The organism is Aldersonia kunmingensis, from assembly GCF_001646865.1.
Taxonomy (GTDB): Bacteria; Actinomycetota; Actinomycetes; order Mycobacteriales; family Mycobacteriaceae; genus Aldersonia; species Aldersonia kunmingensis.
In genome coordinates this window covers 1-48,064 of the sequence record NZ_LRRB01000203.1, presented here as the reverse complement: position 1 = coordinate 48,064, position 48,064 = coordinate 1, and the positions used below count along the sequence as shown (strand labels likewise).

General features: G+C 67.8%; 43 protein-coding genes and 1 riboswitch. Of the genes, 18 read left to right on the top strand and 25 right to left on the bottom strand.

All coding sequences use genetic code 11. The annotated features are described in order from the left end of the window. Positions 1-92: 92 nt before the first annotated feature. The 7 genes from A8G08_RS15955 to A8G08_RS15925 form a co-directional block, all read right to left on the bottom strand. Complete coding sequence (locus A8G08_RS15955; RefSeq protein ID WP_068275986.1) at positions 93-1,355, bottom strand: ArsA family ATPase; 1,263 nt, start codon at positions 1,353-1,355, stop codon at positions 93-95. 38 nt (positions 1,356-1,393) lie between these two features. Continuing rightward, positions 1,394-1,831: an SRPBCC family protein gene (locus A8G08_RS15950; protein WP_068275982.1), complete on the bottom strand. Its 438-nt coding sequence runs from the start codon at positions 1,829-1,831 to the stop codon at positions 1,394-1,396. Positions 1,832-2,009: 178 nt separating this feature from the next. Further along, positions 2,010-2,384: a polyketide cyclase / dehydrase and lipid transport gene (locus A8G08_RS15945; RefSeq protein WP_068275979.1), complete on the bottom strand. Its 375-nt coding sequence runs from the start codon at positions 2,382-2,384 to the stop codon at positions 2,010-2,012. Positions 2,385-2,516: 132 nt separating this feature from the next. After that, positions 2,517-3,644 carry a glycosyltransferase family 4 protein gene (locus A8G08_RS15940; RefSeq protein WP_068275976.1) on the bottom strand — a complete coding sequence of 376 codons (1,128 nt, stop codon included), beginning with the start codon at positions 3,642-3,644 and terminating at the stop codon, positions 2,517-2,519. Between the two features lie 32 nt (positions 3,645-3,676). Then, on the bottom strand, positions 3,677-5,056 hold the full coding sequence (locus A8G08_RS15935; RefSeq protein WP_157108606.1) for a basic secretory protein-like protein: 1,380 nt from the start codon (positions 5,054-5,056) through the stop codon (positions 3,677-3,679). Then, positions 5,040-6,092: a C40 family peptidase gene (locus A8G08_RS15930; protein ID WP_068275973.1), complete on the bottom strand. Its 1,053-nt coding sequence runs from the start codon at positions 6,090-6,092 to the stop codon at positions 5,040-5,042. The genes A8G08_RS15935 and A8G08_RS15930 overlap by 17 nt, the downstream gene beginning before the upstream one ends. 147 nt (positions 6,093-6,239) lie before the next feature. Continuing rightward, the gene (locus A8G08_RS15925) at positions 6,240-6,794 is read right to left on the bottom strand and encodes a C40 family peptidase (protein ID WP_245672850.1); all 555 of its coding nucleotides are present in this window, start codon (positions 6,792-6,794) and stop codon (positions 6,240-6,242) included. Positions 6,795-6,811: 17 nt separating this feature from the next. Further along, a riboswitch (cyclic di-AMP (ydaO/yuaA leader) is annotated at positions 6,812-6,967 on the bottom strand. Between the two features lie 588 nt (positions 6,968-7,555). Between A8G08_RS15925 and A8G08_RS15920 the strand changes: the two genes are divergently transcribed. Together A8G08_RS15920 and A8G08_RS15915 are read left to right on the top strand one after the other, a co-directional pair. Beyond that, positions 7,556-9,370, top strand: coding sequence for a DEDD exonuclease domain-containing protein (locus A8G08_RS15920; RefSeq protein WP_084436350.1), 1,815 nt, complete (start codon positions 7,556-7,558; stop codon positions 9,368-9,370). A 70-nt stretch (positions 9,371-9,440) separates the two neighbouring features. After that, the gene (locus A8G08_RS15915) at positions 9,441-9,716 is read left to right on the top strand and encodes an Lrp/AsnC family transcriptional regulator (protein WP_068275970.1); all 276 of its coding nucleotides are present in this window, start codon (positions 9,441-9,443) and stop codon (positions 9,714-9,716) included. Positions 9,717-9,725: 9 nt separating this feature from the next. On the opposite strand, the gene trpD is transcribed toward A8G08_RS15915, so the two are convergent. Both trpD and A8G08_RS15905 read right to left on the bottom strand, forming a co-directional pair. Next, entirely contained in the window at positions 9,726-10,787 is a 1,062-nt protein-coding gene (gene trpD, locus A8G08_RS15910) for an anthranilate phosphoribosyltransferase (protein WP_068275968.1), read from the bottom strand. Between the two features lie 121 nt (positions 10,788-10,908). Beyond that, positions 10,909-11,334, bottom strand: a complete 426-nt coding sequence (locus tag A8G08_RS15905) for a hypothetical protein (protein WP_068275965.1) — start codon at positions 11,332-11,334, stop codon at positions 10,909-10,911. A 152-nt stretch (positions 11,335-11,486) separates the two neighbouring features. Here A8G08_RS15905 and ctaE point away from each other — a divergent pair, with 152 nt between their 5' ends. From ctaE to qcrB, 4 genes are read left to right on the top strand one after another with little or no spacing between them, the layout of a single operon-like run. Further along, on the top strand, positions 11,487-12,098 hold the full coding sequence (gene ctaE / locus A8G08_RS15900; protein WP_068275962.1) for an aa3-type cytochrome oxidase subunit III: 612 nt from the start codon (positions 11,487-11,489) through the stop codon (positions 12,096-12,098). Between the two features lie 49 nt (positions 12,099-12,147). After that, complete coding sequence (gene qcrC / locus A8G08_RS15895; protein WP_068275959.1) at positions 12,148-13,011, top strand: cytochrome bc1 complex diheme cytochrome c subunit; 864 nt, start codon at positions 12,148-12,150, stop codon at positions 13,009-13,011. Next, on the top strand, positions 13,008-14,174 hold the full coding sequence (gene qcrA / locus A8G08_RS15890) for a cytochrome bc1 complex Rieske iron-sulfur subunit (protein ID WP_068275997.1): 1,167 nt from the start codon (positions 13,008-13,010) through the stop codon (positions 14,172-14,174). Before qcrC ends, qcrA begins: the two co-directional genes overlap by 4 nt. Continuing rightward, the gene (gene qcrB, locus A8G08_RS15885; protein WP_068275956.1) at positions 14,175-15,833 is read left to right on the top strand and encodes a cytochrome bc1 complex cytochrome b subunit; all 1,659 of its coding nucleotides are present in this window, start codon (positions 14,175-14,177) and stop codon (positions 15,831-15,833) included. It begins immediately after the preceding gene. Positions 15,834-15,893: 60 nt separating this feature from the next. Here the strand turns inward: qcrB and A8G08_RS15880 are convergent, their stop codons facing one another. Further along, positions 15,894-16,556, bottom strand: coding sequence for a C40 family peptidase (locus A8G08_RS15880; RefSeq protein ID WP_068275953.1), 663 nt, complete (start codon positions 16,554-16,556; stop codon positions 15,894-15,896). Between the two features lie 62 nt (positions 16,557-16,618). Between A8G08_RS15880 and A8G08_RS27510 the strand changes: the two genes are divergently transcribed. Then, on the top strand, positions 16,619-16,789 hold the full coding sequence (locus A8G08_RS27510) for a hypothetical protein (RefSeq protein WP_169823318.1): 171 nt from the start codon (positions 16,619-16,621) through the stop codon (positions 16,787-16,789). An 18-nt stretch (positions 16,790-16,807) separates the two neighbouring features. Here A8G08_RS27510 and A8G08_RS15875 read toward each other — a convergent pair whose 3' ends face one another. Next, positions 16,808-18,031, bottom strand: a complete 1,224-nt coding sequence (locus A8G08_RS15875) for an aminotransferase family protein (protein ID WP_157108608.1) — start codon at positions 18,029-18,031, stop codon at positions 16,808-16,810. Positions 18,032-18,107: 76 nt separating this feature from the next. Here A8G08_RS15875 and hrpA point away from each other — a divergent pair, with 76 nt between their 5' ends. Continuing rightward, positions 18,108-22,067, top strand: a complete 3,960-nt coding sequence (gene hrpA, locus A8G08_RS15870) for an ATP-dependent RNA helicase HrpA (RefSeq protein ID WP_068275947.1) — start codon at positions 18,108-18,110, stop codon at positions 22,065-22,067. Positions 22,068-22,275: 208 nt separating this feature from the next. Here the strand turns inward: hrpA and nrdR are convergent, their stop codons facing one another. Further along, the gene (gene nrdR / locus A8G08_RS15865) at positions 22,276-22,740 is read right to left on the bottom strand and encodes a transcriptional regulator NrdR (protein WP_068275994.1); all 465 of its coding nucleotides are present in this window, start codon (positions 22,738-22,740) and stop codon (positions 22,276-22,278) included. A gap of 221 nt (positions 22,741-22,961) precedes the next feature. Then, entirely contained in the window at positions 22,962-23,477 is a 516-nt protein-coding gene (locus A8G08_RS15860) for a LysM peptidoglycan-binding domain-containing protein (RefSeq protein ID WP_068275944.1), read from the bottom strand. A gap of 203 nt (positions 23,478-23,680) precedes the next feature. On the opposite strand from A8G08_RS15860, the gene lexA reads away from it, so the two are divergent. Next, on the top strand, positions 23,681-24,361 hold the full coding sequence (gene lexA, locus A8G08_RS15855; RefSeq protein ID WP_068275941.1) for a transcriptional repressor LexA: 681 nt from the start codon (positions 23,681-23,683) through the stop codon (positions 24,359-24,361). A gap of 127 nt (positions 24,362-24,488) precedes the next feature. Here the strand turns inward: lexA and A8G08_RS15850 are convergent, their stop codons facing one another. The 3 genes from A8G08_RS15850 to A8G08_RS15840 form a co-directional block, all read right to left on the bottom strand. Then, entirely contained in the window at positions 24,489-25,634 is a 1,146-nt protein-coding gene (locus A8G08_RS15850; protein ID WP_068275938.1) for an acyl-CoA dehydrogenase family protein, read from the bottom strand. 116 nt (positions 25,635-25,750) lie between these two features. Then, entirely contained in the window at positions 25,751-27,043 is a 1,293-nt protein-coding gene (locus A8G08_RS15845) for a uracil-xanthine permease family protein (protein ID WP_068275935.1), read from the bottom strand. Between the two features lie 83 nt (positions 27,044-27,126). Further along, positions 27,127-28,818, bottom strand: a complete 1,692-nt coding sequence (locus tag A8G08_RS15840; protein WP_068275932.1) for a putative PEP-binding protein — start codon at positions 28,816-28,818, stop codon at positions 27,127-27,129. Between the two features lie 142 nt (positions 28,819-28,960). Here A8G08_RS15840 and A8G08_RS15835 point away from each other — a divergent pair, with 142 nt between their 5' ends. The 4 genes from A8G08_RS15835 to A8G08_RS15820 all read left to right on the top strand — a co-directional run bounded on the left by A8G08_RS15835 (position 28,961) and on the right by A8G08_RS15820 (position 33,190). Next, a complete protein-coding gene (locus A8G08_RS15835) occupies positions 28,961-29,725 on the top strand; it encodes a DeoR/GlpR family DNA-binding transcription regulator (protein WP_068275928.1) in 765 nt (254 codons plus the stop codon). Next, positions 29,722-30,696 carry a 1-phosphofructokinase family hexose kinase gene (locus A8G08_RS15830; protein ID WP_068275925.1) on the top strand — a complete coding sequence of 325 codons (975 nt, stop codon included), beginning with the start codon at positions 29,722-29,724 and terminating at the stop codon, positions 30,694-30,696. The genes A8G08_RS15835 and A8G08_RS15830 overlap by 4 nt, the downstream gene beginning before the upstream one ends. 80 nt (positions 30,697-30,776) lie before the next feature. After that, on the top strand, positions 30,777-32,864 hold the full coding sequence (locus A8G08_RS15825; protein WP_068275922.1) for a PTS fructose transporter subunit IIABC: 2,088 nt from the start codon (positions 30,777-30,779) through the stop codon (positions 32,862-32,864). A gap of 68 nt (positions 32,865-32,932) precedes the next feature. Then, positions 32,933-33,190, top strand: coding sequence for an HPr family phosphocarrier protein (locus A8G08_RS15820; protein WP_068275919.1), 258 nt, complete (start codon positions 32,933-32,935; stop codon positions 33,188-33,190). Between the two features lie 8 nt (positions 33,191-33,198). On the opposite strand, the gene A8G08_RS15815 is transcribed toward A8G08_RS15820, so the two are convergent. From A8G08_RS15815 to A8G08_RS15795, 5 genes are all read right to left on the bottom strand, one after another. Continuing rightward, a complete protein-coding gene (locus A8G08_RS15815; RefSeq protein ID WP_245672849.1) occupies positions 33,199-34,071 on the bottom strand; it encodes a hypothetical protein in 873 nt (290 codons plus the stop codon). A gap of 158 nt (positions 34,072-34,229) precedes the next feature. Then, positions 34,230-35,750: a GTPase HflX gene (gene hflX / locus A8G08_RS15810; RefSeq protein WP_084436348.1), complete on the bottom strand. Its 1,521-nt coding sequence runs from the start codon at positions 35,748-35,750 to the stop codon at positions 34,230-34,232. A 63-nt stretch (positions 35,751-35,813) separates the two neighbouring features. Next, on the bottom strand, positions 35,814-36,689 hold the full coding sequence (dapF, locus tag A8G08_RS15805; protein WP_068275914.1) for a diaminopimelate epimerase: 876 nt from the start codon (positions 36,687-36,689) through the stop codon (positions 35,814-35,816). A 125-nt stretch (positions 36,690-36,814) separates the two neighbouring features. After that, a complete protein-coding gene (gene miaA / locus A8G08_RS15800) occupies positions 36,815-37,723 on the bottom strand; it encodes a tRNA (adenosine(37)-N6)-dimethylallyltransferase MiaA (protein ID WP_068275911.1) in 909 nt (302 codons plus the stop codon). Then, the gene (locus tag A8G08_RS15795; RefSeq protein ID WP_068275908.1) at positions 37,711-38,427 is read right to left on the bottom strand and encodes a class III extradiol ring-cleavage dioxygenase family protein; all 717 of its coding nucleotides are present in this window, start codon (positions 38,425-38,427) and stop codon (positions 37,711-37,713) included. The genes miaA and A8G08_RS15795 overlap by 13 nt, the downstream gene beginning before the upstream one ends. Before the next feature lie 254 nt (positions 38,428-38,681). Between A8G08_RS15795 and A8G08_RS15790 the strand changes: the two genes are divergently transcribed. Next, a complete protein-coding gene (locus A8G08_RS15790; RefSeq protein ID WP_068275905.1) occupies positions 38,682-40,133 on the top strand; it encodes a DUF349 domain-containing protein in 1,452 nt (483 codons plus the stop codon). A 43-nt stretch (positions 40,134-40,176) separates the two neighbouring features. Here the strand turns inward: A8G08_RS15790 and A8G08_RS15785 are convergent, their stop codons facing one another. The 3 genes from A8G08_RS15785 to A8G08_RS15775 form a co-directional block, all read right to left on the bottom strand. Then, a complete protein-coding gene (locus A8G08_RS15785) occupies positions 40,177-40,755 on the bottom strand; it encodes an Rv2732c family membrane protein (RefSeq protein WP_068275901.1) in 579 nt (192 codons plus the stop codon). After that, positions 40,752-42,278, bottom strand: a complete 1,527-nt coding sequence (gene miaB / locus A8G08_RS15780; protein WP_068275900.1) for a tRNA (N6-isopentenyl adenosine(37)-C2)-methylthiotransferase MiaB — start codon at positions 42,276-42,278, stop codon at positions 40,752-40,754. Before miaB ends, A8G08_RS15785 begins: the two co-directional genes overlap by 4 nt. Before the next feature lie 75 nt (positions 42,279-42,353). Further along, positions 42,354-44,120 (bottom strand): CocE/NonD family hydrolase, encoded by a 1,767-nt coding sequence (locus A8G08_RS15775; RefSeq protein WP_068275988.1) that lies wholly within the window; start codon positions 44,118-44,120, stop codon positions 42,354-42,356. 175 nt (positions 44,121-44,295) lie between these two features. Here A8G08_RS15775 and A8G08_RS15770 point away from each other — a divergent pair, with 175 nt between their 5' ends. The 4 genes from A8G08_RS15770 (at position 44,296) to A8G08_RS15755 (ending at position 47,578) form a co-directional block, all read left to right on the top strand. Beyond that, entirely contained in the window at positions 44,296-45,024 is a 729-nt protein-coding gene (locus A8G08_RS15770; protein WP_157108607.1) for an amino acid ABC transporter ATP-binding protein, read from the top strand. Positions 45,025-45,091: 67 nt separating this feature from the next. Next, on the top strand, positions 45,092-45,925 hold the full coding sequence (locus tag A8G08_RS15765; RefSeq protein WP_068275894.1) for a glutamate ABC transporter substrate-binding protein: 834 nt from the start codon (positions 45,092-45,094) through the stop codon (positions 45,923-45,925). A gap of 70 nt (positions 45,926-45,995) precedes the next feature. Further along, positions 45,996-46,676 carry an amino acid ABC transporter permease gene (locus A8G08_RS15760; RefSeq protein WP_068275891.1) on the top strand — a complete coding sequence of 227 codons (681 nt, stop codon included), beginning with the start codon at positions 45,996-45,998 and terminating at the stop codon, positions 46,674-46,676. Continuing rightward, complete coding sequence (locus tag A8G08_RS15755; protein WP_068275889.1) at positions 46,673-47,578, top strand: amino acid ABC transporter permease; 906 nt, start codon at positions 46,673-46,675, stop codon at positions 47,576-47,578. The genes A8G08_RS15760 and A8G08_RS15755 overlap by 4 nt, the downstream gene beginning before the upstream one ends. Before the next feature lie 72 nt (positions 47,579-47,650). Here the strand turns inward: A8G08_RS15755 and A8G08_RS15750 are convergent. Beyond that, positions 47,651-48,064 (bottom strand): putative immunity protein (locus tag A8G08_RS15750; protein ID WP_068275881.1); only part of this gene is annotated, 414 nt, incomplete at its 5' end.

The window sequence follows — 48,064 nt, the reverse complement described above, 5'->3', positions numbered from 1 at the left end:
CGCGGCGCGGCGCAGGGCGGGTTCCATGCGCGCGAGCACGGATTCCACGAGCAGCCGCAGCTCCTCCGCGAGCTCGCCGTGCGGGTCGTCGCTCACCGCGGACCCCCGTCTCCGTTCGCCGGCCAGATGTCGGGGTTGGGCCGGAACCGCACGACGAGGCTGTGTCCGTCGAGTTCCGCACTGTCCACGTCGCACCTGCGCAATACCGATGCCAGCCGCACACGCTGCCGGACACCGTCCGCCCCCACGATCAAGTCGTCCTCCGCTCGACCCAAGCTCAGACTCGAAGGATCCACGAGTGGCAGGTGCAGGCGCATGGCGTAGATCGAGTCCACCCCAGCGCCGGATTCCAGCCGAACCGTCGACGGCGACGTATCGCCCGCTGCACCGTCGCCACCCGCGAAGTCCTCACAGACGGTTCCGGCGAGCTCCCCCAGAGACGCCAACCCTACCGGCTCCGCGCCTGTGTGTACGGCGACGATGATCGGCACGTCGGCCATCGCGCGCTCGAGCTCGCCGATCACCTCGAGCTGTTCCCGGCGGCGCTCGGTGTACCAGCGGACGATCGGGTCCGTTGTCGGGTTCGACGCCGAATCCAATTGGTCGAGAACCTTGTTCACGATCACGGCGTCGAGACGCAGGCCGAGCAACGCCAGCGCCGAGCGCGTGCGTGCGGCTTCGGCGAGCGCCACCCGTTCGGGCACGGTGACAAGCTGCGCGCCCGTCCGATCGCGGTCGGCAAGCAGGTCCCGGATGGCGCTCACGGCCGACACTGCGCGTTCGAGCGTCGCCACCACGACCGCGAGCCGAAGGTCCTGGCCGATGGCGGCGCCGACCCGTTCGTGCTGTGGCCAGATCCGCTCGAGATACCCGAGCACCGAGGCCGGGGCGGCGATGGTGCGCTGCAGGTCCGCGGTGGCGCCGCAGTCGACGATCACGACGTCCCACTCGTCACTGCCGGCGAGGTCGACGATCTCGCCGAGCGCAAGTAGTTCCTGTACGCCGGGCAATCCGGTGATCTCGGCGGGGTCGAGCGCCCCGAGGTCGATGCCGTGCTCATGACCGCCGCCGGCACTCAGCAACCGGGCGATGTCGCGGAAGCGCTGTTCGAGCAGTGCCAGCGAGTCGATCTCGAGGGCGTCGAAACCTTCGGCGATCCGGTGGATGCCCGGCGTGGTGCCCGGCATGTGGGCCATCCGCGTGCCGAGCGCATCGGCGACCGAATGCGCCTGGTCAATCGATACGAGCAGGACCCGGCGGCCGCGCTCAGCATGGCCGATCGCGGCGGCACAGGCGAGGGTTGTCTTGCCCGCCCCGCCTTTACCGACGAAGAACTCGACTTTGCTGGAGACCATTGCGGTCCTTCGGCCCGGTGCGCCGCCCGTTGTCTTGCTCAGCCCTCGACCCGTTTCTTGAGTTCCTTCAGGGCGGCGTCGGTGATCATCTTCTCGGCCTTGCGCTTGAACATGCCGATCATCGGGATGTTCACGTCAACGGTGAGCTCATAGGTGACCGAAGTCTGCCCGCCCGGCGCATCCACCAGGGTGTACTCCCCGTCCTGGGCCTTCTGCAGGCCGCCCGCGATGAGATGCCACCGCACGGATTTGCCGTCCGGTGCCCATTCGTACCGCAGATCGTAGGTGTCCTTGAGCATTCCCGCATCGAGTACGAACCGTGCGGTCGCGGGGCGGCCATCGGGGTAGGACTCGAGCACCTCGACCGACTGCGCCGCGGACACCCACTCGGGGTACGAGGCAAGGTCGGCGATGACGTCCATGACCTTGTCCGAGGGCGCGTCGATGTCGATCGATCTCTTGGTCTTGTCGGCCATTGCGGCAACGCTTCCTTTCCGACAGGTCGGTCAGACTGCCTATCTCACACGATCGCGCATGCGCCCGTCGAGGGCGGAGCCACTCGCGCCGATTCCCGTCGAGGGGCGAAGCCACGGTAATACGGGCGAGCGATGAAGCCACAGTTCGGCGCGGAGCGAGTCGCGTCACCTTCGCTTGTCAGGCGGCGGGCTCACCAGCCGGGCGACCGGCCTCGATCTTGGCCTTGACCTCGAACGACATCCGCTTTCCGGCGACCCGGCGCTGCTTGTTGGCGGCAGCGAGATTCCGCAGCGGATGCTCGGGTGCGGGCTCGGCATGCAGGAAGTAATGCAGGATCACGCCATCGAGCGACGGCTCGAGCCAGATCTCCATGGTCCCGTCCAACGGGCCCCCGATCGACCAGCGAATTCCCTTCTCCGCACGGTCTTCTCGCACGTCGAGGACGAGGTCGGGCCACCACTGCCGCCATTTCGACGGGGATGCGATCACCTCGGCAACCCGCTCGGGCGGGCCGGCGACGAAGGTCTGATCGGCGACCTGAATGCTGCTCACCCCACGGAGCCTATCGCCACGCCGTGCCCGGACCGGTTGCGCCCTGATCTCGCCGCGCACCTTTCCAGGTCATCGCGCACGCCCAGGCACGCCCAGGCATGCGCGGCAGCGCGAGAAGGTGCGCGCCGGGCGTCAGTGCAGCAGGTCGTCCAATCGGCCGGCCATGGTGTCCCAGCGCCAGTCCCGTTCGACCCAGGCCCGCCCAGCCTTGCCCATGGCTGCTGCCCGATCGGGGTCGGCGAGCAGATCGGCGACCGCATCCGCGATCGCGTCGAGCGAACGACCGTCCACGACCTGGCCGGTCTTGCCCTCGATAACCGTTTCGGGTGCGCCACCCGAGGTGCCCGCAACGACGGGCACCCCGCTCGCGGAGGCCTCCAGGAAGACGATCCCGAGCCCCTCCACGTCCAGACCCGCTCCCCTGGTCCGGCAGGGCATGGCGAACACGTCCGCGATCGTGTGGTGTGCGGCAAGTTCCGCGCTGGGCACGCCGCCGGTGAACACGACGTGCTCGGCGACCCCGCACTTCTGCGCGAGGCGGTGCAACGCGTCCTCATAGGGCCCGCCACCGACGATCACCAGAACTGCGCCATCCACCCGGGAGCGAACCTTGGGCAGAGCCCGAATCAGGGCGTCCTGCCCCTTTCGCGGCACCAGCCGAGACAAGCACAGCACGGTCGGCCGGTCACCGAGTCCGTACCGTGCGCGCAGTTCGGCACGAGCACCGGAATCCGGCCGGAATTTGTCGCTGTCCACGCCGGGCGGCACATGTTCCAGTGCGCCGTGCGGCCCGAAGGCCGAGGCGAACCGTCCGCGGGTGTAGCGGCTCACGTAGGTGACGACATCGGTGTGGTCGCCGATCACGCGCAACGCCTGGCGCGCTCCGGGCAGCATCGACCAGCCGACCTCGTGACCGTGGGTACTGGCCACGATGCGGCGCGCACCGGCGGAGCGCAGCACCGGCGAGAGCAGCGCGAGCGGTGCCGCAGCGCCGAACCACACCGAGTCGCATTCGCGCGAGGCGATCAGCTTCGCCGCGCGACGGGCCACCAGCGGAGTCGGCAGCATCAGGGTCGTCGGATGCCGGACCACTTCGTACGGCTGCTTCTCGTCGAAGCGCTTGTGGCTGTCGCCGCGCCACCGCGGCGCATAGACGACGAGGTCGTCCGCGGGCAACCGGGTGGCCAGCGCGTGCAGATACGACTGGATACCGCCGGGCCTCGGCGGGAAGTCATTGGTCACCAGCAGCGTCCGCGGCATGTGGGACACCGTACCGACCGGGCCAGGACAGCTCAGCGGGCCTGTCGGGTCACCCAGTCGTGCCAGCGGTCCAAGAATTCTCCGGTGCCGACACCGAGCACGTTGTGCAGGGCGGCGTCGATCTCCGGTGGTCCGGCGGGCCCGCCGGACAACTCGCGATACAACTCGGTGAGCGTGGCTTCCCCATACTGGTCGGCGACGAACGCGTTCATCGACCACGCCCACTCGTAGGCGAGCACAGCGCGCTCACCCGTGAAGTCCGCATCCTGCGGTAAGGCCAACGGCAGTGTTCCGGCGTGGATTTCCCCGCTCAATGTGGGCGCGATCTCGGCAAAACCCCGGCCACTTTCGCGGTATCCGACGTAGTCGGCGAAGCCCTCGAGGACCCACATCGGCGAGCCGTCCTTGGTACTCGCTCGAGCGGCGACGTGCGTGAGTTCGTGGCGCAGCACCGACCGGCGCGTCGTATCGGTCAATCCGGCGACCGCCGCGGGGCTGAAGACGATTCGCTGGCCTGTCGCGGTCCCGTGTTCGAGATCCACGGCGTCCGCGACGGTGACCGCCGCGACCTGGTCGGAGTCGCGCGAGTCGCCCGCGAGTGCGGCGAATTCCGCCTGGTCCCCGGCCGCTTCGACGAGTACCGACCGCGACCACGCGGGGCCCCAGACATCGGTCACGGCACTCTCTGCGGAGGCAACCTCGCCGGCCAGGGCATTCACCTCGATGGCCTGCTCCGGATGCCCGATGACCACGGACGACCGCCCGTCGGGGCCGGGCACGCGCCGACTGATGACCGGGCCGAAATCCCATGGCCCGCGCCAGGTGGTGCGGCCTGCGACGGGCGCGTCCGACACCAGGTACCAGTCGTCGCCGTGCCGGGCGACGGTGAGCGCCACCGGTTTTCGCGTCGGTTGCGCGTCGGGACCGTCAACCGCGTAACGCAGCATCACCGGCGCGTACCACGCGTCGGCGGCATCGAGCGCGGCGAAAGCAGCGGGCGGCACCGGGATCTCTGGTTCGTCGAGGATCTCGAAGCCCCAATCCGAAAGTGGGACCTCGCTGACGCTCGCCGCGCGGTTCAGCTCCGCGGTACGGAATGCGGCGTCGGCATTCGGGTCCAACAGTTCGCTCAGCGCCTCGGCATCACCCGAGCGCAGCGCGGTCGCCCAGCGGTCGAGCAGGTCTTGCACGGCGGCCCGGCGCTGCTGCTGATACGGATCCGAGGGCTCTGCCGGCGCGGTCGAGTTGGCCGCACCGCTGTCGCCGCTCTCCGACTCGGGGACGGCAAGGGCGATAACGAGCAGGACAGCGGCAAATGCGACAACCAGACCGACCAACGCTGTGCGTTCGCGCCCCTCGAGGCCACGGCGCTTGGTTGGTTGGTCGGGGTCTCGCTCAGTACCGGCGGGCATTGTGGAACGGCATGCGCGACATCGGCGAGACGCCGACGGGCACACCGAAGGTCGAGGCGTGCAGCACCAACCCGTTTCCGGCATACAGGCCCACGTGCGATGCGTCCGAATAGAACGTCACCACATCGCCTGGCTGCAGATCCTCGCGGTTTACCGGGGTGCCCGCCTCGGCCTGCGCCTGACTCGTCCGCGGCAGGGACTTACCCACCTGGCGATAGGCCCACTGGACGAGACCGGAGCAGTCGAACGCGGATGGCCCCGTCGCGCCCCACACGTACGGCGCACCGGTACGGGTGAGAGCGGCCTGCAGCGCACCGGTTGTGCTGCCCGGGACGAGGCCGCGCAGCAGCGTCTCCACGCTGAACCCGGACATCACGCCCTGCGCCGCGTACATGGCCTGCTCGTTGCCCGACATCGAAGCCCAGGCCTGGGTGACGTGGCCGATCTCGACGTCGAGGGTCGAACGCTTGGCGGCGAGGTCATCGCGATCCTTGCGCGACCGCTCGGCTGCCTCCCCGGCAGCGGCTGCGGACTGGCGTGAGGACTCTTCGGCTGCGGCGGCATCGGCAATCGCACGCTTGAATTCTGCGGTCTTCGCGCCCGTCTCGGACGAGATCACGTCGATCGCGGACATCTGATCGAGCACCTGCTGCGGCGAATCGCTCATCACCATCGCCAGCAGCGGGTTGCTGCGTGCGCCGCGGTAGGTGGCTGCGGCGGCGCGGTCGATCATCGGCTGAAGCTCGGTGATCCTGGCCTTCGCGCTTTCGAGCGCGGCCCGGTCACGGACCTGCTGCTCCTCGGCAGATCGCTGCTCGGCAAGTTTGCCGTCGAATTGGGCCTGTGCGGCGTGCACGGCCTCATTGGTCTGCTCGGACTGCCGGGCGAGGTCGGATAGGCGCGTCATGGCCTCGCTGGGGCTGCCAATCGCCACCGGGTCCGCGCCTGCGGCGCTGGGGCCGGCCGCGAGGCCTAGCCCAAGTAGCGCTGCTGCGAAAATTCCCGCCGCCGGTCGGCGGATGCGATGAGGCGCCACGCGACTCGCACTCCGTTTCCTCGTCGGTTTTTGGACTCTGATTGGTCTCGGAAAGATTACGGAATGGCAACCATGGGTGTCCACCTGGGGTCCCACCGAGACAGCGAAAGCGCCCGTGACTCTCACGGGCGCTTTACGCGGTGACTATCAGTAGCGGCGAGCGCCTGTGAACGGCATCGACGACAGGGCCGCGACCTTCACCGGCTGGCCGGAGGTCGACGCATGCACGACGTTGCCGTTGCCGGCGTAGATCCCGGAGTGGCCGCCGCCGTAGAAGGAGACGACATCGCCGGGGCGAAGGTCGCCCTGCGAGACCGGAGCGCCGGCGCCGAGCTGCGCCTGGCTGGTGCGCGGCAGGTTCAGGCCGGCCTGCTTGTAGGCCCACTGGACCAGACCGGAGCAGTCGAACGAGCTCGGGCCCGCAGCGCCGTAGACGTACGGGGAGCCGATCTTGGACTCGGCAGCGTGCAGGGCCTTCTCACCGGCGGTCTCCACCGGAGCGGGCGCAGGGGCCGGGGCGGGGGCCGGAATGCCGGGGATCGCGGGGATGGCCGGGATCTCGGGGATGTCGAAGGTGCCCACACCGGGGATGTTCACGGGGGCGGCCATCGCGGGGGCGGCGGGCACGACGATCGCGCCCAGCACAACGGCACTGGCAACGCCTGCTCGACAAATAGAACGCTTGGACAGCTGGGTAGCCACGAAGGGGGTACTCCACTTCTTCCGCTCACCCGCCTACCGAGTTAGCTGTCGGGTTCGGGCCGGGAAGTTGGCCCTACCCACCACGTTTCCAGCGGCGGGATTCACCCCAGGGAAATTGGGTCCCCGGCTCGTTTTGGCGAATATCGCCCGAAACGATTAGGCGGTCACTTCGCGACGCCGCGCCGGTTTGGCGCGTCAACCTCCGCGAAGGTCTCAACGAGATTACGAACGGATATCGAAGACTCCCAATCGAAACTGCTGAATTTATGCGTGATCGATTGGCGCAGGTCAGACGATGTGCTTCTGATCACTCTTGGTCACGATGCCGTTATCTTTCGAAATTGCCGTGGGAATTCTTGAAGTGACAAGACGCAATCGCGGGACTAATCCCTGGGCCGAAAGTACGTCGATTGCCGCGCATTCTTCCTGCTCCAAGTGGATTGGCACCGAAGTTGCACGGACGCCCGATTTAGGCGCCGCGGAGACCGTCGGCATACCGAGCAGAACGGTGACAACACAGTCCGCGCATGCCGGCCCGCGCACCGCGCATTCATTGCAATCGACAATCATTGTGATCCCCGTCTCTTCCGGTGCATATGGCTGCCATACGCGGAAATTTCGGCCTTCGCGGCGCACGGTAATTCGCACCCCCGACAAAAATCCGCGCGTAGGCGCCAGACGCTCACTTGGCAATCCGGCGGCGCGTGTCGACCCCCGGGTCTGTCGGTGCGCGCTCATACGCTGACGCCGTGACCTTGCCGATGCCGCTGCCACTCGATCCACGGGTGACCCGGTCGACACCCCTTCCGGCCAGGCAACGTCCCAGTTCAGCGCCTACGACGCGGCGCCCGCGGAGCCGATCGGCCAGCCCGATCGCCACCGGACAACTGACCTTCGACCAGCTCGATACCCCGCTCTTCGACACGACGTTCGTGATCGTCGACCTCGAAACCACTGGTGGCAGCGCCGGCGATGACGCCATTACCGAGATCGGCGCGGTGAAGGTGCGCGGCGGCGAAGTGATCGGCGAGCTCGGCACTCTGGTGGACCCCGGCCGCGATATCCCTACCTACGTCGTGGAACTGACCGGGATCACGACGGCGATGGTGGTCGGCGCCCCGCGCATCGAGCAGGTCCTGCCGAGCTTCCTCGAGTTCGCGAAGGACTGTGTGCTGGTCGCGCACAACGCCGGGTTCGACATGAGCTTTCTCCGAGCTGCTGCCGAACGCATGGGCGTGCCATGGCCGAAGTTCAAAGTGCTGTGCACGGTCAAACTCGCCCGCCGCGTCCTCACCCGCGACGAGGCACCCTCGGTGCGGCTCTCCGCGCTCGCCGACCTGTTCCAGGTCTCCAACCAGCCCACTCACCGCGCACTCGACGATGCCCGGGCCACGGTCGAGGTACTGCACGAGCTGATCGGCCGGGTCGGCAACCAGGGCGTCCACAGCTACGCCGAACTGGTTGATTACCTGCCGCAGGTCTCCGCTGGGCAGCGTGCGAAGCGCTTCCTCGCCGGCGACCTTCCCCGGACTCCCGGTGTGTATCTGTTCCGCGGTCCCGCCGACGAGGTTCTCTACATCGGTACGGCGGTCAACCTGCAGCGCCGGGTGCGCAACTACTTCACCGGTTCGGAGACCCGGGGACGGATGAAGGAGATGGTCGCCCTCGCAACCAGGGTCGACCACGTCGAGTGCGCCCATTCGCTCGAGGCAGGGGTTCGAGAGCTGAGGCTGCTCGTCGCGCACGCGCCGCCCTACAACCGCCGCTCGAAGTTCCCGAAACGAGCCTGGTGGGTCAACCTCACCGACGAGGCCTTCCCCCGGCTGTCGATCACCAGGACCGCCGCGCCCGACGCCCTCGGACCATTCGGCGCGCGCGGCGACGCCGCCGCGGTCGCGGACACGATCGCCGAGTACTGCGGGCTGCGCACGTGCACCGGCCGGATCGGACGCGACGGACGGCATACCTGCCCAGTGGTCCCGGTCGGCGGGTGCCCGGCGAGCCGACCCGACGGACCGATCGACGAGATCACCTACCGCGCGGCGCCCGAGGCGGTGCGTGCGCTCGTCACCGGGCAGGCCGATCACGTTCTCACCGAGCTGAGCCAGCGCATCGACCACCTCGCCGAGATCGAACTGTTCGAGAGCGCAGCGCGGCTACGGGACCGAGCCGCCGCGCTGATCCGGGCGCTACGCCGCGTACAGCGCCTCGCCGCGCTGTGCGCAATCCAGGAGCTGGTCGCCGCCCGACCCGCCTTCGAGGGCGGCTGGGAGCTCGCGGTCGTGCGCCACGGCCGGCTCGCCTCCGCGGGAGTCGCCGCACGAGGCGTGGCACCGATGCCGGTGGTCGACATGCTGGTCGCCTGCGCGGAGACGGTGACCCCGGACGACGCCCCCCTGCGCGGCGCGTCCGCGGAGGAGGTCGGGCTCATCGCCCGCTGGCTCGAGGCGCCCGGCGCCCGGATCGTCTCGACCAGCGACGGCTATCTCGAACCGGCCCACGGCGCCGGACGCTGGCTCGATTGGTCCGGGCTCGCCGAGGAAGCGGTGCAATCGGAGCGTCGCTACACGGTGTAACCGGGGCGGCTCGCCGCCGTGGACCAATAGGCTGTTCCCGACCCCGCGAACGCGACTGCCGAGGAGCACCATGATCACCGCCATCGTCCTGATCAACGCCGAGGCCAACCTCATTGCGGAGACCGCGCAGGCGGTCGCGGACACCCCCGGCGTGGGCGAAGTCTATTCCTGCGCAGGCGATATCGACCTGATCGCGATCGTGCGGTGCCGCGACCACGAGGAAATCGCCGGCGTCGTCACCGGCGGGATCAACAAGGTCACCGGCGTACTCGCGACCACCACCCACATCGCGTTCAAGGCGTATTCGCGCGCTGATGTAGAGGGCGCGTTCTCCATCGGCGAGTAGCCGCGGCTGTTAATCCGGCCCGAGTTCGGCGGTCAGCGCCGCCCACTTGGTCAGGAGCGCAGCGGCATCGCCGCTGTCCACCGCGGCTGCGGCGCGCTCGATTCCACGCGCGAGCTGTCCGTTGAGGTCCTCGCCGGGCCCCTCGAAGGCAACCAACGCGGCGGCCGAGTTCAGCAGCACCGCATCACGCACCGCGCCGGGTTCCCCGGCGAGGAACCGGTGGGCGACCTCTGCGTTGAATTTGGCGTCACCGCCACGCAACGCATCGAGCGGCACGCGCTGAATACCGAGATCGACCGGATCGAGCGTCACGTTGCGTACCCGGCCACCGGCGACCACGTGCACATCGGTGGTCGCCGACGTGGTGATTTCGTCGAGCCCGTCGTTGCCGCGAACCACCAGCGCATTGCTGCCACGCTCGGCCAGCACGCCGGCGATGACCGGGGCCAGGTCGGCGAAGGCGCACCCGACCAGGCCGGCGCCGGGCTGGGCCGGGTTGGTGAGCGGGCCGAGCACGTTGAACGCGGTCGGGATGCCGATTTCCTTGCGCGGCGCGGCCGTGAACCGGAACGCGGGGTGGAAGACGGGCGCGAAACAGAAGCCGATCCCCACCTCCCGCACGCAGCGGGCCACCGAGGCCGGGCCGACATTGAGGTGCACGCCGAGCGCCTCGAGCACGTCCGCGCCGCCGCTCTTGGAAGAGGCAGCGCGATTGCCGTGCTTGATCACCGGCACACCGGCCGCCGCGACGACGATCGAGGACATCGTGGAGATATTGACCGTGCCGGACCGGTCACCGCCGGTACCGACGATGTCGACCGCAGGGATGTCGAGGTCGACCTTGCGCCCGTGCGCGAGCATCGAAGCGGCCAGACCAGTCAGTTCGGCCGAGGTCGGGCCCTTCATCTTCAGCGCGACGCCGAACGCGGCGATCTGTGCGGCCGTGGCGTTGTCGGACATGATCTCGTCCATCGCCCACGCCGTGTCGTCGGCGGTGAGGTCCTGGCGATCGGCGAGGGCGCCGAGCACCAGCGGCCAGCTGCGCTCGATTCCGTTCTGTCCTGCGCTCATTCCGCGAAGCTTAGCCACCGGGATTGATTGCGGCTGTACTGCATAGCCCGGTCGTCAGCGCCCACTTTTGGACCGTCGGCACGGGATTCCGCGCGAACCCGCGAAAAGTGGGCGCGAGGACTCAGCTCTCCGGCTGCAGCGCATCCCAACCGAGGACATCTCCCTCATGCCGCTGCGCCAATCCGGCCATGCGGGACCGTTCCTGCGAGCAATGCAGCGCATCGAGCACCTGCACGCGGTACAGATCGACGTCCACCACGCCGTCTGCTTCCGCGGCGACCCTGGCGATATAGCCGTCCTGGGCGGCGATATCGACGACCGCCTCGACCCGTCCAGCGGGAACACGCAGGTGGTGGCGCAGCACGGCCGGTTGGTCCGCACGCCAGGCCGGCATCGTGGCAGATGCCCGTTCCAGCGTGGTCGAGGCCGCCTCGACGTCATCGCAGCACTCCGCGACCACGACGAGGTCCGCCCGATCCGGGTCGAGCGGGGCTTCACGCCCCCCGCGGCGCAACAGACGGGCAAGCCAACCGGGGCCGGAACTCATGCCGCTCACCCTTTCATGCACCATCGAGGGAGAACTTTCTCGCCGCCCGGAGAGGCCATTTACCGGCCACAACGGGCCCGAGACACGACATCGGCCAGCGACTTTCGTACCCGGCTTAGCCTTCGGTACTACGAAGGGTCATACTTGCGTCTGTGACGACGGCAGTAGGGACTCCAGGATCGGCAATCACCCAGCGTGTGCACTCGCTGAACCGACCCAACATGGTCAGTGTCGGGACCATTGTCTGGCTGTCGAGCGAGTTGATGTTCTTCGCGGGTTTGTTCGCGATGTACTTCACCGCTCGGGCCCAGGCAGACGGCAATTGGCCGCCGGAGCCGACCGAGCTCAACATGAAGCTCGCGGTGCCGGTGACGGCCATTCTCATCGCGTCGTCCTTCACGTGCCAGATGGGTGTGTTCGCAGCCGAGAAGGGTGACGTCTTCGGCCTGCGCCGCTGGTACGTGGTCACCCTGATCATGGGCACCTTCTTCGTGCTCGGTCAGGCGTACGAGTACTACAACCTCGTGCACGAGGGCACCTCGATCTCGACCAGCGTGTACGGCTCGGTGTTCTACATCACCACCGGCTTCCACGGCCTCCACGTCATCGGCGGTCTGATCGCGTTCGTCTTCCTGCTCGTACGTACCAAGCTCAGTAAGTTCACGCCCGCACAGGCCACCGCGGCGATCGTCGTCTCGTATTACTGGCACTTCGTCGACATCGTGTGGATCGCCCTGTTCGGAACGATCTACTTCGTCCGCTAGCCCAACGGTCGGTCCAGATCAGAGTCGGTCCTAACAAAGAGGGATACAGATGAGTTCATCTCCCCCATCCGCATCCGCACCGGACGCCCCGTCCGCGGCGACCGCGCGAAAGCTGCGCCGGCAGCGCAAAATCCGCCGGCGCGTCGCCGGTGCACTTGCGCTCATGGTGGGCTTGGTCGGTGCCGGACTGCTCGCGGCGGCGTTGACGCCGTCCCCGCAGGTCGCGACCGCGCATGATGACGACGCTGCGCTGATCCGCGAGGGTCAGCAGCTGTACGACACGTCGTGCATCACGTGCCACGGTGCGAACCTGCAGGGTGTGCAGGATCGCGGCCCGAGCCTGATCGGTGTCGGCGAGGCCGCGGTGTACTTCCAGGTGTCCACCGGCCGTATGCCGGCCGTGCGCAACGAGGCCCAGGCCGAGCGCAAGGACCCGAAGTTCACCTCCGAGCAGACCGACGCCCTCGGCGCCTACGTGCAGGCCAACGGCGGCGGCCCCGTCGTGGTCCGCGAGGAGAACGGCGAAATCGCCCAGGCCTCCCTGCGTGGCAATGACATCGGCCGTGGCAGCGAGCTGTTCCGCCTGAACTGCGCGTCGTGCCACAACTTCACCGGTAAGGGCGGCGCGCTGTCCTCCGGTAAGTACGCGCCGCCGCTTGGCGCCGCCAACGAGCAGCAGATCCTCACCGCGATGCTGACCGGCCCGCAGAACATGCCGAAGTTCTCCGATCGCCAGCTCAGCCCGGAGGAGAAGGGCGACATCATCGCCTACGTGAAGGACGCGACCGAGACGTTGCCGCAGGGCGGCTGGGGGCTCGGCGGGTTCGGCCCGGCCACTGAGGGCCTGGCCATGTGGGCAGTCGGCATCGTCGCCGTCGTCGGCGCGGCTATGTGGATCGGAGCAAGGTCATGAGTGGCGGGGATACCCCCAAGAAGGACTACACGGACGCCGAACTCGACGCGATGAGCCGCGACGAGCTGGTCGAGCTCGGTACCGAGCTCGACGGCGTCGACATCGCGTTCCGCCGTAACCGCTGGGCGGTCGAGGGGACCCGCGCCGAGAAGCGCGCGGAGCGTCACGTGGCGGCTTGGCTCGGTCTCGCCGGGCTGTCGTCGGTCGCCTTCATCGGGATTTACCTCTTCTGGCCCTGGGAGTACAAGGGCGAGGGCGACGACGGCAACTTCGCCTACTCGCTCGCGACCCCGCTCTACGGTCTGACCCTTGGCCTCGCGGTCCTGGCGTTCGGCATCGGCATGGTGCAGCTCACCAAGAAGTTCATTCCCGAAGAGCTGTCCATCCAGGACCGCCACGATGGCCAGTCGTCCGAGGTCGACCGCCGCACCATGGTCGCGATCATGGCGGATGCGGGCGAAACAACGACCATCGGCCGTCGCAAGCTGATCACCCGCTCCGCAGGTGTCGGCGTCGGCCTGCTCGGTGTCGGCGCGATCCTGCCGTTCATCGGCGGCATGATCAAGAACCCGTGGGCCGAGGGCGACAAGTCGCCGCTGTGGGTGTCCGGCTGGACGCCGAACTACCCGGGCGAGACCATTTACATCCGCCGCGACACCGGCCGTCCTCACGACGTCGTCCTGGTGCGTCCGGAGGATCTCGACGCCGGCGCCATGGAGACCGTCTTCCCGTTCCGCGAGTCCGATCGCGGCAATGAGGAAGCGCTGTTCGAGGCGCTGCGAGGAGTCCGCAACGCGGTCATGCTGATTCGTCTGCGTACCGAAGACACCGCCAAGGTCATCAAGCGCAAGGGCCAGGAGAGCTTCAATTACGGCGATTACTTCGCCTACTCGAAGATCTGCACCCACCTGGGCTGCCCGACGTCGCTGTTCGAACAGCAGACCAACCGGATTCTCTGCCCGTGCCACCAGTCGCAGTTCGACGCGCTCGAGTACGCCAAGCCGATCTTCGGTCCGGCAGCCCGTGCGCTGCCGCAGCTGCCGATTACAGTGAATGAAGAGGGCTACCTCGTCGCCAATGGCGATTTCATCGAACCCCTCGGCCCGGCATATTGGGAGCGTCCGGCCGGCGTTCATGTTCCCTCCGACGCTGGGAGCGCATAAATGAGCAAGCTAGCCACCATTGGGGCCGGACAGGCCCAGGCGATCGACTCCCGCTACCACTTGGCGGCGGGCGTGAAGCGCCAGATCAACAAGGTTTTCCCGACGCACTGGTCATTCCTGCTCGGCGAGGTCGCGCTCTACGCCTTCCTCATTCTCCTTCTGTCGGGTGTGTACCTGACGCTGTTCTTCGACCCCTCCATGCAGGAGGTCGTCTACGACGGCGTCTACCAGCCGCTGCGCGGCGTGCACATGTCGCAGGCCTACGCCACGACCCTCGACATCTCCTTCGAGGTCCGCGGCGGTCTGTTCGTCCGCCAGGTCCATCACTGGGCCGCGCTGCTTTTCGCAGCCGCGATCATCGTCCACCTGCTGCGCATCTTCTTCACCGGCGCGTTCCGCCGGCCGCGCGAGGCCAACTGGGTGATCGGCTGCTTGCTGCTCATCCTGGCGATGTTCGAAGGCTTCTTCGGTTACTCGCTCCCGGACGATCTGCTCTCGGGCACCGGCCTTCGCGCCGCGTTCGGCGGTATCACGATGGGCATCCCGCTCATCGGCACCTGGATGCACTGGCTGATCTTCGGCGGTGACTTCCCCGGCGACATCATCATTCCGCGCCTGTACGTTGCCCATATCCTGCTGTTCCCGGGCATCATCCTCGCGCTGATCGCGGCGCACCTCGCGCTGGTGTGGTACCAGAAGCACACCCAGTTCCCCGGCCCCGGCCGCACGGAACAGAACGTCGTGGGAATCCGGATCATGCCGATTTTCGCGGCCAAGGGTGGCGCTTTCTTCGCCATGGTGACCGGTCTTGTCGCCCTGATGGGTGGTCTGCTGCAGATCAACCCCGTGTGGAACCTCGGTCCGTACAACCCATCGCAGGTCTCGGCCGGTTCGCAGCCCGACTTCTACATGATGTGGACCGACGGCATGGCCCGCCTGATGCCGGCGTGGGAGCTGCACTTCGGCCGCTACATGATCCCAGCTGTGTTCTGGGTCGCGCTGATCATGGGTCTGGTGTTCACGGTGCTGATCGCCTACCCGTGGATCGAGAAGCGTCTGACCAAGGACGATGCTCACCACAACCTGCTGCAGCGTCCGCGCGACGTGCCGGTCCGTACCGGCATCGGTGCGATGGCCATCGGCTTCTACCTGGTGCTCACGCTCTCGTGTGTCAACGACATCGTCGCCCTGAAGTTCGACATCTCGCTGAACGCGACCACCTGGATGGGACGTATCGGTCTGCTGATCGTTCCCCCGATCGCGTACTACGTGGCCTACCGCTGGGCCCTCGGCCTGCAGCGGGCGGACCGCGCGGTGCTCGAGCACGGCATCGAGACCGGCGTGATCAAGCGTCTACCGCACGGTGAGTACATCGAGGTTCACCAGCCGCTCGGCCCGGTCGACGATCATGGCCACCCGCTCCCGCTGGAGTACCAGGGCGCAGCGATCCCGAAGAGGATGAACAAGCTCGGTTCGGCCGGCCAGCCCGGCTCCGGCAGCTTCTTAACCCCGGACCCGGTCAGCGAAAGCGATGCCCTCGCCGCTGCCGAGCACGCTGCCGAGCACCAGCAGCTCGCAGTGCTGCAGGCCTACCAGGACCGCGTGCACGGATTCGACACCAACGGTTCCTCCGGCAACGGTTCCGAGAAGAGCCACTAGAAGTTCCAAATGAAAGGGCCCCGAGTCGCTTGCGACTCGGGGCCCTTTCGCATGTTCGGGTCAGTGGTTTTTCCCAGCCTCAATCTCAGCGTCCGTTAGCTCGACCTCGATCTCGTCGCCGAGCGTGAACCCGTCCGCAAGCCCCAGATGATCACCGCTCCAGAACTTTCCGGGGTCGTACCAGTTCGACCGGCGCTCTTTGCGCATCAGACCCATTGCCTCGTAGGTCGAACCGACCACTTCGGCGCAATAGGCCACCTCGAGCTCAGGACTCGGTTCCCGCCGTTTGGGCCTGGGCACCCGACCCGCGAACCAGCGTCCGGTCACGCGCGCCGTCGACGGGAACGGCGTGCCGTCCATGCGCGCGATCGTGCGCAGCACCGCGTCCTCCTGCTCGGGTGTGACCAGCGGGCTCAACTGCCGCACCCAGCCACGCTGGCCGTAACGTCCGTACCAGACCTGAACGGACTGCCGCAGGTCGTGCAGCTGCACGCCCCGCTGGAATTTGCCGGTCCACATGTCCTGCAGCGACTTTCCCAGCTCTGCATGCCACATCAGCGGCGGCAGGTCGTCGAGAACAACGGCCATCCCGACGTGATTGACGGGGCTGTTGGTCAAGGTCTGGATCGCTCGGTCCGGCCCCGATGTGCCGCGGAAGATCCAGATGTCGCCGGTGCGGGCGTTGTCCACCGCGGCACCGAGACTGACTATGGAGCTCGACATGCCCTCACCCTAAAGCTCATGTGCAACCCTCACACGGAGGGTTATATGCCAATCTGGACGGTATGCGATTCACGCGCTCGACGGCATGGAAGCTGGCCGGTATCGCCGGGCTGGTCGGTGTTGCGGCAACCGGTGCAATGGTTGTCCGTTCCGAGCGGCAGCGCCGCGCCTATACCCCGGACGAGGTCCGCGAGCGCCTGCACGAGCGCTACGACCGCGCGAAGAAGCCCTGATCCCCAGCATCCTTCTGGTCAGGTGAGCGCCGCACGCGTCGCCTCCGCCATCGCGGCGACCTGCTCATCGGTCATCACGAACGCGGGCGAGAACTGCAGCGCGCCTTGCCCGGCCGCACGGGTCGACACACCGTGTGCCCGTATTCGCCGCACCACCTGGAGCGCGTCGGCGGGATCGGCGAGCTGCACCGCCGCGACGGCTCCAAAACCGCTGCGCACCTCCGCCACAGCGGGCAGCTCTGCGAGCGGCGCCAACTCGGCGTGCAGCGTCGCCTCGAGCCGCTTCGACTCTGCAAGCAGGCCTTCCCGCTCGATGATGTCGAGGTTCGCCATTGCCGCCGCGGCAGCACCGGCATGCCCGCCGTAGGTGTAGCCGTGCCGCCACCAGGTGCCACCCGAGAAGAACGGTTCGGCGATCACCGGTGAGATGAACACAGCACCCATCGGCACGTAGCCCGAAGTCAGCCCCTTCGCGGTGGTGACAATATCGGGTTCTAGACCCAATCGCGTTGCCGCGAACCAGCTTCCGCCGATCCTGCCGAACCCGGTCACCACCTCGTCGACGACGAAAAGGATGTCGTGCTCGCGGCAGATCTTGCGCACCTCTTCGAGGTAGCCCTCCGGCGGCAGGTAGACGCCGCCCGCGCCGATGATGGGCTCGCAGAAGAACGCCGCGATCGATTCGGCACCGATCTCCTCGATCAGCACAAGCAGGCTTTTCGCGTCGTCCCAGTCGACCGAGCGTGCGTCTGCCATCAGCTCGCCGTGGCCCTCCCGGTTCGGTGCCAGGCCGGACAGTGCGGTTCCGGCAACGTGCATGCCGTGATAAGCCTTCTGCCTACCCACGACGACGCGCTTACTCGAGCGACCGAGCTCGTGCCAGTACCGGCGGGCGAGTTTCGCCGCGGTCTCGACCGAGTCGGACCCACCCGAGGTGAAGAAGATCTTGCTGCCGGGTTCGGGGGCGATCGCCGCGAGCCGCTCGGCGAGCCCGACCGTCGCGGTCGAGGCCAGGTCACCGAAGTTCGAGTAGTGCGCGAGCGCGGACAACTGACCGGCGACCGCATCGGCGATCTCGCGCCGCCCGTGCCCGACATTGGCGAACCACAGTCCCGCCGTCGCATCGATGTAGCGCGTGCCGGCGGTGTCCCAGATGTAGACACCCTCACCACGTTCGATTACGAACGCGCCGTCTCGCTCGACAGCGCCCATATCGGCGAAACCATGCCACAACGCACCCATTGCTGCTCCCATCACGGATTGCTGGCTATGCGCCATCGTAGGGCCCTCGAATACGCACGCTAGGCTGACAAACGAGATGTCTTCCAGCTCTGCGGCGCCGACCGGCCCGAACCGACGCGCCCTGCGATCGGCATTGGCCGAGGTTTCCGACAAGGATGCGCACCGGCTTCGCCGTCGGCTCGAGAAAGCGCGCGACGACAAAGCGCTGCGGGCAATCGCCGGTGAAATCGACCGGGCCCGCGAACGAATGGCGGCGCGGGCGGCCAGCGTCCCCAAGATCGTCTACCCCGAGGCACTGCCCGTAACTGCTCGGCGTGCCGATATCGCAAAGGCGATCGCCGAGCATCAAGTCGTGATCGTCGCCGGCGAGACCGGGTCCGGCAAGACCACGCAGATCCCGAAGATCTGCCTCGAACTCGGCCGCGGCATCCGCGGCATGATCGGGCACACGCAGCCCCGGCGCCTCGCGGCGCGCACGGTCGCGGAACGCATTGCCGAGGAGTTGGGCACCGAACTCGGGGACGTTGTCGGCTACACGGTCCGGTTCACCGACCAGGCGTCACCCAACACTCTGGTCAAGCTCATGACCGACGGCATCCTGCTCGCCGAGATCCAGCGCGACCGGCTGCTCCGCGGATACGACACGATCATCATCGACGAGGCGCACGAGCGCAGCCTCAACATCGACTTCCTGCTCGGGTACCTGCGCGAACTGCTCCCCCGCCGGCCCGACCTGAAGGTGATCATCACCTCGGCAACCATCGACCCCGAGCTCTTCGCACGGCATTTCGCAATCGGCGACGAACCGGCGCCGATTGTCGAGGTTTCCGGGCGGTCGTACCCCGTCGAGGTTCGCTATCAGCCGCTCACCGTCGAGGTTGGCGACCAGCTGCTCGACCGGGATCCGGTCGAAGCCGTCGGCGAGGCCGTCATGGAGCTGTGCGCCGAGGGCGACGGCGACATCCTGGTGTTCCTGTCCGGCGAGCGGGAGATCCGCGATACCGCGGATGCCCTTCGCGACCTCCGGCTGCCGCGGACCGAGATCGTGCCGCTGTACGCGCGACTGTCGGCCGCCGAGCAGCACAAGGTCTTCGAGTCGCACACTGGACGGCGAGTCGTGCTGTCCACCAACGTCGCCGAGACCTCGCTCACGGTGCCGGGCATCCGCTATGTCGTCGATCCGGGCACCGCACGCATATCGCGATACTCCGTACGCACAAAGGTGCAGCGACTCCCGATCGAACCCGTGTCGCAGGCCTCGGCCCGGCAGCGCGCGGGCCGCTGCGGGCGTGTCGCGGACGGTATCTGCATCCGGCTTTACTCCGAGGAAGACTTCGAGGCGCGGCCCGCGTTCACCGAACCCGAGATCCTGCGGACCAACCTCGCCGCGGTGATCCTGCAGATGACCGCACTCGGACTCGGCGACATCGAGAGCTTCCCGTTCGTGGAGGCGCCCGACAAGCGCAGCATCCGCGACGGCATCGCCCTGCTCGAGGAACTCAATGCCATCAGCGTCGCCCCGGCGCTCGGCGCGCCCACCCTGACCCCCACCGGCCGGGACCTGGCTCAACTGCCGGTCGACCCGCGGATGGCGCGCATGCTGGTGGAGGGGCACCGCAGTGGGTGTTTACGCGAAACGCTGGTGATTGTGGCGGCCCTGTCCATTCAGGACGTGCGTGAGCGCCCGGCGGATCAGCAGCAGGCCGCCGACACGTCGCATGCCCGCTTCAACGTGCCCGGGTCCGACTTCCTCGCGTACCTGAAGCTGTGGGAGTACCTGCGCGAGCAGCGGAACGCGCTGTCGTCCAATCAGTTCCGCAAGATGTGTCGGACGGAGTTCCTGCACTGGTTGCGCATCAGGGAGTGGCAGGACCTGCACGGCCAGTTGCGCACAATCACCCGCGGGCTCGGCTGGACGGTGAACGAGACTGCCGCCGACGAGAACTCGGTGCACCGCGCGCTGCTGGCAGGCATGTTGTCGCATATCGGACAGCTCGACGAGCGCGAGCGAAGCGACGCGAAGGGAGATCCGCGCAAGGGCGAGGGCCGCCCACGCGGCGCACGCGAATACCTCGGCGCCCGGGGCGCGAAGTTCGCGATCTTCCCCGGCTCCAGCCTGGCCCGCAAGCCTCCGAAGTGGGTCATGGCAGCCGAGCTCGTGGAGACCTCGCGGCTGTGGGGCCGCATGGTCGGCCGGATCGAACCGGAGTGGGCCGAAGCGCTCGCACCGCACCTGCTCAAACGCACGTACTCCGAACCGCACTGGTCTGAGAAGCGCGGCGCGGCAATGGCCTACGAGCGAGTGACGCTGTACGGGGTTCCGATCGTCGCGCGGCGGCTCATCCCCTTCTCCGGCGTCGACGAGGAGCAGTCGCGCGAGCTCTTCATCCGGCACGCGCTCGTGCAGGGCGAGTGGCACACCAATCACCACTTCTTCCACCGCAATCGCGCGCTCATGGAGGACGTGTCGGAGCTGGAGAGCCGTGCACGTCGCCGCGACATCCTGGTCGACGACGAAACGCTGTTCGACTTCTATGACAAACGAGTCGGCCCGGAAGCCGTGTCGGCCAGGCATTTCGACTCGTGGTGGAAGGTCACGCGACGCAAGCAACCCGATCTACTGGACTTCACCCCGGACACCGTGGTGAACCGCGACGCCGCAGCAGTCCTCGATGGCGACTATCCGGATGCGTGGCGGCAGGGCGAACTGCAGTTCGGGCTCGCCTACAACTTCGAGCCCGGCGCCGAGGATGATGGTGTGACCGCGCGCATCCCGGTCGCCCAGCTCGCCCACGTGCGCGATGTCGGATTCGACTGGCTGGTCCCGGGTTTGCGCGAGGAGCTTGCGGTCGCGCTGGTGAAGTCGCTGCCGAAGCAACTGCGCCGCAATGTGGTTCCCGCACCCGATTTCGCCCGGGCGGCGCTGGCCGGGCTGTCCCCGCGCACCGAGCCGCTGACGATCGGACTGGCCCGCGAACTGACCCGGCTCGGCGGCGCCCCTATGACGCCCACCGACTTCGACGTGTCCGCACTGCCGACCCACCTGCGAATGACCTTCGCCGCGCTCGGCGACAAGGGCGAGGTGCTCGGCACGAGTAAGCGCCTCGCGGATCTGAAATCGCGGTTCGCCCGCCAAACCAATGCCGCGGTGGCCGCGGCGACTGCAACAACCGAACGCGCTGCCGCAACCGTGTGGACCAGCGAGACGCTGGGCACGCTCGAGCCGACCGTCACCGAATCCATCGGCGGGCAGTCGATCACGGGCTACCCCGCGCTGGTGTCGGAGAACGGCGGTGTGGCCGTGCGGGTGCTGAGTACGCCGCGCGAGCAGGCCTCGGCGATGCGCAGCGGCGTGCGCGAACTGATCCTGCGCGCGGTCGATACCTCGACAAAGGCCGCGATCGCCGGCGTCGGGACCGCGGACCGGCTTGCGCTGAGCCAGAGCCCGTACGCCAGCCTCGATGCCCTCGTGGCCGATTGCCGGGTGTGCGCGATCGACGAATTTGTCTCGGCCGCAGGCGAGGTGCGGACGCCCGAACGCTTCGATGCCCTCCTGGCAACGGTCCGGCCACGGCTCGCCGCGCGGGTCAGCGAGATCGTGCGCCTGGTCCTCCCCGCGTTGCGGATAGCGACCGAGGTCCGCTCCGAACTCGAAGCCGCACCAGCCGATATCGCCGACGACGTCCGTGATCAGCTGGCCAACCTCGTCTTCGACGGGTTCGTCGCCGAACTCGGCGCCGCTCGGTTGCGCGAACTGCCGCGGTACCTCGAAGGCGCGCTCGCACGCGTGCAGGCGCTCCCGTCGAGCGCCGCGCGCGACCGAGCCGGAATGGCCGTGCTCGACCGCGTGTACGCGCAATACGACCGCCTACTCGCGGGACTGCCGTCGCACCGAAAGTCCGCGTCGGACGTGGTCGCTATCTCCTGGCTCATCGAGGAACTGCGCATCAGCCTGTTCGCCCAGCGACTCGGCACACCGATGCCGGTGTCGGAGAAGCGAATCGAGAAGGCGATAGCTGCGGCGAACCGGGCGTAAATCCTCGGCTCCGGGAACAAGGTTCGCACCCATTCGGGGTGCTTCACGGGTGCAAATTGTGCTCACGAGTGCGAACTTCGGCCCCGGGAACAAGGTTTGCACCCGTTTGGCGCGCGGCACTGCACCTCACGCGGACCGCTCCGCTGCACTAACGCGAAAGGACGAGCCCGGCAGGGCTCGTCCTCAACGTCGAGTGTGCTGGTGCGCGCTATTCGGCGGCTGCGGCTTCGCGGCGGGCGCGCATGTCCTCGATCTCGCGCTCGAAATCGTCGGCCGAGGTGAAAGACCGATATACGGACGCGAATCGCAGGTACGCCACCTCGTCGAGGTCGCGCAGCGGTCCCAGGATCGCCAGACCGACTTCGTGACTCGGCACTTCCGCCGACCCGGAGGCGCGGACCGAGTCCTCCACCTGCTGAGCAAGCAGGTTCAGCGCGTCGTTGTCCACCTCGCGGCCCTGGCATGCGCGGCGAACACCGCGAATCACCTTCTCGCGGCTGAACGGTTCGGTGACGCCGCTGCGCTTGACGACCGCAAGTACGGCCGTCTCCACCGTGGTGAAGCGGCGTCCACACTCCGGACACGAACGCCGCCGGCGAATGGCCGTGCCCTCGTCCGCCTCGCGGGAATCGACCACTCGGGAATCGGGGTGCCGGCAGAACGGGCAGTGCATGTCAGTTCCTTCGTCGATGCCGAGCGGTCGTTGGCCGACTCGCGCATTCGACGCCAACCCAATCCAACGCACGTCGCGTCCGAGAAGCGCGAGATCGACACGGCCGCTTGGCGAGGTCTCGCCAACAGCATCCGAGGATACCCGTCGCGCCGGAGCACACGGCGTCAGCGGGACCAGCGCAGATCCGGCGTAGGCCAGCGGTGCCGACCCACGCAGTGGGATCACTGGCCTGAAGCGGGAACCACGAGCAGTTGCCCGGGCCGCACGCCCGCGTCGGTCATGTCGTTGAGATTGACGATCCGATCGATAACCGCGCCCACTCCGGCCTCGGGCGCGATCCTGCTCGCGATATCGGACAGGGTTTCGCCGTCGCGGACAGCGACGACCGTCGTGTTGGCCGGCGCGGCGGCCGGCGTCCCCGCCCGCAGGTGTGCGAGGCCGAAAAGCGCCGCCATCACGAGGAAGGTCGCCAATGCGGCAGCGATCAACCCGGTGATGCCGATTTCCTGGCCGTCGCCGCTGTGCCGCGAGCCCGCCGCGAGCGGGTGAGCGCCACGGTGCACGACGGCAGGGCGGGTGCCGTACGCGACCGGCCGCCCCGCCGGGCGGCGGCGCGCCACGGGCCGCGGCGCTCGGGCGGGTGCGAGGACTCGGCCGCACGCATCGGATTCCTGGGGGCGACGGCCGGTGGACCGCGCCTCGATTGCGCTCATGAAGTGTGTGCTCGTGGTGCTCATGGACTTTCCCCTCTCCGCGGGCTGTCGCACGGCGTTCGATCATGCGTTCGATGAACGGATGTTCGAATTTCTACCACGCGGCACCGACAAAATCGCGACACTCTCGAACAAATGTTTGAAAGAGTGTGTTTCCGAGGCTAAGTTCGAGGGCGAACGTTTGCCTGGTCGAGCAGTGAGGGGATCGCGATGGAGGGTGTTCGGAGATGAAGGAGCAGGGCAGCGACGGCCCCGATATCGCCGCAGGTCTGACCGACCGCCAGCGCAAGGTACTCGAGGTAATCCGCGCCTCCGTCGTGGAGCGTGGCTATCCCCCGAGCATCCGCGAGATCGGCGACGCGGTCGGCCTCACCTCCACCTCCTCGGTTGCGCACCAGCTGCGGACGCTCGAACGCAAGGGCTACCTGCGCCGTGATCCGAACCGCCCCCGCGCGGTGGACGTGCGCGGGCTCGAGGACATGGTTGTCGGCCCGCAGGACGCGGGCAAGGCCGTCGACACCGAGCAGCTCCCCTCGCCCACCTACGTGCCGGTGCTGGGCCGGATCGCGGCCGGCGGCCCGATCTTGGCCGAACAGGCCGTCGAGGACGTCTTTCCGCTGCCGCGCGAGCTGGTCGGCGAGGGTTCGCTGTTCCTGCTGAAGGTCGTCGGTGAGTCGATGATCGATGCCGCGATCTGCGACGGCGACTGGGTCGTGGTGCGCCAGCAGAACGTCGCCGACAACGGCGATATCGTCGCGGCGATGATCGACGGCGAGGCCACCGTGAAGACCTTCAAGAACGACGGCAGGCACGTCTGGCTGCTGCCGCACAACCCGCTGTTCGAGCCGATCCCCGGTGACGATGCCGCGGTCCTCGGCAAGGTCGTCACGGTTATCCGCAAGATCTGAACGTGAATCGGCGCGACCGGCCGCGATGCGATCGGTCGCCACAAAACGAGAACCCCGGGACAGCGTCGCTGTCCCGGGGTTCCTCGTTTCGATCGGTGATCAGGCCAGGTTCAGGCCCTCCCGGCCGTCAGGCCAAGTTCAGCCCACGGCCGATGATCTCCTTCATGATCTCGGTGGTGCCACCGAAGATCGTGGTGATGCGGGCGTCCATGTACGCCTTCGCGATCGGGTATTCCTTCATGTAGCCGTAGCCACCGTGCAGCTGCAGGCAGCGGTTGATGAGCGAGAGGTTCTCCTCGGTGCTCCACCACTTGACCATCGCGGCTTCCTGCACGCTGAGCTTGTTCTCGTTGAGCAGCTCGATGCACTTGTCCACGAACACGCGCACCGCGGTGGCCTTGGTGGCAAGCTCGGCGAGCTCGAAGCGGGTGTTCTGCAGCGCACCGATCGGCTTGCCGAAGGCGTGGCGATCGCGCACGTACTGCTTGGTCTGCTCGAGGACCCGCTCCATGCCAGCGGCGGCACCGACGGCGATGGACAGGCGCTCCTGCGGCAGGTTCTGCATCAGGTGGATGAAGCCCATGCCCTCCTGGCCGAGGAGGTTCTCGGCCGGGATGCGCACGTTGTCGAAGTTCAGCTCGGCGGTGTCCTGGGCCGGCATGCCGATCTTGTCCAGGTTGCGGCCGCGCTCGAAGCCCTTCATGCCGCGCTCGACAACCAGCAGGCTGAAGCCCTGTGCGCCCTTCTCCGGGTCGGTCTGCGCGACGACGATCACCAGGTCGGAGTTGATGCCGTTGGTGATGAAGGTCTTGTTGCCGTTGAGCACCCAGTCGCTGCCGTCGCGGACCGCGCGGGTCTTGATGCCCTGCAGGTCGCTACCGGTGCCGGGCTCGGTCATCGCGATGGCGGTGATGATCTCGCCGGAGGCGAAGCCGGGCAGCCAGCGCTGCTTCTGCTCATCGGTGGACAGCTCGTTCAGGTACGGCGAGATGACGTCGTTCTGCAGCACGAAGCCGAGGCCGCTGTAGCCGCCCGCGGTGGACTCTTCGGTGACGACCGCGTTGTAGCGGAAGTCCTTCACGCCGCCGCCGCCGAACTCCTCCGGCACGTCCATGCCGAGGAATCCCTGCTTACCTGCTTCGATCCAGACGTCGCGATCGACGATGTGCTGCTCTTCCCACTTGGCGTGGTTCGGCGCTACGTACTGGTCGAGAAACTTGCGGTACGACTCCCGGAACAAATCGTGTTCGGGTTCGAAAATGGTGCGCTCCACCTGTGCTCCTCAATCGTGATCGCTGACACCTAAAGAATGCCTCATACGGTACTGCAAATGCGAATCCCGGTTCACTTCGGCACCCGGAAAGGGTGCCACAACGGTGGCGCAAATGGCTAGTCTCCGCGCATCCGAGCGAGCCGCCGCATGACCGGATAGCCGACCAGGATGCCGATCGAACCCCACGCGATGCCGCCCAGTTCGACGCTGCCGATGGACAGCGTCAGATCACCGATCCCGGCAACCAACGCGGCCGCCGCGACCGTCAGGTTCACGGGGTCGGTGAAGTCGACCCGCGCATCCATCCAGATCCGTACTCCGAGCAGCCCAATCAGGCCGTACAGCACGAGCGTTGCACCGCCGAGCACACCGTCGGGAATGGTGAAAACCAGCGCGCCGAACTTCGGCGAGAAGGCCAGTGCGACCGCCGTCGCCGCGGCGACCCAGTAGGCCGCGGTCGAGTACACCCGGGTCGCCGCCATGACTCCGATGTTCTCGGCGTAAGTGGTTGTTCCCGAGCCGCCCCCGAGGCCCGCCAAAGTGGTCGCAATTCCGTCCGCGAAGATCGCCGTCCCCGCTACGTCGTCGAGTGAACGACCGGTCATTTCGGCGACGGCCTTCACGTGCCCGACGTTCTCGGCGATCAACACGATGACCACCGGAAGTGCGAGCGCGATCACAGAGATATCGAACGTGGGACCGTTGAATTCCGGCAGCCCCACCCACGCAGCGCTGCGCATCGCGTCCACACGGTCCTGCGCCAGATCACCGGCGGCCCAGGCGAACATCCAGCCGACGATCACGCCGACCAGGATCGCCAGTCTGCCCAGCAGGCCCGGCCCGAGCACAGTGACAAGCAGGATGACGAGCAGCGTCACGGTCGCGACGAGCGGCTGCGCCTCGTACGAGGCGACGGCGGTCGGTGCGAGGTTGAGGCCGATGAGCGCGACGATCGCGCCGGTCACCACCGGCGGCATGACCGCGTCGATCACCCGCGAGCCCGCGAGCCGGACGATCACGCCAACGGCAGCGAGCACGACGCCGACGCATAAGACCGCACCCAACTGGGCCGCCTGGCCATCGGCGGCCGAAGCGGTCAGCGGCGCGATGAACGCGAACGACGAGCCCAGATAGCTCGGAATCCGGCCCCGGGTGAGCAGCAGGAAGATCATCGTGCCGATGCCGGAGAACAGCAGCGTCGTGGTGACCGGGAAGCCGGTGATCGTCGGCACCAACAGCGTGGCCCCGAACATCGCGACAACATGCTGCATCCCGATGCCGACCGTGCGCGGCCAGCTCAATCGCTCGTCCGGCGCAACGACGGCGCCGGTGGGTATGGAGCGTCCGTCGCCGGCCAGCGTCCAGCGCGGAACTCGCGAGCGCAGACCCCTGGTGCCCTGTTGGCTCATGCCTGGCAACGGTATCCGGCGCACGCGGCGCCGGCCGAGCTTATGCGCCCGCGTTCACAACGGGTTTCGGCGATTGCGGGCGATCAGCCGAGCACCCTGCGCGCGACTTCGCGTGCCGTATTCGGGTCGGAGGTTTCCAGCACGGCGGCGGCAGCCGTGCGGCAGTCCGCGAGCGTCACCGACGCGAGCTTGGCGCCAACCGCGGCGACGGCCGATGCGGCCGCCGACAGCGACGTGATGCCGAGTCCCACAAGCACACAGGCGAGCAGTGGATCGGCAGCGGCCTCGCCGCAGACACCGACCGGTTTGTTCGCAGCGGCACCGGCCTTCGCCGTCTGCGCGACGAGCGCCAGCACCGCGGGCTGCCACGGGTCGGTGAGCGCGGCGAGGTCGGACGACATCCGGTCGGCCGCCATCGTGTACTGCGCGAGGTCGTTGGTCCCGATGGACAGGAAGTCGACGTGGGCCAGGATCCGGTCGGCGAGCAGCGCGGCGGCGGGCACCTCGATCATCACGCCCGGCACCAGATCGCGGCTGCGGACCTTCGCCGCGAAAGCCGCTGCCTCCGCCGGGGTCGAGATCATCGGCGCCATGACCCACGGTTTGCGCGTGCTCGCCTCACTGGCGACCGCGGCGGCGATCGCGTCGAGCTGGCGGTCGAGCAAACCGGGATTCCCGACCGCGATCCGGATGCCACGCACACCGAGGGCCGGGTTGGCCTCATCGGGATGATCGGCGAACTTGAGCGGCTTGTCCGACCCGGCATCGAGGGTGCGCAGCACCACCTTGGCGTCCGGATACGCGGCGAGCACCTCGCCGTAGATCCGGGCCTGTTCCTCCACCGATGGTTCGGTCTCGCGATTGAGGAAGCACAGCTCGGTGCGGAACAGTCCGACGCCCGCGGCGGCGGTTTCTGCGGCCGCGCGGGCACCGGCACCGTCCTGCACGTTGGCGAGCACATCGACGGCGTGACCGTCCGCTGTGGCGCCCGGTCCCGCCCAGCCGGCGCTTCGTTCGGCCAGCACTCGATATTCCTCGACCGCCGCCGCAGCGACAGCCGGATCCGGCGCGACACTCACTTCGCCGGACGTGCCGTCGAGCAACACGAATACCCCGGCATCGACATTGTCGAGGCCGGGAACCGCGACCACACAAGGGATCCCGAGCTGCCGGGCGATGATCGCGGTATGGCTGGTTGGGCCGCCGAGGGTGGTGGCCAGCCCGACAACGATGCTCGGGTCGAGGCCGGCCGTGTCCGCCGGCGCGAGGTCATCGGCGAGCAGAACCGATGGCACATCGGGTGTCGGGACGCCGGGCTCGGGCGCACCGAGGAGTTCCGCGACGACCCGGTCCCGCACGTCGTGCAGGTCGGTGACTCGTTCGGCCATAAGCCCGCCGAGCTTGGTGAACATCGCGGCGAACTGCTCGGTGGCGGCGGCCGCAGCCGATACCGCGTGGCTTCCCGATCCGATCAGCTTCTCCACCGATGTGCGCCAGCCGCGATCCTCGGCCATGGCCGCATTCACGGCAAGAACCTCGGCGGCGGCACCGGAGGCATGTGCCGAACGATCACGCAGCCGCTGCGCGACCGTGGCGGCGGCCGCACGGAACCCATCCAACTCGGCGGGCCGATCATCGAGGGCGATTTCCACATTGTCGATGGTCGGCTGCAGTCGCACACCCGGCCGGACCACTGGGGCTGCCACCACGCCCGGCACCACCGGGGTACCTGTCAGCACGGCCTTCGCCGTGGGAACTCGCACTGAACTCGACATCTGCCCTCCTCCGGGCGGGTTGGCGAGCGGGTGATCTACACCGCTCTAGATGTGTATCTGTGATGAATATTACTCAGAAACCTTGACAAAGCAACACATACAGGCATAAAACAACATAAACCAACACAAACAAGGACGGACCATGTACGCAGAGGAGCGCCAGCAGGCCATCGCCGCGCTGATTGCGCAGCGCGGCCGCATGGCCGTCACGCAGCTTTCGGATCTGTACGGCGTCACGACGGAAACGGTGCGCCGCGACTTCGCGGTGCTGGAGAAGGCCGGGCTCATCCGGCGCGTACACGGCGGCGCGATCCCCGCCAACGCACTCACCATCGAGCTCGGCACGGCGGAGCGCGAGCAGAGCCGGACCGCGGAGAAGGATCGGATCGGCAAGGCCGCGCTGGAATACCTGCCGCCGACCGGGGGCAGCGTCCTCATCGACGCAGGCACCACCACCGACCGGGCCGCGTTCTACCTGCCGACCGACCGCGACCTGCTGGTGGTGACGAACTCGATCCCGATCGCGTCGCGGGTCAGCGCATTCGGCGGGATCCGGCTGCACCTACTCGGCGGACGAGTCCGCGGCGTCACCCTCGCCGCCGTCGGCGACGAGGCCCTTGGCGTGCTTTCCCACCTGCGCGTCGACGTCGCCTTCGTCGGCACGAATGGCATCACCACCCGGCACGGGCTCTCCACCCCCGACAGCGACGAGGCAGCCGTCAAGCGGGCGATCGTCGCCGCCGCGCGGCAGGTGGTCGTGCTCGCCGACTCCAGCAAGGTCGGCCGCGAGGACTTCGTCAGCTTCGCCCCGCTCGCCCAGGTCGACACGATCATCACCGACACCGACCTGCGCCCGTCCGATCGCGACGAGTTGCTCGCCGCCGACGTCGAGGTGGTGACCGCATGATCGTCACACTTACCGCGAATCCGAGCATCGACCGGACCGTGATGCTGGGTGGCCAACTCCGCCGAGGCGAGGTGCACCGCATAGTGGCGAGCACGTCGCATCCCGGCGGCAAGGGCATCAACGTCGCGCGCGCCATCACGGCCTCCGGGGTACCCGTGACCGCGGTGCTGCCCGGCAATGCCGGTGATCCGCTACCGAACTCACTGATCGAAGCCGAGATCAACCATCGCCTGGTGGCATGCCCCGGCAGGGCCAGGGTCAACCTCGCGATCACGGAACCGGACGGCACCACCACCAAGATCAATGATCTCGGGCCGACCCTGCCGGCCGACTGCCGCACGGCAATCACCGAGATCCTGCGCGAGGCGGCGGCGACGGCGTCCTGGCTCGCCCTGTCCGGTTCGCTGCCCCCCGGCGTACCGGACGACTGGTACGCCGAACTCGTCGCGACCCTGCGCCCACTACCGGCGCGGATCGCGGTCGACACCTCGGAGGCGCCACTCCTCGCGCTCGCCGCCGGATTCGGCACCGCCGCCCCCGATCTGATCAAGCCCAATGCCGAAGAACTAGGTCAGCTCACCGGACTCGACGGCCACGCGCTGGAACTCGCTGCCCACGAGGGCGATCCCGCCCCAACGGCCCGTGCCGCCCGGGCGCTGATCGAGCAGGGCGGCCCGGCCGCGATCCTCGCGACACTCGGTTCGGCCGGCGCGGTGCTCGCCACCGCTGAGGGCGCGTGGTACGCCGCCTCGCCGCCGATCACGCCACGCAGCACCGTCGGCGCAGGCGACTCGTCGCTGGCGGGCTACCTGATCGCCGACCTCGATGGCGCGGACCCCGCGCGCCGCCTCGCCTACGCCGTCGCCTATGGCAGCGCCGCGGCGGCACTCCCTGGCACCGCGGTACCGAGCCCCCACCACACCGATCCCAACGCCGTCACCGTCACGGCCCTGTCCCCCACTCACCTGTGATGAACACCATCGCAGCCACAGATTCCGGCTACCGGGAACCCCCGGCGACCGAAACCCGGTAGAGAACAAAGGAAACCGACATGTCGAACGCGACGACTCGACCCGGCTCACCGCCGGCGATCATCAGTCCGGCGACGATCACCCTCGACGTCGACCTGGGTAACGACAAGGAGGCCGTGATTGCGGCCTTGGCACAGCGCCTCGCCGACGACGGACGCAGCGATGACGTCGAGGCGCTACGTGGCGCGGCAATGGCCCGTGAGGCGCAATCCGCCACCGGCCTGCCGGGCGGCATCGCCATCCCGCACTGCCGCAGCGGCGCGGTTTCCGCGGCCTCGCTCGGATTCGCCCGGCTCGCACCGAAGGTCGACTTCGGCGCGCCCGACGGACCCGCCGACTTGGTGTTCCTTATCGCGGCACCGGAGGGCGCCGGCGCCGAGCACATGAAGCTGCTCTCCAGCCTCGCCCGCGCGCTTGTGAAGCCCGATTTCGTTTCAGCACTGCGTACGGCGGAGCGTCCGGACGACGTGGTCGCGCTGGTCGACGGCGTGCTGAACCCAGCGCCCAAAGCAGCTGCCGCGGCACCGGTACAGGTTGAACCCGAAACGCAGGCGGTCGGTGAAACACCGCCCGAGGCAGCGAAGAACATCGTCGCGGTCACCGCCTGCCCGACCGGTATCGCACACACCTACATGGCCGCCGACGCCCTCACCGCCGCCGGCGAGCGTGCCGGGGTGAAGGTGCATGTCGAAACCCAGGGCTCCAGCGGCGGTTCCAAGCTCGCAGCCGACGTCATCGCCGGTGCGGACGCGGTCATCTTCGCCACCGATGTCGGCGTCAAGGAGCGCGAGCGGTTCGCCGGCAAGCCCCTCGTGGCTTCCGGCGTCAAGCGCGCGATCAACGAGCCGGACACGATGATCGCCGATGCGCTACGCGCCAGCCTCGACCCCGGTGCCGCCCGGGTGGGCGGCAGCGCGGGTGCGGCCGCTGCAAGCGCCACCGCACCGAGCGGCGTCGGCCTCGGTGGCCAGATCCGGCAGGCCCTGATGACCGGCGTCAGCTACATGATTCCGTTCGTCGCGGCGGGTGGTCTGCTCATCGCGCTCGGCTTCCTGCTCGGCGGTTACGAGATCGCCAACACGACACTCGACGCGTCGGAGACGTTGAGCGATGGCGCGTACATCGCGCTGCACAACAGTCTCTGGGATCTCCCGTCGGGCGGGCTGATGCAATACCTCGGCGCGGTCAGCTTCGCCGTGGGCGCAGCCGCGATGAGCCTCGCCGTCCCGGTGCTCGCCGGATTCATCTCGTTCGCGATCGCCGACCGCCCCGGCATCGCCCCCGGCTTCGTCGCGGGTCTCGTCTCACTCGCCGTCGGAGCCAGCTTCATCGGCGCCCTCATCGGCGGCCTGGTGGCCGGTGTGGCCTGCCTCTGGATCGCCCGAATCCCGTTGCCGCAGTGGGCACGCGGACTACAGCCCGTCGTCATCATCCCGCTGTTCGGCAGCATGATCGTCGGTGGGCTGCTCTACATGGTCCTCGGCAAGCCGCTGGCCTGGCTCACCGAACAGATGAACAGCGGCCTGGAAAGCATGTCCGGCGGTTCGGCGATCGCGCTCGGCATCGTCCTCGGCCTGATGATGTGCTTCGACCTCGGCGGCCCGGTCAACAAGACCGCGTACCTGTTCGCGACCGCCGGTATCGCCGACATCGCGACGGCCGGCCCGGCCCAGTTCCAGATCATGGCTGCGGTCATGTGCGCCGGCATGGTGCCGCCGCTCGCAATGGCACTGGCCTCGACGGTGCTGCGGCCCAAGCTGTTCGCCGAGCCCGAACGCGAGAACGGCAAGGCGGCCTGGCTACTGGGTGCGTCGTTCATCTCCGAGGGCGCCATACCGTTCGCCGCGGTCGACCCGTTCCGCGTCATCCCCTCGATGATGGCCGGCGGCGCCCTCGCCGGCGCGCTGATCATGACCTTCGGCGTGGAACTGCGCGCCCCGCACGGCGGCGTCTTCGTCTTCTTCGCGATGAGCAGCTGGCCGTTGTTCCTGGTCGCACTCACAGCAGGCACGGTGCTCAGCGCGGCACTCGTGGTGGCGGCCAAGCAGTTCCGCCGCTCGACCGAGGAGATCGAGGCGGAGGCGAACTTCGAGGCGGTGCCTGCCTGACCCGCATCGGCAGGCTTGCCAACCGGCGCACCAACCGCACGAATCATTTACGAACACAAGGAGTAGCAATGCCAAGCACCAACGTCGTCGTCGGATCCTCGATCGGCCTGCACGCCCGTCCCGCCGCGATCATCGCCGACGCCGTCACCGAATCCGGTGTCCCGGTGTTCCTCTCGGTCGGTGGAGACGAACCGGTCGACGCCGGATCCGCGCTACTGATCATGACCCTCGGCGCGACCGTGGGCACCGAGGTCACGGTAACTGCCGACGATCAGGCCACGCTGGACAAGATCGCGAAGCTGGTCGCCGAGGACCTCGACGCCTGACGCGCTAGCTAGCGCCGCCGTCGCCGTGCGATGGCACCGACACCCAGCACCGTGAGCCCGATGAGGACTGCCGCCCCGCCCACCCACCACCAGGTGGCGCTGGACCCAGGAGCCTCAATCGGGTTCTCGGCTGTGTCGGACGGGGCCACCAGGTTTGCGGCGTCGCTCAGCACGAGAATCGGCGGCAGCGGCCGTAGCTCACCGCCGGTCTCGGAGGCGACGATCAGATCGCCCGGCACGGTGAATTCCACACTCTCGCCCTGCGGTTGCTTCGGCGCGGTAACCACCACCGGGGTTTCGTTGGTGAGCGCGGCCGCGACGTCACCATCGCGCACCGGGTAGAGATACACCTGCGAATACGTGCGCACCGCGGCCGCCCGGCCGTCGGCACTGAGCGCGGCGCCGGTCACCAGTTCACCGGGAACCGGAACACCGGCCGCGGTGTTGAGGTTCAGCGCGCCCACCCGGCGCAATCCGGACGGGCCGGGGGTCGGCAACTTGTCGGCAGCCGTATCGGCATCGGGCACATAGACGCCCGAGTTTCCGGAGAACTCCTTGGTGATGATCACCGGGCGCCCGCCCGGCTCGACAATGAGCGACTCGGCATCGTGCGGACCATCCGGATAGGTCAGTCGGTACAACTCCCCCGCCCCGCTCGAGGGGTCGAGACGAGTCAACGCGACGGTGTCGCGCCGGCGGAGGTTGTCGCCGGTGTCGGACAGCCAGATCGAGTCGCCATAGGCCGACATGTCCTCGATGTCGTATGGATCGACCGGAACCGGAATCCATCGCTGCACTGCACAATTCGCGTCGAGCTCGGCCATCTTGTCATCCGTGCCACTGTCCCCGATGGCGTAGAGTGTGTCGTTCAGGTACGCCATACCGGAGAGCTCGTTCAGCCCGGGATCGGTTGGCTGACAATAGACTTCGAAATCACTCGGACCCGCGACGGACGTCGTCGGCGGCTGGGCAACGGCCGGCCCCGCCGATGCGGCTACGGCAGCGGCGCCAAGTAGCGCCGCAACGATTCTGCGCACCCTCAGCCGCGCGCGTACTCGAGCAGCGCCGACGCAAGCGCCTTGGGCACTCGCGCCTGCATAGCGGTGCCTTCAGCCTCGTGCGAGGACTGCAGAATCGTTCCGTCCGAATGGATGCGGGCGACCAGATCCCCACGGCTGTAGGGCAGCAGGACGCTCACCTCAACGTCGAGACCACCGAGCATTTCGGCGAGCCGATCGCGCAACTCGGCGACGCCCTCACCGGTGCGCGCGGACACGAACACGGCCCCGCGCAGCGTGCCGCGCAATTCGGTGAGCATCACCGGGTCGGCGGCGTCGATCTTGTTGACCACGATCAGTTCCGGCGGTGCGGGCGAATCGGTTTCGCGCAGCACGTCGGTGATCACCTCGCGCACGGCCTTGATCTGCCCGGCCGGGAACGGATCCGAGCCGTCCACGACGTGCAGCAGCAGGTCGGCGTCGGTGACTTCCTCGAGCGTCGAGCGGAATGCCTCGACGAGTTGGGTGGGCAGATGCCGCACGAAACCGACCGTGTCGGTGAGCACGAAGCCGCGGCCGTCGGGCAGTTCGGCGCGCCGCGTGGTCGGGTCCAGGGTCGCGAACAGCGCGTCCTGCACCAGCACACCGGCTCCTGTGAGCGCATTGAGCAGGCTCGATTTGCCGGCATTGGTGTATCCGACAATCGCGACAGATGGCACCGAATTACGCTGCCGGCGTGTGCGTTTGGTGTCTCGGGCGGTCTTCATCTCCTTGATCTCGCGACGCAGCTTGGCCATCCGCTCGCGGATCCGGCGCCGGTCGGTCTCGATCTTGGTCTCACCCGGACCACGCAGGCCCACACCGCCGTTGGAGCCCGCACGGCCACCGGCCTGCCGGGACATCGACTCACCCCAGCCGCGCAGTCGCGGGAGCATGTATTCCATCTGCGCGAGCGAGACCTGCGCCTTACCCTCTCGGGACGTGGCGTGCTGAGCAAAAATATCCAGGATCAGCGCGGTGCGGTCGATCACCTTGACCTTGACGATCTTTTCCAGCGCTGTCAGCTGGGCAGGCGTCAGTTCACCGTCGCAGATCACCGTGTCGGCGCCGGTCGAGAGCACGACCTCGCGCAGTTCCTCGGCCTTGCCCGAGCCAATGTAGGTAGCGGCGTCAGGCCGGTCGCGCCGCTGGATCAGGCCCTCGAGCACCTCGGACCCGGCCGTCTCGGCCAGCGCCGCGAGTTCGGCGAGACTGGCGTCGACCTGGGCGGCCGTTCCCTCGGTCCACACACCGACGAGGACGACACGCTCCAGTCGCAGCTGCCGGTATTCGACCTCGGTGACATCGGTGAGCTCGGTGGACAGACCCGCGACGCGGCGCAGTGCGCTGCGCTCCTCGAGCTGCAGGTCACCGGTTGTGGGATCGGAGGAATCGCGGTCAACCGACCAGCGCCGTCCCCCGCCATCTCTAATGGACTCGACACCACCGCGCTGCGGTTCGTCCGTCCAGTCCGATTCGTCTTCTTCTGCGCCGAACGAGTCGGCGCTCTCTGGTTTCGTCATACAGGCTCCATGGTCCCACGAGCCGGCGGGCACCCGCATCGGGTTATTTCGAGGTGGGCGCCGTCAGCCCAGCTCGCGCCACCAGCGCTCGTCGATCCGGCCGGTCGCGACGAGCTCCGACGGGCCGCGCAGAAACGCCCGCCCATCGGCGAACCGGACGGTGACCGCGCCGCCCGGGATCCGCACGGTGACCTGGCTGCCGTCCTGTTCTCCGCCGTTGTAGCGAACCGCGGCCGCCGCGGCCGCGACGGTGCCGGTGCCGCAGGAGCGGGTCTCGCCTACCCCGCGCTCGTAAACGCGCATGTCAACGGCACCGTCCGCGAGCGGCGTGAGCAGCTCGACGTTCACTCCCGACGGGAACAGCGCAGGGTCGTATCCGGGCGCCACGGTCAGGTCCAGCTCGGCGAGGGTCGTTGCAGAGAGTTGCGGCTCGACGCACGCCAGGTGTGGATTGCCGACGTCGATACCGAGACCGGTGAACACTCGCCCGTTGACCGTCGCGGTCGAGGTGCCGAGCTCGCGCACAACGCCCATGTCCACGCTCACGTCTGCGCGGTAACCATCGACCGAGTGGACGATGACCGGCCGGGCGCCCGCCCGCGAGCCGACCACATAATCCGATCGCGATTCGAGCCCGCTCGCGGCGAGGTAATGAGCGAAGACGCGTACACCGTTTCCGCACATCTCCGCGATCGAGCCGTCGGCATTGCGGTAGTCCATGAACCAGTCGTCCGCGGCAGTGCCGTCCGGGAGTTCGGTGAGGACACCGGCATCGCGCAGCGCACCGGCCCTCGCAACCCGCAGCACACCGTCGGCGCCCAGACCGCGCTGCCGGTCGCACAGCGCGGCGATGGCGTCGGGGCGCAGGTCGAGCCGCACGTCCTCGTCGGGCAGCACCACGAAATCGTTCTGCGTGCCGTGGCCCTTGCTGAACTCCATGATTCGAGTCTAATGAGCGGCGGCGAACCCGCTGTTCGCGCGGCCGACCGACTCCCAAACGAGTCAAGTTGTGTAAATGGGGGCAAAGTTTCGCGCCCACGAACAAGTATTGCCGCCGCGAAGCGCTAGCCCGTGAGGGTCAGCACGTGCTCGGTAAGGTCCGGCCGCGCCGCGTCCACCCAACAGACCCGCTTGTCACGCCGGAACCACGATCGCTGCCGGCGCACATAACGCCGGGTGCCGATGAAGGTCCGTTCCTGCGCCTCCGCGAGGTCGTACTCGCCGTCGAGATACGCCAGGGTCTGCGCGTATCCGATGGCTTGGCGCGCGGTGACACCCGCACGCAACCCCTGTTCGGTCAGCGCGGTGACCTCGTCGACGAGGCCGGTTTCGAACATCAGCTCGGTGCGCAACCGGATCCGCTCGTCGAGTTCCTCGGTCTCCCGGTCGACACCGACGATGATCGTGTCCCAGCGCGGCGTACCGATCTGCGGTGCCGATGCCGCGAAGGGCGCACCGGTGATCTCGACAACCTCGAGCGCACGCACCATGCGCCGTCCATCGGTGGGCAGGATCGTGGCTGCGGCCTGCGGATCGACGGCACGCAGCGCCTCGTGCACGGCGGCGACACCGCCCTCGGCGAGGACCGCCTCCCATTTCGCCCGCACCGACGGATCGGTGTCCGGAATCGCCCATTCGTCGAGGAGCGCCTGCACGTACATCATCGATCCGCCGACGATCACCGGCACCGCGCCGCGGGCGCGGATCGCCTCGACATCGGCGACCGCGGCCGCCTGGTAGCGCGCAACGGTGGCCGTCTCGGTCACGTCGAGCACGTCGAGCTGGTGATGCGCGATGCCGCGGCGGTCCTCGGCATGCAGCTTGGCGGTGCCGATATCCATGCCGCGGTACTGCTGCATCGCGTCGATGTTCACGATTTCGCCGCCGAGCCGTTCCGCCAGATCGAGACCGAGGTCGGATTTGCCGGTGGCAGTTGGGCCGACGACAGCGATGGGACGCGTCACGGGAACCACACGGCCACGTGGTAGCCGACGCCGAACGGAGCGTCCCGGTACCGGCTCTCCACCCGCGCGGGCGGTGTCTCGAACACCCCCGCGAGCACCTGGTAGGCGGCCCGCCCCCCGATCCCGAGCTCCGCGCACACCACCGGGTCCAGGCCGGCAAGTCCCGACGGATCACCAGCCGCGATCGCATCGTCCAGTTCGGTCTGGGCCTCGCCCGCACGCGGATCGAAGGAACCCGGCGCCTTCAGGGTCAGGGTGTTGGCGCCGTCGGCGACCACCAGCAGGCCGTGGGCGGTCTCGTCACGGTCCATTTCTGCGCGCAGTTTGCGGCCGAGTTCGGTGCAGTACACCGGCGAGGTGTCGGCGGCCACGATCCGCGCCGTGGCGGTGACCTGCGGCGCCGCGTGCTCGCGCAACCAACCCGCGACGAGTGCGGCCAGCGGCAGCATCGGATCAGCGGCGCCGGTCGCGGCCGCTGCCAGCCCGGCACGCACGTCGGCGCCGAAGCCCCGGAACGTGCCCACCGCGTTCTCGGCCAGTTCGCACTCGGTATCGCCGACACCGATCACAGTCCAGCGCGAGGCCAGGGAGCCAAGGGTGGCAACCGCGGCGAGAGCGGCCGCGCGCAGCGGCTCGGACTCGCTCGCATCGGCACCGTTGAGCTCGGGAACGACGATCGGAGGCGAAGGCACGAGAGCCGCAGCGGTCAACACATCGCCAACGCTAGTAGCGTCGCGCGTTCACCTCGCGCCCGCCCGCCCGGCGGAGCCAGCACCCGCTTATGCCCGTTTCAATGGAATGAATTGCTCGGAGCAGGTTCAATAGGATCGAGCAGGACCGCAAGAGTCGGGGTCGCGGAGCGACGGCGGGTCGTTCTCCACGATGCGACAAGGGTCGCGTCCGCAAAAGTGACGCGCTCCGACCAACGCTGACAGGCAGCCGTGCCGCGCGGCAGAGACGAGGAGCCATGACCGAGAGCAACGGAACCGATCCCACCGCCACCGAGACGGACGCACCGAAACCTTCGGCACCCAAGCCCGGAGCGCCCAGACCGGTACCCAGCGCGAATGGCCCTCGTCCCGGCAATAGTGCCGGCGCGCGCCCCGCTCCCGGGCCGGTCGTGCGCGAAGAAGAGTCGGACAAGCCGCATCCGATCCCGCATGCGCACGCCCACGACCCGACGCTGGCCCACCTGCCTGTCGCGAGCGACCCCAGCAAGTTCGGCCGGGTCGACGAGGACGGCACCGCGTGGGTCCGCACCGCGGAGGGTGAGCGGCAGGTCGGGTCATGGCAGGCCGGCGACGCGGCGGAGGGTTTGGCGCACTTCGGACGCCGTTTCGACGATCTCGCCACCGAGGTCGCGTTGCTCGAGGGCCGGCTCGCGACTCACGTCGGGGACGCCCGCAAGACGAAGGCCGCCGCCCAGGCACTCGCCGAATCACTGCCGACCGCTGCGGTGATCGGGGACGTCGACGGGCTCGCGGTTCGGCTGCAGGCCATCATCGAGCACTCGGACGAGGCCGCGGCCGCGGCCAAGGAGGAGCGGGACAAGTTCCGCACCGAACAGACCGCGCGCAAGGAACACCTCGCAGCCGAGGCCGAGCAGATCGCCACCGAATCCACGCAGTGGAAGGCAGCCGGTGATCGGCTGCGCGAAATCCTCGACGAGTGGAAGACGATCAAGGGCGTCGACCGCAAGGTGGACGATGCCCTGTGGAAGCGCTACTCGAAGGCACGTGAGGGCTTCAACCGGCGTCGTGGCGCCCATTTCGCCGAACTCGACCGCGAGCGCGCCGCCGCGAAGGTCCGCAAGGAAGAGCTGTGCGTCCGCGCCGAGGAGCTGTCCAGCTCCACCGAATGGGCTGCTACGGCGGCAACCTTCCGCGACTTGCTCGGTGAGTGGAAGGCCGCCGGACGCGCGCCTCGCGAGGCCGACGACGCACTGTGGCGCCGGTTCAAGGGCGCGCAGGACGTCTTCTTCGCGGCTCGCAACGCGGCATCGTCCGAGCGGGACGCGGAGTTCGAGGAGCACGCCAAGGCGAAGGAGAAGCTGCTCGAGAACGGCGAGCGGATCGACCCGTCGCAGGACATCGACGCCGCCCGCGCCGCCCTGCGCGACCTGCAGGAGAAGTGGGAAGAGATCGGCAAGGTCCCGCGGGAACGCATGCACGATCTCGAGGGCCGGCTGCGCGCGATCGAGAAGCGCGTGCGCGATGCCGCCGACTCACAGTGGCGGCGCAGCGACCCGGAGGCACTCGCCCGTGCCGCTCAGTTCCGTGAGCGGGTCGCGGCGTTCGAGGAACAGGCCGCGAAGGCCGAGGCCGCAGGCAAGACCCGGGACGCCGAACAGGCCCGTGAGCAGGCCAAGCAGTGGCGTGAGTGGGCCGAGGCAGCGGAGGGGGCAGTCAGCAACCGCTGACGCCTGAAGCTGGGTGGGCTGGGCCGACCGGGGAAACCCGGGCTCAGCCCTTCTGGCGCCACTCCTGCTGGCGGCGCTCCTCTTCGGCGGCGGCGAGCCGGCGCTGTTCCTCGGCTGCGAGCTGAACCGCGGTGCGACTCCACACCACGCGCAGCCAGTGGAACGTCAGCACCATCACCGCGATCCAACCGATGACCAGGCCGATACCGGGTCCGGCGCCGGGCAGGTTCGGTGCGAGTGTCTGCCGCGTCCAGATGGCGAGCATGCCGAGCACGGACGCGACGGCCGAGCCGGCCAGGGCGATCCACGCGAAGACCCAACGGCGGGTGAGCAGCGCGAGCATCGAGAAGCCCACCGCGAACACCAGGGAGAACCACGCGAACAGCCGCGAGGGCAGCTGAATGGATTCGGAAAGGGCGATGTCATTCCCCGCCAGGACGTCGAAGCCGTGCGCATGCCCGGTGTGCGGCAGCGCGATCGCGCCGAGGACCGCGAACACGAGGACCGCGACGACGACGGCACGCGCACCGGGGTCGATCTCGCCGGCCATCTTCTTCTCGACCGCATCGACGTCGCGGCGAAGGTCCTCGTAGGGCTGTTCGCTGGCGGGCTGCTCGCTCATTCGCAGCACCCGCTCGTCGCCACGGGCACCGCGATGGGCGCACCAATGCTGGGCAGTCCGAGGCCGGTCACGTTCGGTACATCTCCGATCGGTGGTGTCTTCGGGGTGATCCCGCGTTCGTGCGCATCGCCCGCGGCAGTGCGCCGGTGCGTCCGGACCTCGCCGTCAGCAATGAGGTGATGCGGCGCCGCGTCGGTGATGTCGACGGTGATGACATCGCCGGGCCGGATTGCCGCATCGGGTGCGGGGCGGAAGTGCACGAGCCGTCCGTCACGGGCCCGGCCGCTCATCCGCGCAGTTGCGGCGTTCTTGCGGCCCGCGCCCTCCGCGACGAGGAGTTCGACCTCGGTGCCGACGAGCTTGCGGTTCTCGTCGAGCGAAATCTCCTCCTGCAGCGCGATCAGCCGGTCGTAGCGCTCCTGCACGATGTGCTTCGGGATCTGGTCGTCGAGCTCGGCCGCCGGTGTGCCTGGGCGCTTGGAGTACTGGAATGTGAACGCGCTCGAGAACCGGGCCTGGCGAACCACGTCGAGGGTCTCGAGGAAGTCCTCCTCGGTCTCGCCCGGGAAGCCGACGATGATGTCGGTCGTGATCGCGGCGTGCGGCATGGCCTCGCGCACCTTCTCGATGATCCCGAGGAATCGGGCCTTCCGGTACGAGCGGCGCATGGCCTTGAGCACACGGTCCGAGCCGGACTGCAGCGGCATGTGCAGCTGCGGGCACACGTTCGGCGTGATGGCCATCGCGTCGATCACGTCATCTGTGAATTCGGCGGGATGCGGAGAGGTGAACCGGACGCGCTCGAGCCCGTCGATCTTTCCGCACGCCGCGAGCAGTTCGGCGAACGCGCCGCGGTTGCGGTCGAGTTCAGGGTCGGCGAAGTTCGCGCCGTAGGAGTTGACGTTCTGGCCGAGCAGCGTCACTTCGAGCACGCCCTCGTTCACCAGTGCCTGCACCTCGGCGAGCACGTCGCCCGGGCGGCGGTCCACCTCCTTGCCGCGCAGCGACGGCACGATGCAGAACGTGCAGGTGTTGTTGCACCCGACCGAGATGGAAACCCAGCCCGAGTAGGCCGAGTCGCGCTTGGCTGGAAGCGTAGAAGGGAACGCCTCGAGCGACTCGAGGATCTCAACCTGGGCCTGCTCGTTGTGCCGTGCACGATCGAGCAGCGCGGGCAGCGAACCGATGTTGTGCGTGCCGAACACGACGTCCACCCAGGGCGCCTTCTTGACCACGGTGGAGCGGTCCTTCTGCGCCAGACAGCCGCCGACGGCAATCTGCATACCGGGCGTCGAGGCCTTCACCGGAGCGAGATGGCTGAGGTTCCCGTAGAGCTTGTTGTCGGCGTTCTCGCGCACCGCGCAGGTGTTGAAAACGACCAGATCCGGAGTCGCACCGGGTGCTGCGGGCGTATAGCCGGCGTCCTCGAGCAGGCCCGACAGCCGCTCGGAATCGTGCACGTTCATCTGGCAGCCGTAGGTTCGCACCTCGTAGCTGCGGGTCACCCGGTCGATCGTTTCCACAGCTCCAGGGTACGGCGCGGGGGTGCGCATCCTGGAATCGCGGGTAAGCACCCTACGCAGAGCCGCCGTCCCGGCCTATCCGACGACTGGGAGTGTGAGCACAGATCCGTCTGCGTGCACGGTCACCGGCATCGCTTCGAGCCCGCCGCGGAAGCTGACGTCGCCGCTGGTGACGGCGAGCCGTAGCGAATGCCCAGGCGCGAAACGGTGCACGAAACCGGGCAACGCGATCTCGACCGGCGCTGCCGGGTTGGTGATCCGCACCGGCTGCACCAGCCCGTTGATCAGAGTCGCGACCCCGTTCGGGTCGACGTCGTAGACCTTGACGAAGATGACCGGGCGGCCGGGCGCATCCACCCGCAGCCGCAGCGTCGGGATGCCCGCGACGTCGAGCGGTGCGGCAAGGGGTGGCGTGGTCCAGGCCAGTGCGGTGCCCGGAATGTCGGTGGCCGCCACCTTGGCAGTCGGGTCGATGTTCGGCGGCGCGGCGCCGTTCGGTAGCCCGCCAGGGATGGTGTACAGCACCGCGGACCCGGGCCGTGCGCTCGCCGGATCGCCCACGAGCCGGGCATCGCCCGAGAGGAATAAGTCCGACCTCGCGCCGACCGGGAACGAAGTGGAGGTGCCGTAGGCCGGTCGCGCATTGCCCGAGTAGGACACCCAGGGCTGGAAGTACGCGAATTCCGGCCCGGTGCTCGCGTTGGCGTCGTTCTTCAGATAGTGATCGAACCAGTCCAGGATCCGGCCGGTTTCGTACTGCGCCACGGGATCCGGTGCCTTGGGGTCGAATTCACCGGGCGCCGGTTCGATGTGACTGTGCCCCCACGAATGCCAGATCATCTTCACCGGAACGCCACGGGATTTCAGTCCCTGGTAGGTCGCCACCGCCTCGTTGAGCGTGAACAGGGTGTCCTGCTCCCCCTGCCCGAGCAGTACGGGGACGTGAATGTCGTCGAGGAAGGTCGCGACCGAGGCGTGCCGCAAATGGGCGGTGACGGACGGCGACGGCTCGCCGATGGTCACCGACTCCGCGATCGCCGGACACATGTAGTCGCGGTAGTTGGGGCAGCCCACGGCACGCGCCGGATCCGCGATATACCCCTTGGTCCCGGGATTGGTCACGCCGAGGCCGAACAGCAAAGTCGAGAACAGAACCTTCGCCGCGCCGGGCACCGCCGTCGTGACGCCGGTAATCGTGGACGTGCCATTCGGGGTGAGCGAGTAGGAAAGGTCGTTCCACGTGATGAGCGGCACGATGGTGTCGATGCGCGGGTCGACGGCCGCCGCGCCCAATTGAACCCCGCCACCGTAGGACCCGCCGACCATGCCGACCCGCGGGTCGTTGACCGACGGCCGACCGACGTGGTCGGTCGAATCGTGCACGACCACGTCGAGCGGCGCGCGCGGACTCGTGAGCCCCGGATCGGTGAACGCGATACCGCCGGCGCCGCCGAGGAAGCTCACCAGTTGGGCTGCGGCGACGCCGTCGTAGTCGCGATCGTCGAGGGACACCTTGCACGTCGAACCACCGAATCCCAGTCCGGAGTAGGCCAGCGACACGTAGCCGTGACTGGCCAACCACTTGGCCGTGGGCACCTGTACCTCGTAGGACTGCCCGAAGCCGTGGGTGGTGAGTACCGTGGGAACGCGCGCCGTCGGACTGGCACTGTCGGGGACGAACAGTTCTCCGATGATCGTGCACTGCTGCGCGTTTGGGCCGACCCGCACCGAGAAATGAAGGAGTTCGCTGGTGTAGCCGCTCGGACCGGCCGTGGCGACGGCACCCGAGGAGAAGACCACCGCGATCACCGCCAGGAGTGTCGCGAGCCAACCTCGTCTCATCGCCACCGCCTTGCAGAGAACCGTGTATGCCGCACGCTACGACGGGAAACGACGCTCCACGCGGCAAATGGCGCGAATCGGCCTAGAGTCAATGGCTATGACGCACGTCGACGACGCTGACGCCGCCGCCGAACGCCCCTCAGGAGCGGAGCCAGCGCACCGACCCGAGCACCCGATGATCGCCATGCACGGCGTGCAGAAGCACTTCGGCGACCTTCACGTGTTGCGCGATATCGATATCGAGATCCCGCGCGGCCAGGTCGTGATCGTGATCGGACCGTCCGGGTCCGGCAAGTCGACGCTGTGCCGCACGATCAACCGCCTCGAACCGATCGACGAGGGCACCATCGCGATCGACGGACTGGTGCTGCCCGCCGAGGGCAAGGCGCTCGCGGCCCTACGCGCGGACGTCGGCATGGTGTTCCAGTCGTTCAATCTGTTCGCGCACAAGACGATCCTGCAGAACGTCATGCTCGCGCCAACCAAGGTCCGCAAGGTCAAGAAGGACGACGCCCGCACCCGCGCGCTCGAACTTCTCGACCGCGTCGGCATCGCCGATCAAGCCGAGAAGTTTCCGGCGCAACTGTCGGGTGGCCAGCAACAGCGCGTCGCCATTGCGCGCGCACTCGCGATGAACCCCAAGGTGATGCTCTTCGACGAGCCCACGTCCGCACTCGACCCGGAGATGGTCAACGAGGTGCTCGACGTGATGGTTGCGCTGGCCCGCGACGGGATGACGATGCTCGTGGTCACCCACGAAATGGGTTTCGCCCGCAAGGCGGGGAACCGCGTGCTGTTCATGTCCGACGGCCAAATCGTCGAAGACACCGACCCGGACACGTTTTTCACCAACCCGGCGTCCACGCGCGCCAAGGACTTCCTCGGGAAGATCCTCAGCCACTGACCACGCGCTGCGCCCGTCGGCGCAGCGCCTCGAGCCCCGTGTTTGTCGACAGGTATGGAGGGATCCGATGAGGATGAACCGCGCGGCACGTGTCGGTGTCGTCGTTGCTGCACTCGCATTCGTTGCCACGGCGTGTGGCGGTGACGAGGAAAAGAGCGCAAGCGAAAGCGCCCAGGGAGGGACGCTGACGGTCGGCATCAAGTTCGACCAGCCCGGGCTCGGGCAGCGCAATCCCGACGGCACGTACAGCGGCTTCGATGTCGAGGTCGCCAAGTACGTCGCGGACAAGCTCGGCGTGCAGCCCGACGGCATCACCTGGAAGGAATCCCCTTCCGCGCAACGCGAAACGCTCATCGAGAACGGCGAGGTCGACTATGTGGTCGCGACCTACTCGATCACCGACGCCCGCAAGGAGAAGGTCGATTTCGCGGGGCCGTACCTGACGACGGGCCAGTCGCTGCTGGTGCGTGCGGACAACACCGATATCACCGGACCCGAGTCGCTCAATGGTGGCAAGAAGCTCTGCTCGGTGACGGGTTCCACACCGGCGCAGCGGGTGAAGGAGAAGTACGCACAGGACGTGCAGCTGCAGGAGTTCGACACCTACTCGGCGTGCGTCGAAGCGCTGCGGAACGGTGCGATCGACGCGGTCACCACCGACGCGGTCATCCTCGCCGGCTACGCCGCGCAGTACCCGGGCCAGCTCAAGGTCGTGGGTGACACGTTCTCCACCGAGAACTACGGCATCGGACTTGCCAAGGGCGACACCGAAACCCGCAACAAGATCAACGACGCGATCGAAGAAATGATCGCGTCCGGCGCGTGGAACGAGGCGTTCGAGTCCACCATCGGGCCGTCGGGCTACCCGATGCCGGCGCCACCGCAGGTCGACCGGTACTGACAACCACGACCGGGTGGGGCGGGCACACCGCCCCACCCGGCGTGCGTGAGGGCAAGCGAGGAGGGAATGGGTGGATCTGCTCTCGAAGTACGACGATCAACTGATCGATGCGTTCTGGATCACGATCAAGTTGACTGCCGCTTCGGCGATCTGCGCTTTGATCATCGGCACCATCCTGGCCGGGATGCGGGTGTCGCCTATACCGGTGGCACGCTGGATCGGCGCGGCGTACGTGACCGTGTTCCGCAATACCCCGCTCACCCTGATCATCATCTTCTGCCTGTTCGTGCTCTCGCAGACCCTGCACGTCAACCTCGCGCGGGAGGATTCGCCCACGTTCCTGGTGGACAACAACTTCCGCCTCGCCGTGCTCGGCCTGAGCGTCTACACCGCGGCCTTCGTATGTGAGTCGCTGCGCTCCGGCATCAACACGGTCCCGGTCGGTCAGGCCGAGGCGGGTCGCTCGCTGGGCCTGACGTTCTTCCAGAACTTGCGACTCATCGTGCTGCCGCAGGCATTTCGTGCGGTGATCGCCCCGCTGGGTAGCGTGCTCATCGCGCTCACCAAAAACACCACGATCGCGTCGGTGATCGGTGTCGCCGAGGCCTCGCTGCTCATGAAGACCATGATCGAGAACGAGGCGGCGATCTTCGCGGTCGGCGGGATCTTCGCCGCCGGGTTCGTGTGCCTCACCCTGCCGATGGGCTATCTATTCGGTTGGCTCAGCCAGCGATACCGGGTGGCCCAATGAGCGCCAAGGCCACGGTCCTCTACGACGCGCCCGGACCCCGGGCGCGAATCCGCAACAACGTGCTGTCAGTGGTCGTCGCGATTGTGCTCCTCGCTGTTGCCTGGCTGGTGTACCGGGCACTCGATGACAACGGCCAGCTCACTTCCGAGAAGTGGGACCCGTTCCTCGAATCCTCTTCGTGGACCACGTATCTGCTGCCCGGCATCAAGGGCACCTTGATCGCCGCGGCGCTCTCGATCGTGCTCGCGCTCATCCTGGGGTCGATCCTCGGCATCGGCCGACTCTCCGGCCATCGCAGCGTCCGAGCCGTGTCCGGCACGTTCGTCGAGATCTTCCGCGCCATTCCGGTGCTGATCCTGATGATCTTCACGTATCAGATCTATGCCGAGTACAACGTCTTCAAGTCGAAGGACCTCGCACTCGCCGCTGTGGTGACGGGCTTGACCCTCTACAACGGCTCGGTGATCGCCGAGATCGTGCGCGCCGGGATCCGCTCGCTACCCAAGGGGCAGGCGGAGGCGGCCCAGGCGCTTGGTATGCGCAAGGGCCAGATGATGCGGGAGGTCTTACTCCCCCAGGCGATAACCGCGATGTTGCCGGCGATCGTCTCGCAGATGGTTGTCGCACTGAAGGACTCGGCCCTCGGCTACCTCATCGGCTACATCGAAGTGGTGCGCTCCGGCCAGCAACTCGGCTCGTACTACGGCAACTACCTCCCGGCATTGCTCGTGGTCGCCGCGATCATGATTGTGCTGAACTCCACGCTCAGCTACGTCGCGACAACCCTCGAGGCCCGACTGCGCCGGACACGCCGTCGGCGCGGCGAGGGCGACGTGCTCAAGGTCGAGGTGACCGGTGTCCCCGGCACCGGGGCACCCGGTATCGATCTCGCCCAGAAGTAGTCGCGGCCAGTGCGTACCATTTCAGGTCACCGCGCACGCCCAGGCATGCGCGCTCGCTGCAAAAGTGCGCGCTCATCCCGATGCGCGCAGCGAGGTATCCAGCGCGGTCATCAACTGTGCGACACGGCTTCTGCCGCTGAGCGCGGGTGGGTAGCGACGGAGAACATCGACGAGCACCGGTGTCGCGCGCAGTCGAGCGCGCTCGATCTCTCTCGCACCAACCGCGGGGTCGTCGGCTGCGTTCAGTTCCGCAATCCGGGCCGCGCTCGCGGCTGCCCGCAGAATGTGGCCGACCTGGTGGGCTTTCGCAATCGGGTGCAAGTAGGCGGCAGAAGCTGCATCGCCGGCACAGCGCGCGGCCAGCCGTGACGCCTCGGTCGGTGTATCCTTGGCAGCTCGGTGCGCGTCGAGCGAGGTGATGCGCTGCAGCTTGGTCCTTTTCGCGCCGTTCACGAACTCCCATGCGGAGGCGATCGCAGCGCGGGG

What these genes read in the sequence shown, in the direction of transcription:
- A8G08_RS15775 (WP_068275988.1), bottom strand. Translation starts at nt 44,120, where the DNA reads ATGAGACGAGGTTGGCTCGCGACACTCCTGGCGGTGATCGCGGTGGTC.
- A8G08_RS15830 (WP_068275925.1), top strand. Translation starts at nt 29,722, where the DNA reads ATGATCGTCACACTTACCGCGAATCCGAGCATCGACCGGACCGTGATG.
- A8G08_RS15815 (WP_245672849.1), bottom strand. Translation starts at nt 34,071, where the DNA reads ATGGCGTACCTGAACGACACACTCTACGCCATCGGGGACAGTGGCACG.
- hrpA (WP_068275947.1), top strand. Translation starts at nt 18,108, where the DNA reads ATGTCTTCCAGCTCTGCGGCGCCGACCGGCCCGAACCGACGCGCCCTG.
- qcrC (WP_068275959.1), top strand. Translation starts at nt 12,148, where the DNA reads ATGAGTTCATCTCCCCCATCCGCATCCGCACCGGACGCCCCGTCCGCG.
- A8G08_RS15825 (WP_068275922.1), top strand. Translation starts at nt 30,777, where the DNA reads ATGTCGAACGCGACGACTCGACCCGGCTCACCGCCGGCGATCATCAGT.
- qcrA (WP_068275997.1), top strand. Translation starts at nt 13,008, where the DNA reads ATGAGTGGCGGGGATACCCCCAAGAAGGACTACACGGACGCCGAACTC.
- trpD (WP_068275968.1), bottom strand. Translation starts at nt 10,787, where the DNA reads ATGAGCGCAGGACAGAACGGAATCGAGCGCAGCTGGCCGCTGGTGCTC.
- dapF (WP_068275914.1), bottom strand. Translation starts at nt 36,689, where the DNA reads ATGGAGTTCAGCAAGGGCCACGGCACGCAGAACGATTTCGTGGTGCTG.
- A8G08_RS15840 (WP_068275932.1), bottom strand. Translation starts at nt 28,818, where the DNA reads ATGTCGAGTTCAGTGCGAGTTCCCACGGCGAAGGCCGTGCTGACAGGT.
- A8G08_RS15920 (WP_084436350.1), top strand. Translation starts at nt 7,556, where the DNA reads ATGCCGCTGCCACTCGATCCACGGGTGACCCGGTCGACACCCCTTCCG.
- nrdR (WP_068275994.1), bottom strand. Translation starts at nt 22,740, where the DNA reads ATGCACTGCCCGTTCTGCCGGCACCCCGATTCCCGAGTGGTCGATTCC.
- qcrB (WP_068275956.1), top strand. Translation starts at nt 14,175, where the DNA reads ATGAGCAAGCTAGCCACCATTGGGGCCGGACAGGCCCAGGCGATCGAC.
- A8G08_RS15905 (WP_068275965.1), bottom strand. Translation starts at nt 11,334, where the DNA reads ATGAGTTCCGGCCCCGGTTGGCTTGCCCGTCTGTTGCGCCGCGGGGGG.
- A8G08_RS15770 (WP_157108607.1), top strand. Translation starts at nt 44,296, where the DNA reads ATGATCGCCATGCACGGCGTGCAGAAGCACTTCGGCGACCTTCACGTG.
- A8G08_RS15755 (WP_068275889.1), top strand. Translation starts at nt 46,673, where the DNA reads ATGAGCGCCAAGGCCACGGTCCTCTACGACGCGCCCGGACCCCGGGCG.
- A8G08_RS15820 (WP_068275919.1), top strand. Translation starts at nt 32,933, where the DNA reads ATGCCAAGCACCAACGTCGTCGTCGGATCCTCGATCGGCCTGCACGCC.
- A8G08_RS15940 (WP_068275976.1), bottom strand. Translation starts at nt 3,644, where the DNA reads ATGCCGCGGACGCTGCTGGTGACCAATGACTTCCCGCCGAGGCCCGGC.
- A8G08_RS15790 (WP_068275905.1), top strand. Translation starts at nt 38,682, where the DNA reads ATGACCGAGAGCAACGGAACCGATCCCACCGCCACCGAGACGGACGCA.
- A8G08_RS15915 (WP_068275970.1), top strand. Translation starts at nt 9,441, where the DNA reads ATGATCACCGCCATCGTCCTGATCAACGCCGAGGCCAACCTCATTGCG.
- A8G08_RS15765 (WP_068275894.1), top strand. Translation starts at nt 45,092, where the DNA reads ATGAGGATGAACCGCGCGGCACGTGTCGGTGTCGTCGTTGCTGCACTC.
- A8G08_RS15845 (WP_068275935.1), bottom strand. Translation starts at nt 27,043, where the DNA reads ATGAGCCAACAGGGCACCAGGGGTCTGCGCTCGCGAGTTCCGCGCTGG.
- A8G08_RS15860 (WP_068275944.1), bottom strand. Translation starts at nt 23,477, where the DNA reads ATGAGCACCACGAGCACACACTTCATGAGCGCAATCGAGGCGCGGTCC.
- A8G08_RS15955 (WP_068275986.1), bottom strand. Translation starts at nt 1,355, where the DNA reads ATGGTCTCCAGCAAAGTCGAGTTCTTCGTCGGTAAAGGCGGGGCGGGC.
- lexA (WP_068275941.1), top strand. Translation starts at nt 23,681, where the DNA reads ATGAAGGAGCAGGGCAGCGACGGCCCCGATATCGCCGCAGGTCTGACC.
- A8G08_RS15835 (WP_068275928.1), top strand. Translation starts at nt 28,961, where the DNA reads ATGTACGCAGAGGAGCGCCAGCAGGCCATCGCCGCGCTGATTGCGCAG.
- hflX (WP_084436348.1), bottom strand. Translation starts at nt 35,750, where the DNA reads ATGACGAAACCAGAGAGCGCCGACTCGTTCGGCGCAGAAGAAGACGAA.
- A8G08_RS15880 (WP_068275953.1), bottom strand. Translation starts at nt 16,556, where the DNA reads ATGTCGAGCTCCATAGTCAGTCTCGGTGCCGCGGTGGACAACGCCCGC.
- A8G08_RS15785 (WP_068275901.1), bottom strand. Translation starts at nt 40,755, where the DNA reads ATGAGCGAGCAGCCCGCCAGCGAACAGCCCTACGAGGACCTTCGCCGC.
- A8G08_RS15935 (WP_157108606.1), bottom strand. Translation starts at nt 5,056, where the DNA reads ATGCCCGCCGGTACTGAGCGAGACCCCGACCAACCAACCAAGCGCCGT.
- A8G08_RS27510 (WP_169823318.1), top strand. Translation starts at nt 16,619, where the DNA reads ATGCGATTCACGCGCTCGACGGCATGGAAGCTGGCCGGTATCGCCGGG.
- A8G08_RS15875 (WP_157108608.1), bottom strand. Translation starts at nt 18,031, where the DNA reads ATGGGTGCGTTGTGGCATGGTTTCGCCGATATGGGCGCTGTCGAGCGA.
- A8G08_RS15950 (WP_068275982.1), bottom strand. Translation starts at nt 1,831, where the DNA reads ATGGCCGACAAGACCAAGAGATCGATCGACATCGACGCGCCCTCGGAC.